Genomic DNA, 56,962 nt, shown 5'->3' with positions numbered 1-56,962 from the left:
GGCGCGCTCCCCCCGGCCACGGTGGGGCTGCCGGCACGGGGAGAGGCCACCGGCAGGTTCACGACGTCGACGTAGTAGACCGGGGCTTCCGGGAGGGAAGGGGAGGGGAAGCGGGCGAAAAGGACGACGGAAAAGAGGACGGCGTGGAGAATAAGGGACGCGGTGATTCCCCACCCGAGTCCCCGTTCTGGTGATACGGGCGTGCGGTTCATTTCCTCTGGGCGGGCTCCGTTACCATGCCGAGGCGTTCGATGCCGGCACCCTTGATCTCGGCCATGGTCCGCACCACGTCGCCGTAGGGGACGTCACGGTCGGCCTTGAGGAAGACCTCCTTCTTGGCCCGATTGGCCACCATGGCGGCGAGCTTCGTCTTCAGGTCGCCGGCGGCGACCTCGGTGCTGTTGATGAAGACCTTGCCGCTCCGGTCGACGGAGACGACCACCGCCTCTTCCTGGGCGCTCATCGCCTTGGTCTCGGCCTTGGGAAGGTTCACCTGCATCCCCTGCTGCATCATCGGCGCGGTGACCATGAAGATGACGAGGAGCACCAGCATGACGTCGACGAGGGGGGTGACGTTGATCTGCGACATGGTGCCGCGGTCGCCATTGTTTCTGCTGCCGACTTCCATCCTGTCCTCCTATTTCCGTGCGAAGGTCCGCTGCACGATGTTCAGGAACTCCGTCGAGAAGTTGTCCATGGAGGCGATGAGGACCTTGATCTTGTGCTGGAAGTGGTTGTACCCCATGACGGCGGGGATGGCGGCCACGAGGCCGATGGCGGTGGCGATCAGCGCCTCGGCGATGCCAGGGGCGACGACGGCCAGGGACGCGGAGCCACTCTCGCCGATCCCCTTGAAGGCGGTCATGATCCCCCAGACGGTGCCGAAGAGGCCGATGAAGGGGGCGGTGGAGCCGGTGGTGGCGAGGAAGGTGACGTACTTCTCCAGCCGGGTGATCTCCGACGTGGTGGCGCGGCGCAGGGCCCGCGAGATGTTGTCGATCCCGCCGAGGTCAGTGCTGACCACATCGGGCTCTTCCTTCTGGTCGCCCTTCTCCACGAGCCGTTTCAGCTCGGCATACCCTTCGCTGAACAGCACCGTGAGAGGGGAGTTGGTGAAGCGGTCGAGCTGGGCGTTGATGGCGTCGAAGCGCTTGGCCTTCCAGAAGAACTCCAGGAAGCGCTCCGACTCGCTGTTGGCGCGGTTCACCTGGAGCAGCTTGAAGAAGATGATGGCCCAGGAGACCACCGAGAAGAAGATGAGGATGATCAACACCAGCTTGACGACGAGGCCGGTTCCGGCAAAAAGGGTCACGACAGTACCTCCAGTTGTGTATGGTCTGAGGAGCCGCAGTCGGCGGGGCTCCTCAGTAATACTCGGGTTTGCGGTCGGCGAAGCAGGGGATCGCCTGGCGCCATTTTTCCATCTGCTCGAAGTCGAGGTCGGCGCTGATCTCGCACTGCTCGTACCCCCCCTCGGCCAGCAGCTCCCCCTTGGGGTCGATGATGAGGCTCGACCCGAAGAAGTCGAGTTTCCCCTGGACGCCGCAGCAGTTGGCCGCCACCACGAAAAGCTGGTTTTCGATGGCCCGGGCCCGCAGCAGCGCCCGCCAGTGCTCTTCCCGGGGCTTGGGCCATTCGGCGGGGACTACGATGATCTCGGCCCCTTCCACGGCGAGCCGGCGGGCCAGTTCCGGGAAGCGGAGGTCGTAGCAGATGAAGACCCCCACCCGCCCTACGTGGGTGTCGACCACGAGCCAGTTCTCCCCGCCGTCGAAGGCCCGGTCCTCGCCGAGGAGCGAGAAGAGGTGGATCTTGCGGTAACTGCCGAGGAGCCGTCCCCGGTCGAGGACGTAAGCGGTGTTGCAGACCCGCTCTCCGTGGGGCTCTGGCAGACTGCCGACGATCACCATGCCGTGCTCCTCCGAGAGCCTCCCCAGCTCCGCCACCACCTCGGGGGTCCGTCTGGCGAGCTCGTTCAGCTCCCGGTAGGCATAGCCGGTGTCCCACATCTCCGGCAGGACGGCCAGGGAGCACCCCCGGGCGGCAAGCCTCCCCAGGGCCTCGCGGACATAGGCCATATTGGCATCCACGTCCCCGAGTCGCACGGTGAACTGGACGGCCCCAGCCTTGACGGTTCGTTTCATCCACGCCCCTCCCCGCCCGGTAGCCGGGCTCGGTCGATAACCTCGCCAGTGTAACGGTAACCCGCCATCATTTCAATACAAAGATGCTTGGACATCGACGGGAAGGGTGGCGTATCATGGCCCCATGGCCGAACCGCGTTCCCTCTACATCCACATTCCGTTCTGCGTGCGCAAGTGCCGCTACTGCTCCTTCGTGTCGGTGGCCGATGCACCGCTCTCCCCCAAAGAGTACACCGACCTCCTCCTGCGGGAGATGGCGCTGCGCGCCGGTTGTAGCCCGACCCCCCCGCGGGCGCCGACCCTCTATCTCGGCGGCGGGACGCCGTCGCTCCTCCCTCCGGAGGAAGTCGGGCGGATTGTCGAGGCCGCCGGGCGCCTGTGGGGGCTCGAGAGCGGTGCCGAGGTGACCCTGGAGGCGAATCCCGGCACCGTCACGCCGGCATCCCTCACCGGCTACCGGGCGGCCGGCGTGAACCGCCTCTCCCTGGGGGTCCAGTCGTTCGACGACCGGATGCTCGTCACCCTCGGCCGGCTCCACTCGGGCCGGGAGGCCCGGGAGGCGTTCGACGCGGCCCGCCGGGCCGGCTTCGACTCCGTCGGGATCGACCTGATCCACTCCCTTCCCGCACAGGATATCGGTCACTGGCGGGAGGAACTGCGCTGCGCCGCCACCCTTTCCCCTGAGCATCTTTCCGCCTACGGACTCACCGTGGAGGAGGGGACCCCCTTTGCCCGCCTGGAGGCGGAAGGGGGGCTGCTCCTCCCCGACGAGGAGGGGGCCGCCCGGATGTTCGAGGAGACGGCGGAGATCCTGGCGGCGCACGGTTACGAACATTACGAGATCTCCAACTACGCCCGGCCGGGACGTCGCTCCCGGCACAACCAGGTCTACTGGCGGCGGGAGGGGTATGTCGGGTTCGGGGCCGGGGCCCATTCGTTCCTCCCCGCCCCCCGTCCGGGAATCCGCTGGAAGAACCCGGACGACCTGGCCCGCTACGGCAGCCTGCTGGCCGCCGGGGGCCTCCCCGACGAGGAGATTGCCCGCCTCACCACGCGGGACGCCATGGGGGAGTGGCTCTTCCTCGGTTTACGGCTGCTTGACGGGGTCGAGATCGCCCGGTTTGGCGAGGAGTTCGGCACGGCGCTCGAAACGGTCTACGGGGGGGAGTTGGAGCGTCTGCGTGCCGCCGCCCTCCTCGAATTCACGGATACGAGGCTTCGGCTCACCCGCCGGGGCGTTCTCCTCTCGAACCAGGTATTCGCCCGGTTTCTCTGACCCCCCGGCCATCCCCCGCGGAGCCCCGTTCGGCACCGTGAAACCCCTTGACAAAGAGAGGGGTGGTTGTTACCTTTACTCCAGTTAGCACTCACCTTCCCTGAGTGCTAACGTGCGTTATGGGGTACGATATGGGCGCGGGGCTCTCGGAGCGAAACAAAAAGATCCTCGAAGCGATTATCGAGGATTACATCGTGACGGCCGAACCGGTCGGCAGCCGGGCGGTCGCCAGGCGGCACGGGCTGACTCTGTCGCCGGCCACGGTCCGCAACGTCATGGCGGATCTGGAGGAGATGGGGTTCCTCGTCTCCCCCCACACCTCGGCCGGCCGTGTCCCCACCGACAAGGCGTACCGTTTCTACGTCGATTCGCTCCTGGCGGTCGGCACCATCGACAAGGCCGAGCGGGAGCGGATCCGCAAGCGGTACAGCATGGCGGGGCGCGACATCGGCGCCGTCCTTCACGAGACGAGCAAGCTGCTGTCGTCCGTCTCCCACTACATGGGGATCGTCCTCGCCCCCCGCTTCTCGTCGACCATCTTCCGGCACTTCGAGTTCGTGAAGCTGAGCGGCCGGCGGATCCTTGCCATCCTCGTGGCCCAGAACGGCACCGTCCAGAACAAGCTGATCGAGTCGGCGGAGGAGCTCTCGACCGATGACCTCGTCCGGATGTCCAACTATCTGAACGAACTCCTGGAGGGACTTCACGTCTCCGAGGTGCGGGCGAAGATCCTGGCGGAAATGCAGAACGAGAAGGTCCTCTACGACACCCTCCTCTCCCGGGCGCTGAAGCTCTCGGAGCAGACCATCGAGGATGGTGGCGCCCAGGTCTTCATCGAGGGGCAGACCAACATCTTCGAGCAGCCCGAGTTCACCGACGCGCGGCGGATGAAGGAGGTGTTCCGGGCCTTCGAGGAGAAGAGCCAGCTCATCCACCTCCTCGACCGGAGCCTCTCCGCCGAGGGGGTGCAGATCTTCATCGGCGCCGAGACCCGGCTGAACCAGGTGGAGGGGCTCAGCGTCATCACCTCCCCCTATCTCTCGGGAAAGAATACCCTCGGGGTGCTGGGGGTCATCGGTCCGACCCGCATGGGGTACGGCAAGGTGATCCCCATCGTCGACTACACGGCGAAGCTGGTCAGCAGGCTTCTTGAGGACGAATAGACCGGGGCTCTCGCAAAACGTCATGAGGAGGCCGGGATGCACGGCGCAAGCGAGTGGCACCAAAGCAGACCGGCCCCGCAGTAGTTTTGCAGGAGCCTCGACAGAAACGAAGAAAGGAATGACCGTGGACAAGAAAAAACACCCCTCCCACCCGGAGGCCCCCCATGCCGAAGAGCAGGCCGCCGCTCCCCAGACGGAGAGCGCGTCGCCGAACGACGCCGAACGGATCCGGGAGCTGGAGGAGCGGCTCGTGGCCAAGGAGTCCGAGGCAGCCGCCAACTGGGACAAGTTCGTCCGGGAGCGGGCCGACCTGGAAAACTACCGGAAGCGGACCCAGAAGGAGAAGGAGGAGCTTCTCAAGTACGGCAACGAGAGCTTCGTCACGGAGATCCTCCCCATCGTCGACAGCATGGAGCGGGCCCTGTCCCATGCCAGCGAGGAGAGCCTGTCGGCGGTGATCGAGGGGGTGAAGATGACCCACGGCATGCTCGTGGCGGCCCTGAAGAAGTTCGGGGTCACCGCCGTGGAGACCGAAAAGGGGACCCCCTTCGACCCCGCGTTCCACCAGGCGATGTGTCAGGTGGAGAACACCGAGCTCCCCCCCAACACCGTGGCGGAGGTCTTTCAGAAGGGATACCTGCTGAACGAGCGGCTCATCCGCCCCGCCATGGTTTCCGTGACGGCGGCTTCCCGGTAATTTCGGAAAAAACGATACGCCCCCTTGCTTTTCGGCGGGGGGATGACTAGGTTCTGGTTGAGAGATACCCCAAAGGAGGATTACGTTCATGAGTAAAGTTATCGGTATCGACCTCGGTACCACCAACTCCTGTGTTGCCATCATGGAGGGGGGGGAGCCGGTTGTCATAGCCAACGCCGAAGGAAGCCGCACCACGCCGTCCATGATCGCCTTCGCCGAGAGCGGCGAGCGCCTCGTGGGACAGCAGGCCAAGCGCCAGGCGGTCACCAACCCGGAGAACACCCTGTTCGCCATCAAGCGCCTCATCGGTCGCAAGTACAATACCGACGCGGTCCAGAAGGACATCAAGATCTCCCCGTTCAAGATCGTCAAGGCCGACAACGGCGACGCCTGGGTGGAGGTGCGCGGCAAGCAGTACTCCCCCCCAGAGATCTCGGCCATGGTACTCCAGAAGATGAAGAAGACCGCCGAGGACTACCTGGGCGAGACCGTCACTGACGCCGTCATCACTGTCCCGGCCTACTTCGACGACTCCCAGCGTCAGGCGACCAAGGATGCCGGCAAGATCGCCGGCCTCAACGTCCTGCGGATCATCAACGAGCCGACCGCCGCCGCCCTTGCCTACGGCCTCGACAAGAAGAAGGACGAGAAGATCGCGGTTTTCGACCTCGGCGGCGGGACCTTCGACATCTCCATTCTGGAGCTCGGCGAAGGGGTCTTCGAGGTGAAGTCGACCAACGGCGACACCTTCCTTGGCGGCGAGGACTTTGACCAGAAGGTTATCGACTGGATCGCCGACGAATTCAAGAAGGAGCAGGGAATCGACCTGCGGGGCGACAAGATGGCGCTCCAGCGCCTCAAGGAGGCGGCGGAGAAGGCCAAGTGCGAGCTCTCCTCCTCCATGGAGACCGACATCAACCTGCCGTTCATCACCGCCGACGCCAGCGGTCCCAAGCACCTGATGCTGAAGCTCTCCCGCGCCAAGCTGGAGGCCCTCTGCGCCGACCTGATCGACAAGCTCGAAGGCCCCTGCCGCACCGCCCTGAAGGATGCGGGGCTCTCCCCCTCCGAGATCGACGAGGTGATCCTCGTCGGCGGCATGACCCGGATGCCGGTGGTGCAGAAGAGGGTACAGGAGATCTTCGGCAAGACCCCCAACCGGGGAGTGAACCCTGACGAGGTGGTCGCCATCGGCGCCGGCATCCAGGGGGGGGTCCTCAAGGGGGACGTGAAGGACGTGCTGCTGCTGGACGTGACGCCGCTCTCCCTCGGCATCGAGACCCTCGGCGGGGTGATGACCCGGCTCATCGAGAAGAACACCACCATCCCCTGCCGCAAGAGCCAGGTCTTCTCCACCGCCGCCGACAACCAGCCGGCGGTGACCATCCACGTCCTCCAGGGTGAGCGGGAGATGTCCTCCGACAACAAGACCCTCGGCAACTTCGAGCTGACCGGCATTCCGTCGGCGCCCCGCGGCGTCCCCCAGATCGAGGTCACCTTCGACATCGACGCCAACGGCATCGTCCATGTCTCGGCCAAGGACCTCGGCACCGGCAAGGAACAGTCGATCCGCATCACCGCCTCCTCCGGCCTCTCCAAGGAGGAGATCGACAAGATGGTGAAGGACGCCGAGTCCCACGCCGCCGATGACAAGAAGAAGCGCGAGCTGATCGAGGCCCGCAACCAGGCCGACACCCTCGTCTACTCCACCGAGAAGTCGCTGAACGAGTACGGCGACAAGATCGACGCCGCCGAGAAGCAGAAGATCGAGGATGCCGTGGCTGCCCTCAAGAAGGTGATGGAGGGGGACGATGCCGAGGCCCTCAAGAAGGCGAGCGACGAGTTGATGCAGGCCTCCCACAAGCTGGCCGAGGCGGTCTACGCCAAGGCCCAGGCCGAAGGGGCCCAGCCGGGCGCCGAGGCGGCCGGCGAAGCGGGTGCCGGCGCCAAGGGAGAGAAGGTCGTCGACGCCGACTTCGAAGAGGTCAAGGACGACAAGAAGTAACCATTACCGGGATGACGGATAAGGCTGAAGGGAGAGGGGAAACGGAAATGCGCCCCCTCCCTTCAGCCTTTCGTCGTGAGAAGAGGACCGATCTTGGCAGCAGAAAAACGCGACTATTATGAAATCCTCGAGGTCCACCGCAACGCGTCGGACACCGAGGTCAAGAAGGCCTTCCGCAAGCTGGCGATCCAGTTTCACCCCGACAAGAACCCGGGGGACACGGAGGCGGAGGAGAAGTTCAAGGAGATCACCGAGGCGTACGAGGTCCTCTCCGATTCCCAGAAGCGGGCCCAGTACGACCAGTTCGGCCACGCAGGGGTCGGTGCCGGCGGCTTCTCCTCCGGGGGGTTCGGCTTTGGCGCCGGCACTCCCTTCGGGGATATCTTCGGCGACATCTTCGGGGATATCTTCGGCGGGAGACAGCGGGGTCGGGGGCGTCGCGGCGACGACCTCCAGTACAACCTGGAGCTTGCCTTCGAGGAGGCCGCCTTCGGTGTCGAGAAGGAGGTCCAGATCCCCTACGGCAAGCGGTGCGGCGAGTGCGGCGGCAGCGGCGCCAAACCGGGGACCGAGCCCAAGGTCTGCCCCACCTGCCGCGGCGCCGGCCAGGTCCGGTTCCAGCAGGGGTTCTTCAGCGTCAGCAAGACCTGCGGCCACTGCAACGGCGAGGGGCGGGTGGTGGAAAACCCGTGCACCTCGTGTCGTGGCACCGGGATGGTGCGGGACACCAAGACCCTCTCCGTGAAGGTTCCCGCCGGCGTGGAGACCGGGACGCGGCTCAAGCTCTCCGGCGAAGGGGGGCAGGGGATCAAGGGGGGGGGCAACGGCGACCTCTACGTGGCGATTTCGGTCCGCGAGCACCCGATCTTCACCCGCGAAGATAACGACGTGGTCTGCGAGCTCCCCATCAGCTTCGTCCAGGCGGCCCTCGGCTGCGAGGTGGAGGTGCCGACCCTCGACGGGACGGTCTCCATGAAGATCCCCGAAGGAACCCAGTCGGGGCGGATCTTCCGCCTGCGCGGCAAAGGGGTGCCCCAGCTCCAGGGGTACGGCCGGGGCGACCAGTTGGTCGTCATCAAGGTGGAAACCCCCTCCAACCTCAACAAGCGCCAGAAGGAGCTCCTGGAGGAGTTCGCCCGCATCAGCGGCGAGGAAGTCCATCCGATGAAGAAGGGGTTCTTCGACAAGGTGATGGACATTATCAGCTGACCTACCACCGACCGCGGCCGTTATCCCTTCCGGGTGGCGGCCGCTTCCTCTTTTTCCCAACGACAGCCGACTTCGCTCACCCCGCAAGGGGGTAGCTCGCCTCGCGCCGGTGAATGGCCCCCTGGGGGGTCAGGATGCTGGAGTAGAGGTAAAATGCGTCGACCGTGAACGGTTCACCCTGAAAGGAGGCGTTTCGCGCCAGGAAGGGGGCGATTCCGGTCTCCCCGTGTTCCCTCAGGCGTGCCAGGGTGATGTGGGGGGAGAACGGGCGCTCCTCCGCGGGAACCCCCGCCCCGTTCACCGCCGCTTCTACCGCCTGCTGGAGCCGATGGAGAGGGTCGCTCCCGCCGAGCCCCACCCAGAGCACCCGCGGACGCCGGGGCGAGGGAAAGCAGCCCACTCCCCGGAGGGCGAGGGGGAAGGGGGGGGAGACGATGGCTGCCAGGCCGCGGCGGATCGCCCCGTCCACGGCCTCGTCGGCCTCGCCGATGAAGCGGAGGGTGAGGTGGAGCTGCTCCGGTGGCAGCCACCGCACCCCGGGGACCCCTCGGCAGAGATCCGCCACCGACTGTTTGACCCCGTCGGGAAGATCGATTGCCACGAACAGGCGCATGGCACGCTCCTTTCCGCCCCGTCAGCGGGCGACGATGCGCAGGTCGGAGCCGGGTGCCCTGGCGGTGAAGCGTCCCTCTGAATCCGAAATCACGGTGCCGAAGGTTCGGGAGAGCCAGTTCAGCCGTGCCACTACCTCCGCTCCCCTGGGCCCCGCAAGGATCTCGGGCCGGTAGCGGGTTTCCCGGTGAAGGACGTTCAGGGGGATAAGCTCCACCGTGCACCCGGCGTCGGAGAGGGTCAGCCGCGCCATGACGCTCCGGTCGGCGGCGGTGCTCCGGCTGCCGAAGGCAAAGTTGCCGAGACTGTACAGGATCGGCTTTCCCCGGTAGAACTCGATACCCTGCAACACATGGGGGTGATGGCCGATGACCGCGTCGGCGCCGGCGTCGATGGCCGCCCGGCCTGTCTCCATCTGATACTGCTTCGGAAATTCCGCCCGCTCCGCTCCCCAGTGGAACGACACCACCACGTAATCGGCCCTGGCCCGCGCCCGCCGGATGTCCTCCCGCACGTGGGGGGCGTAACCGGGGGCGGTGCCGGGCCGGTCCGCACCGGCGTAGAACTCGGCCGGATAGGTGAGGGAATAGGCAAGAAAGGCGACCCGCTGCCCTCGGACGGCGACCACCGTTTCCTGGCGGGCCTCGGTCAGTGACTCTCCGGCGCCGGTATGGGCAATGCCGCAGCGGGAGAGGGTCGCCAGGGTATCCCGGAGCCCCGCGTCGCCGTAATCCATCATGTGATTGTTGGCCAGGGTGAGGACCGAGAAGCCCGCCCGCTTCAATGCCGCTGCGGCGGCCGGGTCGACCCGGAAGCGGTAGGTCTTGTCCCGGAACTCGCTCCCCCGCGTGGTGAAGGGGGCCTCCAGGTTCCCCATGGCGATGTCTCCCCGCCGAAGCTCCGGTGCGGTCCTGGCGAAGGGGTAGTCGTACCCTGTCCGGGCGAGGGTCGACGTGGCGCTGCCGGCGAGCATGATGTCGCCGACGCAGGTGACGACGACCCCCTCGCTGCCGAAGGCGGGAAGGGCGAGGAGGATCACAAGGGAGGCGACAATCTGTCGGGGCAGTCGCATGGGGGCTCCGTCGGGGAAAAACGGTTGACTCTTCGGGATTCGAGTGCTATGAACTATAGCTTTAATGCTTGAAAAGTAAAGGACTTTCCATGCTTGACCCCAAACACCTGCGGGAGAATCTCGAATCCGTCGAACAGCGTCTCGCCACCCGTGGCGGCGCGGTGACCCTTGACCGGTTCCGAGATCTGGACTCCCGCCGTCGCGAGCTCCTCAGGGATGCCGAATCCCTCAAGGCGGTGCGCAACGCCGCGTCCGAGGAGATCAGCCGGATCAAGGACAAGAGCGAGGCCCAGCCCCGCATCGCCGAGATGCGTGAGGTCTCCGCCAGGATCAAGGTTCTTGACGAGGAACTCCGGGGGGTCGATGACGAGCTCCAGGCGGTCCTCCTGACGATCCCCAATATCCCCCACGAGTCGGTCCCTGTCGGCGCCTCCGAGGCCGACAACCGCGAGGTGCGGAAGTGGGGAGAGGTTCCCCGGTTCGGATTCACCCCCAAACCCCACTGGGAGGTGGGCGAAGGGCTCGGCATCCTCGATTTCGAGCGGGGGGCCAAGCTCACCGGGGCACGCTTCACCCTGTACCGCGGTGCCGGCGCCCGCCTCGAGCGCGCCCTCATCAACTTCATGCTCGACCTCCATACGGAGCGCCATGGCTACCTGGAGACCCTCCCCCCCTTCATGGTGAACCGCGAGAGCATGACCGGCACCGGTCAGCTCCCCAAGTTCGAGGAAGACCTCTTCCGTCTCTCCGATACCGACTACTACCTGATCCCCACCGCCGAGGTGCCGGTCACCAATATCCACCGCGGCGAGATTCTGAAGGGGGCGGAGCTTCCCCTTTCCTATACCGCCTACACCCCCTGCTTCCGCAAGGAGGCGGGCTCCTACGGCAAGGATGTGCGGGGGTTGATCCGTCAGCACCAGTTCAACAAGGTGGAACTGGTCAAGTTTGCCCATCCGTCCACCTCCTATGACGAGCTGGAGCGGCTTCTGGCCGATGCCGAGGAGGTGCTTCGCCTGCTCGGACTCCATTACCGGGTGATGGAGCTCTGCACCGGCGATATGGGGTTCTCGGCCGCCAAGACCTATGACATCGAGGTGTGGCTGCCGGCCCAGGACACCTACCGGGAGATCTCGTCGTGCAGTAACTTTGAGGATTTCCAGGCGCGCCGGGCTTCCATACGCTTCCGTGAGGACGACAAGGCGAAGCCTGAGTTTGTCCATACGCTGAACGGGTCGGGGCTGGCCGTTGGCCGCACCTTGGTTGCCATCCTTGAGAATTATCAGCAGGAGGATGGGGCCGTCATGGTGCCCGAGGCGCTGAGACCCTATATGGGGGGATGTGAGTTCATCCGGTAGGGGCGAATGCCGAAAAAATTCGTTGCGCGGCTTGGCAATGTATGGTAAATAGAACGTTCTGTGTGGCTGATTGGGTGGGAAAGTGCACGTAAGATCGTTGGCTCCCGGAGGAGTGGCCGAGTGGTTTAAGGCGGCGGTCTTGAAAACCGTTGAACGAAAGTTCCGTGGGTTCGAATCCTACCTCCTCCGCCATTAACGCGATACAAAATAGCTTGGAGAGATGGCCGAGTAGGTCGAAGGCGCTCGCCTGCTAAGCGAGTATACGGGGAAAACCTGTATCGAGGGTTCGAATCCCTCTCTCTCCGCCATATACGAATGCCGCATTCCTGAGCGGTTGTAGGAAGACGAGGAGGAACTGTGAGAGCGGTGGCAAAGCTTGTAGCCCTCGTGGCCATAGCGATGGTCGCGGTCGCAGGGTGCAAGAAGCAGGACGAGAAGAAGGCGGAACAGGCTGCTTCTCCCCAGGGACAGGGACCGACGAAGAAAGAATCAGTTGTTGCCGTCCCGGAAAGTGTCAAGGGGAAGTGGAAAGCGGTAAAGATTGCGGTCACTGACAAGACTGTCAACAAGGAGTCGGTTTACACCGTGACCATTGGTTCGGAGTTCACGATTCCAGACAGCAATCTGGCCATAAAGGTTGAAACGTTCCTGCCGCATTTCACGATGGACGGCACGACGCTCACCTCCCAGTCCAATGAGCCGAAGAATCCCGCAGCACAGATTCGGATCATGGAAGGGGGGAAGGAAGTCTTCAAGGGGTGGCTCTTCTCCCTGTATCCGACCACCCACGCGTTTAACCATCCCAAGTACGGATTTACGCTGGTCGACTTCGTTCCCGCCAGCTAGTCGCAACAGCATACGCGCTCGTAGCTCAGCTGGATAGAGCATCAGACTACGAATCTGAGGGCCGGGAGTTCGAATCTCTCCGAGCGCGCCATAAAATAAAGGGGTTAGGCAATCTGCCTGACCCTTTTTTCTTTGATTTTATAGATGTAAGTTGTGGTATGGCGGTTGATTTGGTAGTGATATTTGGCGGTTGGTAGGGTAGTAAGGGGGGGCGACGACGTCGGCTCCCCTTTCGTTTTTACCGATTTATCAGATCGCGACTGGGGTCCACGAATGTCCGTTTCGTGGGCCCTCTGTTTTTTTAGAGTCGAAATGGGCGTCTGCCGCTGGATACGTTGCGGTGAAAAGCGGAAGGTCGGTGCCAGAGCGGGTGCCGCGCCATTGCTAGGATTCGCTCGAATGCAACTTCTCGATCATCTTCAGGCGGTAATCGACGATGTCCTTGCGCAGGGAGGCGAGACGCTCCATCTTCTCATCCACTTTATTGATGTGGACGTCGAGGATTTCGATCAGGCGCGGAATCATGATTTCGGTCCGCTTGGCGTTTCCGTAGGCGACGTAGAGGTCCTGCATCTCCTTGATCGTCAGGCCGAGTTCCTTGAGCTTGAGGATGAACCTCATCCGCCGCACCGTGTAGGGGGTGTAAAAGCGGTTCCCGCCTTCGGAGCGGGGCGAGGCCTCGATAATGTTGACCTCCTCCCAGTAGCGGAGTGTCCGGGTCGTGAGGCCGAGCTTCTTTGCGATGTCACCGATGGAGATAAGCTCCTCGGTCTGTTCGGTGGTGGGCATAATCTTCACCTTTACGTAAAATATTTAATCAGAATGTACGGCAATTGACCGGGGTTGTCAATGGAGTTGGCCGGGGCAAAGAGAAAAAATCGCTTGTTACGCCGGCATTGTGAAGTTATAAGCAAAAATATAAATATGTTTTATATTGTGTTGACATGTACGTAAGGTGGATGTATTGTTTCGGCAAGTCGCGGCAGGGCATAGGGGATGCGGCGATTTCGAAGGGAAAATCGAGGCAGTGAGCGAAGTCTTTCTGAATCTGTCATGGTGGGAGCGCCGGCGAAGGTGCTGAAAGCGTCGGCCATATGCCTGAATTGCCGCGTTGTCCGGGGAAAACCGTCGGAAAATAGCGGCGCTGGAAACCGCGTTTGACGGGTGCAGCAGCTTCTCGTTCCCGTTTGTCGTGGTCCGCAGGTGGTCATTGCGGCGTCTCTTCGTGGTACCCAACGTGAGCGATGCCGGGTTGACGACCGGAGATGGTGGTTGAGCGTCGCGGCGGAATTCTAAGATCTTGAGGCGCGAAGAGGGTGGCGACCGGACTCAGGGGGAGTGGTTACATGAACGGAGGGAGGCACAACTGAAAAGGAGGAACGCATCATGGCGGCAAGCTACCGATGGAGTGAAATCGCGCAAAATCCGAAATATCTGGAACTGAAGCGGAAAAAGCGGGTCTTTCTGTTTGGCTGGTGGGGTGCGGCGTCGGCTTTCTATTTTCTGCTGCCGGTTCTGTCGGGGTACTTCCCCGAACTGTTCAAGATGAAGGTCATCGGCGTCATCAACTTCGGCTATCTCTTCATCCTGTCCCAGTTTGTCGCCGCGTTCTGCGTGGCGATCATCTACACCCGCGTGGCCAATAACGAATTCGACCGGTTGACTGAGCAGCTGGTAAAGGAAATCCAGTGAGGAGGGGGTCTATGCTTGGTAAGGCACTGTCGGCACTGATGCTTTCGCTGCTTTTGACAACGGGGGTCCTGGCCGCCGAACCGGCAAAGGAGGCTCCAACGGCTCCTGCGACGGGAGCTGCTCCGGCGGTCGCAACGCAACCGGCGCCGGGCGCCCGGAAGGAAGCCCCCCAATCCGCTGCGGCTCCCGCCGCACCCGTCAAGGTGAAACCCAACCGGGCCATCACCATCTCCATGTTCATGGCGATCATTGCCGTGACCCTCTGTGTCGTTGTCTGGGCCGCCAGACAGACCACCTCCGCGGCCGACTTCTACGCCGCCGGCGGCGGAATCACCGGCCTGCAGAACGGCTGGGCCATCGCCGGCGATTACATGTCGGCGGCATCGTTTCTCGGCATGTCAGGGCTCATCTCCCTCTACGGGATCGACGGCTTCATGTATGCGGTGGGGCCGATGTTCTCATTCATCGCCATCCTCCTGGTGGTGGCCGAACCGTGCCGCAACGCGGGGAAATTCACCCTGGGCGACATCCTCTCCTTCCGCGCCGCCCCCAAGACGGTCCGCGGCGTGGCGGCGATCTCCACGGTGACGGTGTCGCTCTTCTACCTTATCGCCCAGATGGTCGGGGCCGGCAAGCTGATGCAGGTCCTCCTCGACATCCCCTACCGGGTGTCGGTGGTCGGCGTCGGCGTGCTGATGGTGGGGTACGTGGTCTTCGGCGGTATGAAAGCGACCACCTGGGTGCAGATCATCAAGGCGGGGCTCCTGATGACCGGGACGGTGCTCCTTGCCATCCTCGTCATGGTGAAGGCCGGGATGAATCCCCTCGGCTTCTTCTCCGACATCGTCGGCAGCCCCCTGATCCAGGACCACGTCCGGATGAACGTCCTGAAGGACGCCGTGCCGAAGCCCGGCTTCGACTACGGCCAGCGCTTCCTGGAGCCCGGCCTCTTCCTCAAGAACCCCCTCGACCAGATCTCCCTCGGGATCGCCTGGGCCCTGGGGGCGGCGGGGCTTCCCCACATCCTGATGCGGTTCTTCACCGTCCCCAGCGCCAAGGAGGCCCGCAAGTCGATCGTCGTCGCCCTCTTCATCAACTCCACCTTCTTCTTCCTTATCAACCTCATCGGCTTCGGCGCCGCACTCTACCTCACGCCGCAGCTCATCAGCTCCGTCGACAAGGGGGGGAACATGGCGACCCTCCTCCTGGCCCAGAAACTGGGGGGCGGGGCCGGCTCCCTCGGGGGTGACCTCTTTCTCGCCTTCATCTGCGCCGTCGCCTTCGCCACCATCCTGGCGGTGGTCTCGGGGCTCGTGCTCGCCGCATCGGCCGCCATCGCCCACGACATCTACGTGAACATCATCCGGGACGGCAAGGCTGACCAGCGGGTCCAGGTCCGTACCGCCAAGATCACCTCCCTCTGCGTCGGCGTCGCCGCCATCTTCATGGGGCTCGCCGCCGAGAAGGAGAATGTCGTCGCCCTCGTCGCCCTCGCCTTCGCCGTGGCCGCCTCCGGCAACTTCCCGGCGGTCATGCTGTCGCTCTTCTGGAAACGGTTCAACACCGCCGGCATCGTCTGCGCCCTGGTGGTGGGGACGGTGAGCGCCATTGGCCTCGTCATGGTCTCCCCCAACATGACCTATCCGCAGAAGATCGCCGATGATGCGAAAAAGGCCATCGTGACCCTCGAAAAGAAGCAGGCCGAAGCGGGGATGCTGGCCGCGAAGGATCTCGCGGCCCTGGAGAAGGCCCGGGCCGACTTCCGGAAGAACGACGGCGGTACCTCCATGGTAGGCCTCAAGGCCCCGCTCTTCCCCCTGAAGAACCCCGGCATCGTCTCCCTCCCCCTGGGGCTTCTGGCCGCCATTGTCGGGGCGTTGCTCTTCCGTGACCGGAGGGCCGAGGAGATGTTCGACGAGATCGAGGTGCGGCAGATCACCGGCCTCGGCATCGCCAAGGCGTCGGATCACTAGTTGCTCTCACCCCCGCGCTCCGGCGCGGGGGACTTTGTGTCGCTGCATATACAGTGGACGTAAACGTAAGGCAAGGAGGAAATCATGGCTGAGACCGATGAAAGATACGCCGTTCCGTCGGCGGTGCCGGGGGACGAGGGGGTCAGGCTCCTCTCCGCTCTTTCCCGGGAAGAACTGGTGAAGATCATCGTCGATGACGCCAAGAACTGGCTCGCCCACGACGGCCTCTGGTTCCAGGCGGTGGAGCGTCGCTACGGCATCGACGTGGCCATCGACGCCGATATCGAGGCGTGGCGCTCGTTCACGGTCATCGAGGCCAAACGGATCATGGAGCGGCTGGGGATGCAGCCCGGCGGCGGGATACCCGCCCTGGTGGAGTGCCTCAGGCACCGGCTCTACGCCCGGCTCAATCTCCAGGACGTGATCGAGCAGAGCGACGACCGGGTCGTCTTCAGGATGCTCGACTGCCGGGTCCAGTCGGCCCGGAAGCGCAAGGGGCTTGCCGACTTCCCCTGTAAGGAGGTGGGGAAGGTCGAATACGCCGAGTTCGCCCGGACGGTCGATCCGCGTATTCAGACCCGGTGCATCGCCTGTCCGCCGGACGCCCACCCGGATGCCTTCTGGTGCGCCTGGGAGTTCACCCTGGGAGGGTGAGCCGTTCCCGCAATCGCGGCGCTGCCCGTCAGCTCCGTTGTCACGCGACAAGATCTCACCCCCGGCACCGGGTGTCACGAGGGGAAAGAGAGGGGATACCATGCATACCACTGCCGCTGAACCGTACCAGACCACCCACAAGGTCCGCTTTGTCACCGCCACGAGCCTCTTCGACGGCCACGACGCCTCCACCAACATCATCCGCCGCATCCTGCAGGCCTCCGGGGCTGAGGTGATCCACCTGGGGCACAACCGCTCGGTGGACGAGATCGTCACTGCAGCTATCCAGGAGGATGCCCAGGGGATCGCGGTCTCCTGCTACCAGGGGGGGCACCGGGAGTTCTTTAAGTACATCAAGGACCAGTTGCGGGAGCGGGGCGCGGAGCAGGTGCGGATCTTCGGCGGCGGTGGCGGAGTCATCATCCCGGACGAGATCCGGGAACTGGAGGCCTACGGCATCTCCAAAATCTTCTCCCCCGAGGATGGCCGGCGCATGGGATTGCAGGGGATGATCAACTTCATGCTCAAAGAGTGCGACTTCGCCCCCCAGCGGAATATCGACGAGGAGATTGCCAAGCTCCAGCAGCAGGATATCCGGGCGGTAAACACCCTCATCACCCTGGCGGAGCAGGATGTCTGCGACCATTCTGGCGGCTACGGCCCCCTGCGGGAGAGGATCAGAACCATGGCCCGCCCCGCGCCGGTGGTGGGGGTCACCGGTACGGGGGGCGCCGGCAAGAGCTCCCTCACCGACGAGCTGGTGCGCCGGTTCCTGCGGGATTTCCCCGACAAGAGCGTTGCCATCCTGGCGGTGGACCCGAGCCGCCAGCGGACCGGCGGGGCGCTCCTGGGGGACCGGATCCGGATGAACGCCATCAACACCAGCAAGGTCTACATGCGATCCCTGGCCACCCGGGATTCCCACTCGGAGCTCTCGGCCGCCATCGCGGACGCCATCGACGTGGTGAAGGCCGCCGGTTTCGACCTGATCATCGTGGAGACCAGCGGCATCGGCCAGGGGGATGCGCGGATTGTGAAGATCGCCGACGTCTCCCTCTACGTCATGACCTGTGAGTTCGGGGCGCCGACCCAGCTGGAGAAGATCGACATGCTCGACTTCGCCGATCTCATCGCCCTCAACAAGTTCGAGCGAAAAGGGGCCGAGGATGCCCTGCGCAACGTGCGCAAGCAGTACCGGCGCAACCGTAGCCTCTTCGAGGCGCCCGACGAGGAACTGCCGGTCTTCGGCACCATCGCCGCCCAGTTCAACGATCCCGGCACCAACGTTCTCTACCGGGCACTCATCGACACCCTGAACGCGAAGATGGAGGTCGGGCTTCGGTCGAGCCTGGCCATCACCGAGCGGGAAAGCCTGAAAAAGTACGTCATCCCGCCGGACCGGATTCACTACCTGGGGGAGATCGTTCAGGCCGTGCGGGGGTACCGCAGGAAGGTGAAAGAGCAGGCAGAGATCGCCCGGCGGCTCTTCCAGCTGAAGGGAGCCCGGGAGGTGGTGGGCGATTCGCCGGCCACGGACGAACTGGACCGCCAGATCACCCTCCATGACGCGAAGCTCCACGAAGAGCCGAAAAAGATCCTCGCCGACTGGCCCTGCCTGAAGGAGACCTACCGCCGGGATCAGCTGGTGACCAGGGTGCGCGACAAGGAGATCCGGAGCGACCTTTACACCACCACCCTCTCCGGCACCCGCATCCCCAAGGTCTGCCTCCCCGACTTCGCCGACTGGGGGGAGATCGTCCGCTGGTCCATGCTGGAAAACGCGCCGGGGCTCTTCCCCTTCACCGCCGGGGTCTTCCCCTTCAAGCGGGCCGAGGAGGACCCCAAGCGCCAGTTCGCCGGCGAAGGGTCGCCGGAGCGGACCAACCGCCGCTTCCACTACCTCTGCAAGGATGACGACGCCAAGCGGCTCTCCACCGCCTTCGACAGCGTCACCCTCTACGGCGAGGACCCGGACTACCCCCCCGACATCTACGGCAAGGTGGGGGAGAGCGGGGTCTCCATCTGCACCGTGGAGGACATGCAGAAGCTCTACGCCGGCTTTGACCTCTGCGCCCCCAACACCAGCGTCTCCATAACCATCAATGGCCCGGCCCCCATGATGCTCGCCTTCTTCTTCAACGCCGCCATCGAGCAGCAGGTGGCCGCCTTCCGGGAGAAGAACGGCCGTGGGCCCAACGACGCCGAGTACGCCGAGATCAGAAGCTGCACCCTCCAGACCGTGCGCGGCACGGTGCAGGCCGACATCCTCAAGGAGGACCAGGGGCAGAACACCTGCATCTTCTCCACCGAGTTCGCCCTCCGGATGATGGGGGACATCCAGCAGTACTTCATCGAGCAGAAGGTGCGGAACTACTACTCCGTCTCCATCAGCGGCTACCACATTGCCGAGGCGGGGGCTAACCCCATCTCCCAGTTGGCCTTCACCCTCTCCAACGGCTTCACCTACGTGGAGTACTACCTCTCCCGGGGGATGCAGATCGACGATTTCGCCCCGAACCTCTCCTACTTCTTCAGTAACGGCCTCGACCCGGAGTACACGGTCATCGGCCGGGTGGCGCGGCGCATCTGGGCGGTGGTCATGCGGGAGAAGTACGGCGCCAACGACCGGAGCCAGAAGCTCAAATACCACATCCAGACCAGCGGCCGCTCCCTCCACGCCCAGGAGATGGATTTCAACGACATCCGCACGACGCTTCAGGCGCTCATGGCCATTTACGACAACTGCAATTCGCTGCACACCAACGCCTATGACGAGGCGGTCACCACCCCCACCGAGGAGTCGGTGCGCCGGGCCATGGCAATCCAGATGATCATCACCCGGGAGTTCGGCCTGGCGCGGAACGAGAATTCCTGCCAGGGATCGTTCATCATCGAGGAGCTGACCGACCTGGTGGAAGAGGCGGTGCTGGCGGAGTTCGAGCGGATCGACCAGCGGGGGGGGGTCCTGGGCGCCATGGAGACCCAGTACCAGCGGAGCAAGATCCAGGACGAGTCCATGCTCTACGAGCACAAGAAGCACAGCGGCGAGCTCCCCATCATCGGGGTCAACTGTTTCCTCAACCCCCGGGCCGGCGAGGAGGGGTACCAGGTGCCGGGGGAGCTGGCCCGGGCCACCACGGAGGAAAAGGAACAGCAGATCGCCAACCTGCGCGCCTTCCACGACCGGAACCGCGACCGGGCGCCGGTGGCCTTGAGGCGGCTCCAGGAGGTGGCGGTGGGGGGCGGCAACATCTTTGCCGAGCTCATGGAGACCACGAAAGTGGCGTCCCTGGGGCAGATCAGTCATGCCCTTTACGAGGTGGGGGGAAAGTACCGGCGGAACATGTGAGAAAGGGCGCGGTCTTTCGGCCATCTTGCCGTCCGTCCTCGGTCCGCTCTTCGCTGCTACGCCTCCGCGACGGCCCTGCGGGTGACGGCAATCTGGCCGAAATCTCACGCCCTGACATCTGCGAGGTGGTGTTGGCATTCCGGCCATCGTGCGGTGCACTTTACGATCGGGTCAAACGGGGTAAACTGGATGGGGCAGCAATTTCATTAAACACTGGAGGCATCCCATGACGACCCCGACAGAAACCTCGGCCTACCGGACCCTGCCGCTGGGGAGCGATCCGAAACTGCGGCGACGCTACATGGTGGCCGATGAGGAGATACCGGGCAACTTCCGCTTCGGCCTCCTGCTGGAAGAGCTGGACATCCTAGCGGAGCAGACCGCCCTCGGCTACGTGCGGCGCTTTCACCCGGAGGGGAAGGTGGTGACCGCCGCCATCGACAACATCATGGTGCGCCACGTGGTGGATGTCACCCGGGACATTGTCCTCTACGCCCGGATCAACCACGTGGGGCGCTCCTCCCTGGAGATCGGCATCCGGGTGGAGCAGCCGGCGGCGGCCACGCGGGACCCGCATTCGGCGGACTCGCTCCACATCGCCTCCTGTTACTTCACCATGGTCGCCCGGGGGGGACCGGCAGCCGGGGAGAGCATCCCGCTGCCGCCGCTGGAATACCCGGGGGAACTGGAGCAGCGGCGGGCGGCCAAGGCGGTGGCCGGGCGGGAGGAGTACCGGCAGCAGCAGGCGTCGCTCCTCTCCCCCCCCAGCCTGGAAGAGTACGAGATGCTCGACCGGCTCCACCGGACCCAGGAAGATCCGGCCTTTGCCGGCATCAGGGCCGGCCGGCTGGTGACCGACGCCTGGGAGCGGATGTATCCGGAACAGGAGTACGTCCCCCAGCGGATCTTCGGCGGCTACCTGATCCGGCGCGCCTACGAGCTTTCGGCGATCTGCTCCGAGCAGGTGGCCGCCAACCGCTCCATCATCGCCGCCGTGAACCGGATCAACTTCTTCCATCCGGTCCGGATCGGCGACAAGCTCCATTTCACCAGCCGGGTGGTCTTCACCAGCGAGAGCTTCGTCTGCGTCGAGGCAAGCATCGAGCGGATCAGCCGCGACCGGACGGTCAACGCCCTCTCCAACTCCTGCCTCTTCACCTTTGTCAATGTGGACCGGGAGCTGAAGCATCAGCCGGTCCCCCCCGTCTACCCGGCAACCTACCGGGAGGACGCCCGCTACCTGGAGGCGTACCGGAGCTACCAGTCCCTTGCCGGCCACTACCGGATGATCTGAACGGACGGGCGCCGGGGCGCCCGGTCGACTACGTTACCGAAGGAGAGAAGACCAGATGCTGACCAAATGGGAATCGGAACAGCGGATCATCCGCCTGCAGACGGAACTGCGCGCCCGGCAGATCGACGGGGCGCTCATCATCTACCCCATCGACGTCTACTACTTCACCGGCACCCGCCAGAATGCCACCCTCTGGGTGCCGGCCGAGGGGAATCCCCTCCTCCTTGTGCGCAAGAGCCTCAGCCGCGCCGTGAAGGAGAGCCTCATCGAGGAGACCCGCCCCTTCCCCTCCAGCAAGGAGTTCCCCGCCCTCATTCCTGCAGAGGCGAAGACCATCGGCCTCACCTTCGACGTCATCCCGGTGCAGCAGTATCAGTACTATGGCAAGATGCTGCCGGGGCGGGAGTTCGTCGACATCTCCGCCGTCAACCGGGAGATCCGGGCGGTGAAGTCGGCGTGGGAGCTGGAGCGGATGCGCGAGAGCGGCGCCCGGCTCTGCGAGGTGTTCCGGCAGCTCCCCGAATTTCTCCGGCCGGGGATGCGGGAGCTGGACCTCGCCGCCGAGTTCGAGTGCCGGCTGCGCAAGGCGGGGAGCGAGGGGTACGTCCGGATGCGGGCCTTCAACCAGGAGCTCTTCCAGGGGCTCGCCGTCTCCGCCGCCACTGCCGGCCACCCCGGCTTCTTCGACGGCGCCGTCACCGGCCGGGGGCTCTCCGCCGCCTCCCCCCACGGCGCCTCCGCCGAGGCGATCGCCCCCGGCACCCCGGTCCTCGTGGACTACACCGGGATCTTCCAGGGGTACATCGTCGACATGACCCGGATCTTCGTCATCGGCGACCTCGACCCCGAGCTCCGGCGCGCCTTCGACACGGCGCTGGCCATCCAGGAGCAGCTCGTGGCGAACCTGAAACCGGGGGCCGTCTGCGAGGAGCTCTTTCTCGCCTCGGCCGCCATGGCTGAGGGGGCCGGCCTGGCCCGGAACTACATGGGGGCCCCCGGCGAGAACGCCCGGTTCGTGGGGCACGGGGTCGGCCTGGAGCTGGACGAGCTGCCGGTCCTCGCCCAGGGGTTCAAGGCCCCCCTGCAGGCGGGGCAGACCATCGCCATCGAGCCGAAGTTCGTCCTCCCCGGCCTCGGCGTGGTGGGGATCGAGAACACCTTTGCGGTGACGGAAGGGGGCGGAGAGAAGCTCACCGACCTGCCGGACGGCATCGTCTCTCTGTGACGGGGGAGGGGGGAATGGATCGAGCGGAGATGATGGAGAGAGCGGGGAGCGGGGGGGAGCCGGCGACGACGGTTGGGGGGTCGGGGGTTATCCGTCTCGACGCCGAACTGGGGATCGTCTCCCTGGGGGAGGCCGCCGGGAGGCTCATCGGAATCTCCCCCGAGGCCCTGCTGGGGCGGAGGATCGACGAGATCGTCGATCTGGCGAACCTGGGGAGGCTGATGCACAGCGGTATCAGCTTCAGCAACCAGGTCATCGTGGCAGGCACCCGGCGCCTCGCCTGTGATTACGTCCCCATCGTCGAGGATGACCGGATCGTGGGGGGGGTGCTGACACTGCTCGGCGCGCTCCCCGAAGAGACGTCGGCCCCGCCGGACGACCTCACGGAGCTCCTCCGCTCTGCCGGCGCCTTCATGGACCTCGACTACCACGGGATCATCATCCTCGACCGCAGCGGCACCGTCGTCATGGTCAACCAGTCCTTCGCCGAGGTGCTCGACACCACCCCCCAGACGATGATCGGCAAGCATGTCCACCAGGCGTACCACAACTCGCAGCCCTCCCGGATGCCCCACGTGATGGAGAGCGGCAAGCCGGAGATCAGCACCCACTACATGAACGGCAAGGAGGTCTACGCCAGCCGTTTCCCCCTGGTCAGGGGGGGGAAGGTCATCGGCTGCGTGGGGAAGATCCTTTTCAAGGATGTGCGCGAGATCACCCTCCTCGCCAACCGGCTCCAGAGCGGACCGGAGGGGAAAACCCCCGCGCGGGCGGTGGCGGGGAAAGGTTCGCTCTTCACGTACGACATCAACAGCATCGTGGGGCAGAGCACCCGGATCGCCGAGCTGAAGGAGACCATCCTGCGGGTGGCCCCCAAGAACTCCAACATCCTGCTGCGGGGGGAGAGCGGCACCGGCAAGGAGCTCTTCGCCCATGCCCTCCACGCCGCCAGCACCCGCCGCTATGCCCCCTTCGTAAAGGTGAACTGCGCTGCCATCCCGGAGCATCTGCTGGAGTCGGAGCTCTTCGGCTACGCGGAGGGTGCCTTCACCGGGGCGCGGAAGGGGGGGCAGGTCGGCAAGTTCGAGCTGGCCCACACCGGCACCATCTTCCTCGACGAGATCGGCGACATGCCCCTCGCCATGCAGGCAAAGCTCCTCCGGATCCTCCAGGAGCGGGAACTGGTTCCCCTGGGGAGCACTACCCCCAAGGTGATCGACGTGCGGGTGGTGGCGGCGACCAACAGCAACCTCGAACAGCTGGTCCGGGAGGGGAGGTTCCGGGAGGACCTCTACTACCGCCTGAACGTGGTCGCCCTGACCATTCCCTCCCTCCGGGAGCGGATGGAGGATGTCTTTGCCATTGCGAAGAGTTTCGTGGCCCAGTTCAATGTCGACTTCGGCCTCCAGATCCAGGGGCTCGACGGCGCTGCCTGGGAGATCATCCGGCATTACCACTGGCCGGGGAACATCCGCGAGCTCCGCAACGTGATCGAGAGCGCCTTCAACGTGACCAGCGGCCCCCTGATCCGGAGGGAAGACCTCCCCCTCCAGCTCACCCGCCTCTCTCCCCCCTCCCAGTCCCCGCCGGAATGTCCGTCGGGCCAGGATCTCGACGGCTATCTCCGTTCCTGCCTCGGCAGGAAGAACATCGGCGAGATCATGGACGATCTGGAACGGCTCCTCATCGAAAAGGCCCTGGAGCTCTGCGGCGGAAACAAGCTCCAGGCCGCCCAGCTCCTCGGCATCTCCCGTCCCGGCCTCTACAAGAAGCTCCAGAAGCAAGCCCCCGCCGACGGAATTCCCTCCTGACACGGCTCCTCCCCCGGTTCGTTTCCTGAAAAATATAAACCCTCGTTCTGTTTGTTTCTGCCCAGGCCGTTTCCCGGTGCGTCCACCTGTTCCGCCGGGCACCTCCCGGTGTAAACGGATGTATCACGTGTATAAAAATGGAATCACGCGGTAACATCTGAAAATTATTCAGCTGTGCGGTTCAGGTTGCTCCGCGGCCGGCATGGCGTGTTAACCGCCGGAGACACAAAGCTGCGGAGCGGCGAACGGAGAGCGGGTTCCCGGAGTGATGAATTGTGGCGTGATTTCAGTATGATGGACAAATGCGTCGCCGTATTTAAAAAATTAAACAGCGTTTGGTATTGGAGTTGCTTTGGTGTGCCTCAGGGAAAGGGGTTGGCAGACGGCGCGGAAGGAGGGGCGGCGAGCGGTGACGGCAAGACGAGCGCTTATTGAAATCATGATGAAAAGGAGCGGAGACCATGGCGGAACCTAAGCATGACTGGGCAGAGATTGCCCGGAATCCACGGTTTGTGGAACTGCACCGGAAGAAGATCGTATTTCTCTATGGCTGGTGGGCGTTTTCAGCCGGGTGCTATTTCCTGCTCCTCCTCGGGGCGGGATACACCCCCGGCCTCTTCGGCATCGAGGTGCTCGGCAACATCAATGTCGGGTATCTCTTCGCCCTCGCCCAGTTCGTCATCACGTTCGGCATTGCCCTCCACTATGGCAGGGTCGCCGACCGGGACTTCGACCGGCTCACCAAAGAGCTGATCAAACAGATCGGATAGGGGGAGGCAATGAAACGACTGGTGTTATGTGCGCTTGCCGCACTTCTGTTGGGCGGGGTGGCCGTGGGGGCCGAACCGGCAAAACCGGTCTCCGCCGTGACCTCTCCCGCGGGTGCCGCCGCCCCGGCGTCTTCCGCGGCCGCAGCCGCCGTCCCCGCCGCCCGCGGGGGGGAGAAAGCGGGCGAGCCGGCAAAGGTCAGGACCAACAAGGCGATCACCCTCAGCATGTTCGGCCTCATCATCCTCGCCACCCTGGGAATCGTGGTCTGGGCGGCGAAGAAGACCCAGACCGTCGCCGACTACTACACCGCGGGGGGAGGGATCAGCGGGGTGCAGAACGGCTGGGCCATCACCGGCGACGTGGTCTCGGCCGCCTCGTTCCTCGGGATGTCGGGGCTCATCTCCCTCTACGGGATCGACGGCTTCATGTACTCCACCGGGCCGATCCTCGGCTTCGTGACGATCCTCCTCCTCATGGCGGAGCCGCTGCGCAACGCCGGGAAGTACACCATGGGGGACATCCTCTGCTTCCGGGCCTCCCCGAAGCCGGTCCGGGCCGCGGCCGCCATCTCCACCGTGGCGGTCTCCACCTTCTACCTCCTGGCTCAGATGGTGGGGGCCGGCAAACTGATGCAGCTCCTCCTCGACATCCCCTACAAGGTGTCGGTCATCGGCGTCGGGACCCTCCTCATCATCTACGTGGTCTTCGGCGGCATGAAGGCGACCACCTGGGTGCAGATCATCAAGGCAGCGCTGCTGCTGACGGCGGCCGTCATCCTGTCGCTGCTGGTGGCCCTCAAGGCGGGGATGAACCCGCTGCGCTTCTTCTCTGACGTGGTGAGCAACGCCGCCATCCAGGACCATGTCCGGATGGGGGTCCTGAAGCATCCGCTCCCGGAGCCGGGATTCGACTACGGCAAGCGCTTCCTGCAGCCGGGGCTCTTCCTGAAGAACCCCCTCGACCAGCTCTCCCTCGGGCTGGCGTGGGTTCTCGGCGCCGCCGGCCTTCCCCATATCATGATGCGCTTCTTCACGGTCCCCAACGCCAAAGAGGCCCGCAAGTCGATCCGGATCGCGGTCTTCCTCATGGGGGCTTTCTTCATCCTGACCACCTTCCTCGGCTTCGGCGCCGCCATCCACATCACCCCCCAGAAGATCGCGGCCATGGACAAGGGGGGGAACATGGCGACCCTCCTCCTGGCCCAGTACCTGGGAGGGGGCGAGGGATCCATCGGGGGCGACCTCTTCCTCGCCTTCGTCTGTGCGGTGGCCTTCGCCACCATCCTGGCGGTGGTCTCGGGGCTGGTGCTGGCCGCCTCGGCCGCCATCGCCCACGACATCTACGTCAACATCGTCAAGGATGGCAAGGCCGACCAGAAGGAGCAGGTCGTCACCGCCCGGATCACCTCGCTGGTGGTGGGGGCCCTCGCCATCTGGATGGGGATCGCCGCCGAGAAGGAGAACATCGTCGCCCTGGTGGCCCTCGCCTTCGCCGTGGCGGCATCGGGGAACTTCCCGGTCATCATGCTCTCCCTCTTCTGGCGCAAGTTCAACACGGCGGGGATCGTTTCGGGGATCGTGGTCGGCACCGTCGCCGCCATCGGCCTGGTGCTGGTCTCCCCCAACATGACCTACCCGAAGAAGATCGCGGCCGACGCGAAAAAGGTCGTGGAGGCGCTGGAGAAGAAACAGGCGGCGGGGGGGACGCTGGCGGAGAAGGACCGGAAGGCCCTGGAAAAGGCCCGCAGCGACTATGCGAACAACAAGGACGGCACCTCGATCATGGGGCTCGACGCACCGCTCTTCCCGCTGAAGAACCCCGGCATCGTCTCGGTCCCCCTCGGGTTCCTGGCGGCGGTCATCGGCTGCCTCGCCTTCCGGGACCGGCGGGCGGAGGATATGTTCGACGAAATGTATGTCAGGCAGAATACCGGCATCGGCATTGCCAAAGCAGTTGATCATTAAACTGGAGATAGTGTCTGTAACGCATGTTGATAATGGCAACTGCGATGCGTAGCGCAACGTGAACTGACACACATAATATATGTAATGACAAAGCGCATGTGGCGTATGGCCATGTGCGCTTTTTTTGTTATTGAAAAATAAAATTCAAGAGACATAAACCGGTAAGAGTCGGTGTTAACTTTTGGATAATGTGTAAACGCTGGTAACAGCGCGTTTAAACTGCTGGATATAAGACCGGTTTTATCAACACAGTATTTTATAAATCCGGTTGTGTATCCAAAGGTATACAGGGCCATTCATCGGTTCAGTCATGGTTTAATCACAGGACAAATCAAAATTGTTTCAACAAATACAGGTTGTTACAGTCAGGCTTGCATGCTTGTTTGTATTTGTAACAGCGTTTGGCATTGCGGTTGCTTTGTCTTTGCGTACAGAGCAGATCGCGGAAGCCGGGACCATCCCGGCACCGCCCCCCGCCGGGGGGCGATTCCAAACCAGACCACGCAAGGGGGAGATGACGATGAAAGCATATCCGACACTCAATTTCGATCTTGGCGAGACCACCAACATCCTGCGGGAGACGGTCCGGGATTTTGCCCTGGCGGAGATCGCGCCGCGGGCCACCGACATCGACCGGGACAACCACTTCCCCATGGACCTCTGGCCCAAGATGGGGGCCCTGGGGCTGCTGGGGATCACCGTCTCCGAGGAGTACGGCGGAGCCGGCATGGGGTACCTGGAGCACGCCATCACCATGGAAGAGCTCTCCCGGGCCTCCGCCTCGGTGGCCCTCGCCTACGGCGCCCACTCCAACCTCTGCGTGAACCAGATCTTTCGCAACGGCACCGAGGCCCAGAGACGCACGTACCTCCCGAAGCTCATCAGTGGCGAGCACGTGGGGGCCCTGGCCATGAGCGAGCCGGGGGCCGGCTCCGACGTGGTCAGCATGCGTCTGCGGGCCGACAAGAAGGGGGATCGCTTCATCCTCAACGGCAACAAGATGTGGATCACCAACGGCCCCCATGCCGACACCCTGGTGGTCTACGCCAAGACCGACGTCGACGCCGGTCCCCGGGGGATCACCGCCTTCCTCATCGAGAAGGGGTTCGCGGGATTCTCCACGGCCCAGAAGCTCGACAAGCTCGGGATGCGGGGCTCCGACACCTGCGAGCTGGTCTTCGAGAACTGCGAGGTCCCCGAGGAGAACATCCTCGGCGGCGTGGGGCGAGGGGTCAACGTCCTCATGAGCGGCCTCGACTACGAGCGCTCCGTGCTGGCGGCGGGCCCCCTCGGGATCATGCAGGCCTGCATGGACGTGGTGGTCCCCTACCTCCACGAGCGGAAGCAGTTCGGCCAGCCCATCGGCCAGTTCCAGCTGATGCAGGGGAAGGTGGCCGACATGTACACCACCCTCAACGCCTCCCGGGCCTACGTCTACGCCGTGGCCAACGCCTGCAGCCGCGGCGAGACGAGCCGCAAGGACTGCGCCGGCGCCATCCTCTACGCCGCGGAGAAGGCCACCTGGATGTCGCTGGAGGCGATCCAGTGCCTTGGCGGCAACGGCTACATCAACGAGTACCCCACCGGCCGCTTCCTGCGGGACGCCAAGCTCTACGAGATCGGCGCCGGCACCAGCGAGATCCGCCGGATGCTCATCGGGCGCGAGCTCTTCAACGAGACGGCGCATGCCTGAGAAATCAATGGAGGGGCAGTTCGTAGGGGCAATTCATGAATTGCCCCTCCAGTAGATACCGAGGAGACCAACCCGCCATGAGCGTACTGAAGAGTTCCATCAACACCGCAACCGACGAATTCCGCACCAACGCCGACGTGATGCGCGGGCTGGTGGCCGACCTCCGGGACAAGGTGGCCCGGATCAAGCTCGGGGGGGGCGACAAGGCCCGGACCAAGCATGTGGAGCGGGGGAAACTCCTCCCCCGGGAGCGGATCCGCCAGCTCCTCGACGTCGGCTCCCCCTTCCTGGAGCTGTCGCAACTGGCCGCCTGGGAGATGTACGGCGGCGACGTCCCGGCCGCCGGGATCATCACCGGCATCGGCCGGGTCTCCGGGCGGGAGTGCATGATCGTCACCAACGACGCCACGGTGAAGGGGGGGACCTACTTCCCGGCCACCGTGAAGAAGCACCTGCGGGCCCAGGAGATCGCCGAGGCGAACCACCTCCCCTGCATCTACCTGGTGGACTCCGGCGGGGCCAACCTGCCGCAGCAGGACGAGGTCTTCCCCGACCGGGAGCACTTCGGCCGGATCTTCTACAACCAGGCGAACATGTCGGGGAAGGGAATTCCCCAGATCGCCGTGGTGATGGGCTCCTGCACCGCCGGCGGGGCCTACGTCCCGGCCATGTCCGACGAGAGCGTCATCGTCCGGCGCCAGGGGACCATCTTCCTCGGCGGACCTCCCCTGGTGAAGGCGGCCACCGGCGAGGTGGTGAGCGCCGAGGAGCTGGGGGGGGCCGACGTCCACTGCCGCACCTCCGGGGTCACCGACCACTACGCCGCCAACGACGGCCACGCCCTGGAGCTGGCCCGGCGGATCGTGGCGGACCTGAACCGGGTCAAGCGCCCGGAGCTCGCCCTGCGGGAGCCGGCGGAACCCCTCTACGACCCCTCCGAGCTCTACGGCGTCATCCCCACCGACACCCGCAAGCCCTACGACGTGCGGGAGGTGATCGCCCGGATCGTGGACGGCTCGGAGTTCGACGAGTTCAAGCAGCTCTACGGCACGACGCTGGTCTGCGGCTTCGCCCACATCTTCGGCTACCCGGTGGGGATCGTGGCCAACAACGGGATCCTCTTTTCCGAGTCGGCCCTCAAGGGGGCCCACTTCATCGAGCTCTGCGGCCAGCGGGGAATCCCCCTCATCTTCCTCCAGAACATCACCGGCTTCATGGTGGGGAGCAAGTACGAGTCGGGGGGGATCGCCAAGGACGGGGCCAAGATGGTCACCGCCGTCGCCTGCGCCAAGGTCCCCAAGTTCACGGTCCTCATCGGCGGGAGCTTCGGGGCCGGCAACTACGGCATGTGCGGCCGGGCCTACTCGCCGCGCTTCCTCTGGATGTGGCCCAACGCCCGGATCTCGGTGATGGGGGGGGAGCAGGCGGCCAGCGTCCTGGCCCAGGTGAAGCGGGACGGGATGGAGGCCCGGGGGGAGCAGTGGAGCGCCGCGGAGGAGGACGCCTTCAAGCGGCCGGTCCGGGAGCAGTACGAGCACCAGGGGCACCCCTACTACGCCAGCGCCCGGCTCTGGGACGACGGCATCATCGACCCCGCCGATACCCGGATGGCGCTGGGGCTGGGGATCTCGGCGGCCCTCAACGCGCCGGCGGAGAAGACCGACTTCGGCGTCTTCCGGATGTAAGAGAACGGCACGAATAAGGATATCTGACATGACTGACAAAACCATCCTGACCGACATAGACGAGCGGGGCATCGCCACCCTCACCATGAACCGGCCGGAGCTCCACAACGCCTTCGACGACGCCCTCATCGCCACCCTGACCGGGGAGCTGCGGCGGCTGGAGTCAGACGACGCCGTCCGGGTGGTGGTCCTCGCCGCCGCGGGGCGCAGCTTCTCCGCCGGGGCCGATCTCTCCTGGATGCGTCGCATGGCCGACTACACCCGGGAGGAGAACCTGGCCGACGCCCTGGGGCTGGCCGAGCTGATGGGGACCCTGGCCACCCTGAAGAAGCCGACCATCGCCGCCGTCCAGGGGGCCGCCTACGGGGGTGGGGTGGGGCTCGTCGCCTGCTGCGACATCGCCATCGCCAGCCGGCGCGCCACCTTCTGCCTCTCGGAGGTGAAGCTGGGGCTCATCCCGGCGGTCATCTCCCCCTACGTGGTGGAGGCCATCGGTCCCCGGGCGGCGCGGCGCTACTTCCAGAGCGCCGAGAGCTTCGGGGGGGATGAGGCCCATCGCCTCGGCCTCGTCCACGAGGTGACGGCGGAAGAGGAGCTTTCCGGCGCCGTCGAGCGCCTCGCCGCCGGGCTCCTCGCCAACGGACCCCGGGCCATGGCCGCCGCCAAGGAGCTGGTGGCCCGGGTCGCCGCCGGCCCCGTCGACGGGGCGATGATCCGCGACACCGCCGAGCGGATCGCCGCTACCCGCGCCTCCGACGAGGGGAAAGAGGGGCTCTCCGCCTTTCTGGAAAAGAGAAAACCTGCCTGGGTGAAAGGATAGAGACCATGTTCGACACCATTCTCATTGCCAACCGGGGCGAGATCGCCTGCCGCGTCATCCGCACCGCCCGGCGCCTCGGCATCCGCACCGTGGCCGTCTTCTCCGACGCCGATGCCGACGCCCTCCACGTGACCATGGCCGACGAGGCGTACCGCATCGGCCCCGCCCCGGCCCGGGAGAGCTACCTGAGGGGAGAGGCGATCCTGGAGGTCGCCGCCCGAAGCGGCGCCCAGGCCATCCACCCCGGCTACGGCTTCCTCTCCGAGAACGCCGAGTTCGCCGAGGCGTGCGCCGCGGCCGGGGTCGCCTTCATCGGCCCCCCCACCGGGGCGATCCGCGCCATGGGGTCCAAGAGCGCCGCCAAGGCAATCATGGAGAAGGCCGCCGTCCCCCTGGTCCCCGGCTACCACGGGGAGAACCAAGAGCCTGAGTTCCTGCGGCGGGAGGCGGAGCGGATCGGCTTCCCGGTCCTCATCAAGGCGAGCGCCGGGGGGGGCGGCAAAGGGATGCGGGCGGTGCGGGAGGGGGCGGAGTTCCCCGATGCCCTCGCCTCGGCCCGGCGGGAGGCCCGGGCCTCCTTCGGCGACGACCGGGTGCTGCTGGAAAAGTACCTCACCAAGCCCCGCCACGTGGAGATCCAGGTCTTCGCCGACACCCACGGCAATGCGGTCCACCTCTTCGAGCGGGACTGCTCCATCCAGCGGCGCCATCAAAAGGTGCTGGAGGAGGCCCCGGCCCCCGGGATGAAGCCGGCCCTGCGGGAAAAGATGGGAGTGGCGGCGGTGGCGGCGGCCCGGGCCATCGGCTACGTGGGGGCGGGAACGGTGGAGTTCCTCCTGGACGAGGACGGCTCCTTCTACTTCATGGAGATGAACACCCGCCTCCAGGTGGAGCACCCGGTGACCGAGATGATTACCGGTCAGGACCTGGTGGAGTGGCAGCTCCTGGTGGCGGCCGGCTCCCCCCTCCCCCTGGGCCAGAAGGAGCTCGCCATCGGCGGCCACGCCATCGAGGCCCGCATCTACGCCGAGGACCCCGCCAGGGATTTCCTCCCCTCCATCGGCCGGCTGGCCCACCTCCGCACCCCCGTTGAGGGGGCCAACGTCCGGATCGACACCGGCGTGGGGGAGGGGGGGGAGGTGAGCATCTACTACGACCCGATGATCGCCAAGCTGATCGTCTGGGACACCGACCGGGCCGGTGCCCTGCGCCGCCTCCGGCAGGCCCTGGCCGACTACCAGGTGGTGGGGGTCACCACCAACATCGGCTTCCTCGGGAGCGTGGCGGCCCACCCCGCCTTTGCCGCCGGCGACCTGGACACCGGCTTCATCGAGCGGCACCGGGCCGACCTCTTCCCCGATCCGCGCCCCGCCTCCGACCGGACCCTGGCGCTTGCCTCCCTCGACGTGCTCCTGCGGCGCGCCGACGAGGCGCGGCGGGCGGCAGCCACCTCCCTCGATCCCTCCTCCCCCTGGCACCAGACCAGCGGCTGGCGGCTCAACTGCGACAATCACCACTTTCTCCACTTCCTGGACGGGGAAACGGCGGTGAAGGTGACGGTCCACTACCGCGCCGAAGGGTATCTCCTGGAACTGCCGGGAGGACCGCTGCTGGTGCGGGGCGAGCGGGACGCCGCCGGTGACCTCCTGGCCGATCTGGGGGGGGCGCGCGTCAAGGCCACCGTGGTCCGCCACGGCGCCATCCTCACCATCATGAAGCGGGGGCGGAGCCACACCCTCGCCATCCACGACCCCTACGCCCTCACCGGCGACGAGGAAGGAACCGGCGGCAGGCTCACCGCCCCCATGCCGGGAAAGGTGGTGGCGGTCATGGTGGAGCCGGGGGAGCGGGTGGAAAAGGGGCGCCCCCTCATGATCCTGGAGGCGATGAAGATGGAGCACACCATCACCGCCCCGCGGCCGGGGCTTGTGGAGCGGCTCAACTTCACCGTCGGCTGCCTGGTGAGCGAAGGGGTCGAGCTTCTGGCCCTTACCGACGAGCAGGGGGGGTGAGATGCGGCTGCCAAAGCGGGTGAAGATGGTGGAAGTGGGCCCCCGGGACGGGCTCCAGAACGAGAAGACGCTCATCCCGGCGCCGGTGAAGATCGCCCTCATCGACCGGCTCGCGGAGGCAGGGCTCCCGGTCATCGAGGCGACGAGCTTCGTCTCCCCCGCGTGGGTCCCCCAGATGGCCGACAACGCCCAGGTCATGGCGGGGATCACCCGCCGGGAAGGGGTCGGCTACCCGGTCCTCGTCCCGAATCTGAAGGGGCTGGAGGCGGCCATCGCCGCCGGCGCCGGAGAGGTCGCCGTCTTCGCCGCCGCCTCCGAGACCTTCTCCCGGAAGAACATCAACTGCTCCATCGCCGAGAGCCTGGAGCGCTTCGCCGCAGTCATAACGACCGCCGGCGCGCGGGGGTTGACGGTGCGGGGGTACGTCTCCTGCGTCCTCGGCTGCCCCTACGAGGGGGAGGTGGATTTCCGGGCGGTGGCCGGGGTGGCCGGGCGGCTCCTGGAGCTGGGCTGCTCCGAGATCTCCCTCGGCGACACCATCGGCGTCGGGACCCCCGGCCGGGCCGAGGCGATGGTGGATGCGGTGGCGAAGCAGGTGCCGCGGCACCGGCTGGCGGTCCACTTCCACGACACCTACGGCCAGGCCCTGGCCAACATCCTGGCGGTGCTGGAGCGGGGGGTCGCCACCGTCGACAGCTCCGTGGCCGGCCTCGGCGGCTGCCCCTACGCCGCCGGCGCCTCGGGGAACGTGGCGAGCGAGGACCTCCTCTACATGCTGAATGGCCTCGGCATCGAGACCGGGGTCGACCTGGAGAAGCTTGTGGCCGCCGGAAACTACATCTCCGGCCAGCTGGGGCGCCCGTCGGGCTCCCGGGTGGCGAAGGCGCTGGGGTGCCGGGAACCCACATCAGAGCGGGCTGCCACGGTGGTAACAGCCTGAGTGATTAATACGCGGAAGCGCCTGTAACAGTTCCCTCCCCCTTGGCGGGGGAAAGGCTAGAGCAAACGCCCGTAACCAACAAGGAGGATGACCCATGAATAACGCAGCAGTGGCCCTCTCCCGGCATGAGCAGGAATACCAGCAGAAACTCGCCACCCCCCAGGAGGTGGCGGCCACCGTCCAGTCGGGGGATCACCTCTGCTTCCCCATCTGCGCCGGGGAGCCGACCCTCTTCGTCAAGGCCCTGGCGGCCCGCCGGCACGAGCTCGAAGGGGTGGTGGTCAACCAGCAGCACCACCTCTGCCCCGACTACCTCACCGAGGACGCCGTTCCCCATATCCGGGTGAATTCCTGGTTCACGAGCCACGTCTCCCGCAAGGCGGTCCAGAACGGCTGGGCCGACTTCGTCCCCAACTACTTCCATGAGGTGCCGAAGCTGCTGCGGGAGTACTGGCCCATCGACCTGGCCGGGACCGTGGTCTCCCCCATGGACGAGCACGGCTTCTTCACCTGCAGCCTCTCGGTGGCCTACACCATGGAGGCGGTCAAGAAGGCGAAGCGGGTGGTGGTGCAGGTGAACCCCCACGCCCCCCGCACCCACGGCAACTGCCACATCCATATCTCCGAGGTGGACTTCATCATCGAGTGCGCCGACCCCATCGTGGAGCTGGCCATCCCTCCCATCACCGCGGTGGAGGAGGCGATCGGCGGTCATATCGCCGAGCTCATCGAGGACGGCTCCACCCTCCAGCTCGGCATCGGCGGCATCCCCAACGCGGTCTGCAAGGCGCTTCTGAAAAAGCGGGATCTCGGCATCCACACCGAGATGATCACCGACGGCATGGTGGACCTGATGCTCTCGGGGGCGGTGAACAACTCGAAAAAGAACCTCCTCCCCGGCAAGACCCTCGGCACCTTCGCCCTGGGGACCAGGCGCCTCTACGAGTTCATGAACGAGAACCCGATGATCGAGATGCACCCGGTGGACTTCACCAACAACCCGTACAACATCGGGGCGAACGACCGGGTGGTGGCCATCAACGCCACCATCGAGGTGGACCTCCTCGGCCAGTGCTGCTCCGAATCCCTGGGCCACGTCCAGTGGAGCGGCACCGGCGGCCAGGCCGACTTCGTCCGGGGGGCCAACATCTCCCGGGGGGGGAAGAGCTTCATCACCACCGCCGCCACCGCCAAGAACGGGACGGTCTCCAGCATCGTGCCGACCCTCAAGCCGGGGGCGGTGGTCACCACCAACAAGAACGACGTCGACTCCGTCGTGACCGAGTTCGGGGTGGCGAAGCTCCGGGGGCAGACCGCCCGGCAGCGGGCCCTGAACCTGATCGCCATCGCCCATCCCGACTTCCGGGAGGAGCTGACGGCGGAGGCCCGGCGGATGAACCGGATCTAAAGAAACGGCCCGGGATCCTGAGACCTGGGACCTGCACCGTGCGCCGGGGTGGGCGCCTCCTTCTCCCGGCGCACGGTGCCACCTCCGGGCGCGATCCTTCGCAAAGTTATTTACGGAATAAGTTCTTAACCAAAGGAGATCGACATGTCCGATACCTGTTGTACCGCCGGCCTGATGCCCCCCCAGGGGGTCCACCTCGACGAGGGGGTCCGCCTCCTCTACGGATTGAGCAAGGACCAGCTGGTCGACATCATCGTCGACAGCGCCAAGAACTGGCTCGCCCACGACGGCCTCTGGTTCCAGGCCATCGAGACCACCCACGGCATGGAGGCGGCCATGGACGCCGACCGCGAGGCGTGGCGCCGGTTCACCGTCATCGAGGCCCAGCGGATCATGGCGCGCCTCGGCATCGAGCCCGGTGGGGGGATCCCCGCCCTGGTGGAGTGCCTCAAGCACCGCCTCTACGCCCGCCTGAACCTCCAGCAGTCGGTGGAGGTCTCCGCCACCCGGGCGCTCTTCCAGATGGTGGAGTGCCGGGTCCAGGTGGCCCGCAAGCGCAAGGGGCTCCCCGACTTCCCCTGCAAGTCGGTGGGGATCGTGGAGTACGCGGAATTCGCCCGCACCGTCGATCCCCGGATCGAGACCCGCTGCGTCGCCTGCCCCCCCGATCCGCACCCGGACTATTTCTGGTGCGCCTGGGAATTCACCCTGCGGGACGCGTGAGAGACGGAGACGCGGGAAAGGGAGAACGTGCCATGAAAGTGCAATCATCGATCGACAGTGCCCTGGAGGGGATCCATGACGGGGCGACCCTCATGGTCGGCGGCTTCGGCCTGGTGGGAATCCCCGAAAAGCTGATCCTCGGCCTGCGGGAGAAGGGGGTGAAGGGGCTCACCGTCATCTCCAACAACTGCGGGGTGGACGACTGCGGCCTCGGGATCCTCCTGCAGAACCGGCAGATCAGGAAGATGGTCTCCTCCTACGTGGGGGAGAACCGGGAGTTCGAGCGCCAGTTCCTCTCCGGCGAGCTGGAGGTGGAGCTCCTTCCCCAGGGGACCCTGGCGGAGCGGATCAGGGCCGGCGGGGCGGGGATTCCGGCTTTCTATACCCCGGCCGGCGTCGGGACCCCCCTGGCCGAGGGGCGGGAGGTGCGGTGCTTCAACGGTCGGGAGTACCTCCTGGAGACGGGACTGGTGGCCGACTTCGCCCTGGTGAAGGCGTGGAAGGGGGACGGGATGGGGAACCTCGTCTACAACAAGACCTCCCGCAACTTCAACCCGATGATGGCCACGGCGGCGAAGGTGACCATCGCCGAGGTGGAGGAACTGCTGGAGCCGGGGGGGCTGGACCCGGCCTTCATCCACACCCCCGGCGTCTATGTGCAGCGGGTCGTGCGGTGCGACGACTACGAGAAGCGGATCGAGCGGCGCACGGTCCGGGCCTGACGGGAAAGGAGAGCGGCAATGGCATTGACACGGGAACAGCTGGCCCAGCGGGCGGCGCAGGAGGTGGAGGACGGTTTTTACGTGAACCTGGGGATCGGCATCCCGACCATGGTGGCGAACTACATCCCGGCGGACCGCCACGTGGTCCTCCAGTCGGAGAACGGACTCCTCGGCATCGGCCCCTATCCGGCCGATGAGGAGGTGGACCCGGAGCTGATCAACGCCGGGAAGGAGACCATCACCATGATCCCCGGGGCCTGCATCTTCAGCAGCGCCGACTCCTTCGCCATGATCCGGGGGGGGCACATCGACCTCGCCATCCTCGGGGGGATGGAGGTGTCGGCCGGCGGCGACCTGGCCAACTGGATGATCCCCGGCAAGATGGTGAAGGGGATGGGGGGGGCCATGGACCTCGTCCACGGGGCGAAGAAGATCGTGGTGGTCATGGAGCACTGCAGCAGGAACGGCCAGTCAAAGATCCTCGGGCAATGCACCCTCCCCCTCACCGGGCGGGGGGTGGTGAACCGGATCATCACCGACCTGGCGGTGATGGATGTCACCGGCGACGGGCTGGTGCTCCGGGAGCTGGCGCCGGGGGTGGACGCCGATACGGTGCGCCGGGCGACGGACGCCCCCCTTGCCGTCCCCCGCGGAGTGGGAACGATGGCGCTCTAACCGGGGAACGCCCCCACGAGAGGAGTGACGCCCATGGACGGTTTCCAGAGAAACATCACGTTCAGCATCGGGAGAGCGGCGGATCACGCCATCGTGATGACCGCCACCATGGTCGACCGGTTCCACGACCTGGCGGTGGAAACCACCGTGGAGCCCGACACCCTCGCCATCCGGGCCATCCGCGCCGACTTCGCGCGCTCCCCCACCGGCAACTGCCGGAAGATCCAGGCCCGGCTCGATCTCCTGGTGGGAACCCCGGTGGGGAAGGGGCTGACCCGAAAGATCTTCGAGACGCTGGGAGGGGGGGAGGGGTGCGGCAACCTCCGGATGCTCCTCCTCGGCTCTCTCCCGCTGGCGATCAACGCCCGGGTGAGCGAGGGGGCCGAAAACGTCTGGGAGATGCTCGACACCATCCACCACGAGCTTCACGGCACCTGCGTCGGCTACTCGGCCCCCCCGGCGGCATATGACGACCGGAATGGCCAGACATGGAAAGGAGCAACCACATGAAACGTTACCCCCTGCTCGCGTGCATCGTCCTCTTCGCCCTTGCGGGGTGCGCGGGGAACCGGCCGGTTCCCCCCCCCTCCGAGGAGTATGTGGAGGTCGATAATCCGGCCGCCACCATGTCCCCGTCCGCCCCGGCCACCGTCTGGGTCCCGCGGCGCTACGTGGAGAGCGGCATCCCCCGCGGGGGGGAGCTGGTGAAGAAAGGGTATGAAGCGGCGACCCGGGGTGCCGGCGAGGCCCCCGCGCCGCCGCCGAGAGGGGGGGAGCCCCGTCCCTATCCCCGCTATTACCGGGTGGTCTCGGTGGACAAGGAGCGGGTCTGCTTCAGCTCCGAGCGGGGGGCCGGGGTCAGGCCCGGGGTGAAGCTGCCGGTGCATCGCGGCGGCAGTGTGGTTGAAGGGATCGGCTTTGTCCCGGGACCCCTGGTGGGGACGGTGACGACCATCGATCCGGGCCCGTCCGGCCCCATCTGCGGGAGGCTCGGGGAGGGGGGCGAGGCACGGGTGAACGACCTGGTGAGGGTGGAGTGACGGCCGGTTTTCGGCTTTGACCAGATCCGCCGGCTGACGGGAGAGGCGGGGAAGAGGGGGTGTGGTGCGGGGTGCAGGTGAGCGCGGCAGGGGAGTTGGTGTCGACATATTTCAATGACAGTGAAGGAGGAATGAATGATCAAGAGAGTATCCATATCGGTTGCGGCAGCACTGCTGGCGGCGACGCCCGTCCTGGCCCAGGAGGTCCCCCAGGCCACGGCGCCGGCCTACAACTGCGATTTCGAGCCTTCGTGCGAGGTGGCCCCGGGGATCTACGGCAAGATGGCGTCGCCGGTCACCAGCAAGTTCAACCTCTCCATCGGCGGTTTCGTCAAGCTCGATTACGCCTACAACTCGGTGAACCTGGGGGCCAACGGCGCCCTGGGGACGCTCCAGAACGGCATCCCCAAGAGCAGTTCCGTCGCCGGCCAGCAGGACCAGTCCATCTTCACCGCCCGCCAGTCCCGCTTCTGGCTGAAGGTTGCCGGCCCGACCTTCCTCGGCGCCAAGACCAACGCCATCATCGAGGCTGATTTTTATGGCGCCAGCGGCGCTTCCAACGAGAGCCCCAACCTGCGGATGCGGCTCGCCAACGCCACCCTCGACTGGACGAAGACCCAGCTGCTGGTGGGGCAGGCCTACGACATCTTCGGCCCGGCCATCTCCTCCACCGTCGACTTCGGCTCCGGCAACAAGACCGGCGCCCCCAACAACCCCCGGGTCCCCCAGGTACGGGTGACGCAGCGGGTGGATCTGACCCAGGACAACGCCCTGCGGCTCGTCCTCGGCGTGCAGAACCCGGTGCAGGATAGCAACGCCCAGAGCGGGGCGGGGAGCGATTCGTGGGGGGGGAACGTGAACGTGGCGGGGCAGGCGATGCTCGTCAGCAAGAGCCTCGGGGTTGCTCCCGGCTACTTCGGCCTCTCCATGAACTCGCTCACCGCCGGCCTCTTCGGCCTCTACGGCAAGCAGGACGTGGGGGGGAACAGCAAGAGCGTGGACACCTGGGGGTACGGTCTCTACACCTTCGTGCCGCTCCTCCCCTCCAAGGATGGCAAGAGCCGGGCGATGACCGCCTCCTTCGAGGGACAGCTCCTCATGGCTGCCAACCAGAGCGTGAACGGTGCCACCGCGGGGACCATCGTCGGCCCCGCCGGCAGCAAGAGCGCCGCCAAGGGGTACGGCTTCTACGGCCAGCTCATCTTCTACCCCACCCAGGACCTGGGGATAACCGCCGGCTACGGGCGGAGGAACGCCTATAACTACGCCAGCTACAGCGGCATCAGCAACTTCGAGAAATCCAACTCCAACCTCTACGCCAACATCGCCTACGACCTGAATGCCGCGGTGCGGCTGGCGGTGGAGTACCAGAACCTCAACACCCAGTACGGCAACGTCACCAACGGCAGCGGCACCCTGGCGGGGCTGGCGGAGAGCGGTACCGCCAACGTCGCCCGCTTTGCCGCATTCTACTTCTTCTGATCCGTCCCCGCCCCCGTCCCGGGGGCGGAACGTTCCGGGTCAGGGGGGGGCGGAGACGTGCTCCGCCCCAGGAGGTCACGCATGAAGATTCTGGTCTGCATCAAACAGGTCCCCGACATGGAGTCGCGGTTCCGGGTGAGCGGCGCCGGCGACTGGTTCGAGGAAGGGGACCTCGCCTTCCGGATGAACGAGTACGACGAGTACGCCGTGGAGCAGGCGGTCCGGCTCAAGGAGCAGCTCGGCGATCTCCCCGAGATCACGGTCCTCTCCATCGGTCCCGACCGGGTCGGCGAGGCGATCCGGAAGGCGCTGGCCATGGGGTGCGACCGTGGCGTCCATCTCCAGGATCCCGAGGCGTCCCGCAAGGATCCGTGGCAGATCGCCTCCCTCATCGCCGCCTTTGCCCGGGACCAGGGGTTCGACCTCGTCTTCACCGGGATGCAGTCCCAGGACCGGGGCTCCGCCCAGGTGGGGATCATGGTGGCCGAACTCCTCGGCTATCCCTGCGTCTCGACCATCGTCGGCTTCGCCTATGACAACGGCGTCATCACCGTGCGGCGGGAGCTGGAGGGGGGGACGAGAGGGGTGGTGAAGCTGGGGATGCCGGCGGTGGTCACCTGCCAGCTCGGCCTCAATGTCCCGCGGTACCCGACCCTCCCCAACATCATGAAGGCGAAGAAGAAGGAGATCCTTCCCCTGGCGACGGCCGGGCTCTCCGGCGAGGAACGGCGGGCCGTCACCCTCCGGCTCCATCGGCCGGAGAAACGGGGCGGAGGGGTGGTCATGGAGGGGGAGGTGAACGACATGGCCGAGCGGCTCGTCGGGATCCTGAAGCAGAAGGCCGTGGTGCCGCGCTAGGAGGTAATCGCCATGAACGTATTACTTGTCTGTGAATGCCGGGAAGGAAACCTGCGGGACGAAAGCTACGAACTCATCGCCTTTGCCGAACGACTCGGCGCATCCCGGGCCTTCGTCCTCGTCGGGGGAGAGGATGCCGTCCCCCGGGCCGAGGGGACCCTCTACCTCGCCGACGGGGCCCGCGGCGGCGAATACAATCCGGAGCTCCACAAGCGGATCGTGCTGGCGGCGGCGGAGCGGGAGGATCCCGACTGCATCGTCTTCATCCACTCCTCCTACGGCTGGGACCTGGCTCCCCGGGTGGCGGCGGCCCTCGGGGCCGCCCAGGTGTCGGAGGTGGTCGCCGTGGCCGGAGACGGCACCTTCGAGGTCGGCTGCTGCAACGCCAAGCTGCGGCGCACCGTGGCGCCCATGACCTCCCGCACCGTCGTCACCATCCAGGCCGGCGCCTTCGCCCCGTCGGGGCTCCCCCACGGGGTGCCGACCGTGGTGCGGCTCGACCTGGCGGACGATTCCCCCCGCATCGAGTTCGTCGGCTACGAGGCGGCGGAGAAGAAAGGGGTCGACCTCGGCAAGGCCGAGATCATCGTCAGCGCCGGCCGCGGGGTCGGCAAGAAGGAGAACGTGGCGGTCATCGCCGACCTCGCCCGGGCCCTGGGTGGAGAGCTGGGGGCGAGTCGGCCGGTGGTGGATGCCGGCTGGGTCGACCACGGCCACCAGGTCGGCACCACCGGCCAGGTGGTGAGCCCCCGTCTCTATGTGGCCTGCGGCATCTCCGGCGCCATCCAGCACGTGGCCGGGATGAAGAAGGCCGATTTCGTCGTGGCGATCAACACGGACCGGGACGCCCCCATCGGCGAGGTGGCCGACATCCTGGTGGTGGCCGACGTGATGCAGTTCGTGCCGGCCCTGACCGCCCGGATGATGCAGTGAGGCAGACCCGAAACCGGATGTGGGCGCCGGCGCGGGAAAGTTCCCGGCCGGCGCGCGCGTTTCCCCCCGTTTCCCCTCTCCGTTTCAGTCTTGGCCCACCGGCACGGATCAACGGTTTCAATTCTTCGTATATTACCTTAACGTAAGATATTAAATGATGTGATTTCTTGGCTATAAAAATTTGTGCATGCGGTTACATGCGAAATGTCCTGAAATATCAGGATAAAAAAATTGCATCGGTCGCATTCTTGAAAATATTTATAAAAGTGTTTTATATATACTTGACATGAACGTAAACTGTTTTTATATTGTCTACAAACGTGACATACCAATCGGGAGGCTTCGATGAACGAGATATTCGTGGTGGATGCGCTGAGAACGCCCTTTGGCTCTTTCTGTGGGATGCTCGCCGACGTGGAGGCCCCGAAGCTGGGGGCCACCGTCATGGCCGGGCTCCTGGCGAAGGCCGGCCTCGATCCGGCGACGGTGGACGAGGTGATCGTCGGCCAGGTCCTCTCCGGCGGCTGCGGCCAGGCCCCGGCCCGGCAGGCGATGCGCGGCGCGGGAATCCCCGACGCGGCCCACGCCATGACCATCAACAAGGTCTGCGGCAGCGGCCTCAAGGCGATCATGCTCGGGGCCGACGCGCTGCGCCTCGGCGACGCCCGGCTCGTCATCGCCGGCGGGATGGAGAACATGTCCCTCGCCCCCTACCTCCTCAAGAAGGGGCGCACCGGCTACCGCATGGGGCACGGGGAGGTGATCGACCTCATGATCTACGACGGCCTCCAGGACCCCTACACCGGCCGCCACATGGGGGAGATCGGCGAGGAGAGCGCCGCCCGCAACAATCTTTCCCGCGAGGAGCAGGACGCCTTCGCCCTCCGCTCCTACCAGCGGGCCCAGGCGGCGGTGAAGGAAGGGGTCTTCCGGGACGAGATCGTGCCGGTGGTGAAAAACGGCAAGGGGGGCGAGGTGACCCTGGCGGACGATGAGGAGCCGTTCAAGGTCGATGTCGCGAAGCTGACCCAGCTGCGGCCGGTCTTCAGGAAGGACGGCACCATCACCGCCGGCAATGCCTCCACCATCAACGACGGCGCCGCCATGGCCCTTCTCACCGACGAGGCGGGGCTCACACGCTTCAACCTGACGCCGAAGGCGCGGATCGTGGCATCGGCCACCGAGAGTCGCCACCCGGACCACTTCCCCGAGGCTCCCGTGGGCGCCATCCGGAAGGTCTGCGAGAAGGCGGGGGTGGCGGTTTCCGACATCGACCTCTTCGAGATCAACGAGGCCTTCGCCTCCGTGGCCCTCATCGCCATCAAGGGGCTCTCCCTCGATCCCGAGAAGGTGAACGTCAACGGCGGCGCCTGCGCCCTCGGCCACCCCATCGGCGCCAGCGGCGGCCGCCTCGCCGCCACGGTCATCCGGGAGCTGCACCGGCGCCAGAAGCGCTACGGCCTGGCCACCCTCTGCATTGGTGGCGGGGAGGCGGTGGCGGTGATCTTCGAGCGGATGTGACATTGAAACCTCGCCACGGAGACACAGAGACACGGAGAAAGCCAAAAACATGAGTCGAAGTCGCCGGCCGGATAGAGATTCAGGAATTGATGGACGTTCTTAAGATTTTCTTTGTGCCTCCGTGTCTCCGTGGCGAAGAATTTTTTTCAGGAGGTTGGCAATGATCAAGCAAGTCGGTGTTCTCGGCGCGGGGCAGATGGGGAACGGCATCGCCCACGTCTTCGCCCAGTTTGGCTACCAGGTGGTGCTCTACGACATCGCGGCGCCCCAGCTGGAAAAGGCGGTGACGACCATCCGGCAGAACCTGGAGCGCCAGGCGAAGAAGGGGGCGATCCCCGAGGCGCTGGTGGGGGAAACCGTGGGGCGGATCCGGACGACCCAGGCCCTGGCTGACCTTGCCGCCGTCGACTTCGCCGTGGAGGCGGTGACCGAAAACGAGCCGCTGAAGCTGGAGATCTTCCGCCGGCTCGACGAGACGGCAAAGGCCGGCGCCATCCTCGCCTCCAACACCTCCTCCATCCCCATCACCAAGATCGCCGCCGTCACCCGGCGCCCCGAGAAGGTGATCGGCATGCACTTCATGAACCCGGTGCCGGTGATGAAGCTCGTGGAGGTGATCCGCGGCCACGCCACCAGCGACGAGACCTTTGCGGTCACGGCGGAGCTGGTGGCGAAGCTCGACAAGGAGATGGCAGTCTCCCAGGACTACCCCGGCTTCATCGTCAACCGCATTCTGATGCCGATGATCAACGAGGCGGTCTTCGCCCTCTACGAGGGGATCGCCACCGCCGAGGACATCGACAAGGGGATGAAGCTCGGCACCAACCAGCCCATGGGGCCGCTCACCCTGGCAGACTTCATCGGCCTCGACACCTGCCTGGCGATCATGAACGTCCTCTACGACGGCTTCAAGGACCCCAAGTACCGCCCCTGTCCGCTCCTGGTGAAGATGGTGAACGCGGGGTATCTGGGGCGCAAGTCGGGACGGGGATTTTATTCTTACTAGAATCTGCCACAGAGGCACGGAGACACAGAGAAAGGCGACAGACGATTCAGCAGGGATAGTCAGGATACCAGGATTGAAGGCTTTTGAAGTAACCCAGAAAAAGTGTTTTTAAACGGTTTTTTTCTTTTTCTCAGTGTCTCTGTGTCTCTGTGGCAAAAATGGAGGCTTTTATGGATTTTAATAATTTGTTGATCGAAACCGCCGCCGGCGTCGCCACCCTCACCGTGAACCGCCCCCAGGCCCTCAATGCCCTGAACGGCGAGGTGCTGACCGAGCTCGCCGCGGCGTTCTATCAACTGGAGTACGATCCGGCGGTGAAGGCGGTGGTCCTCACCGGCGCCGGGGAGAAGGCCTTTGTGGCCGGGGCCGACATCAAGGAGATGGCGGCCATGAACTCCTACGAGGGGCACCAGTTCGCCCTGAAGGGGCAGCACTGCATGATGGCGATGGAGAAGATGCGGACCCCGGTGATCGCCGCGGTGAACGGTTTCGCCCTGGGAGGCGGGCTGGAGCTGGCCCTGGGGTGCGACTTCATCTACGCCTCGGAGAAGGCGAAGCTCGGCTTCCCCGAGGTGACCCTCGGAATCATGCCCGGCTTCGGCGGCACCCAGAACCTGGCGCGGCTCATCGGGAAGAACCGGGCCAACGAGCTGATCTTCACCGGAAAAATGGTCACGGCCGACAAGGCCCTGGCCTGGGGGATCGTGAACGAGCTCTTTCCGCCGGAGGAGCTCCTCCCCAAGGCGCAGGAGGCCGCGGCCGCCATTGCCGGCGTCGGGACCCTCGGCGTTGCCTACGCCAAGAACGCCATCGCCAACGGGCTCAATATGACGAAGGAAGACGGCTTCCGCTACGAGGCCTCCCTCTTCGGCGTGCTCTTCGCCACCGCCGACCAGAAGGAGGGGATGGCGGCCTTCGTGGAGAAGCGGAAAGCGGTATTCACGGGGAAATAACCTCGTAGGGGCAATTCATGAATTGCCCCTACAACACGGAGGATACACCATGAACTTCGAGTTGAGCCAGGACCACAAGGTATTGCAGGATGCCGTGCGCGACTTCGTCGAGAAGGAGATCAAGCCGATCGCCGCGAAGATCGACGAGGAGCACGCGATTCCCGACGAGCTGGTGCGGAAGATGGGGGAGATGGGGTTCATGGGGAGCTACCTCCCCGAGGAGTACGGCGGGGCCGGCCTCGACATGCTCTCCTATGCCATCGTGGTGGAGGAGGTCTCCAAGGCGTGCGGCTCCAGCGGCGTCCTCATCTCGGCCCACACCTCCCTCTGCTGCGGCCCCATCTACACCTTCGGCACCGAGGAGCAGAAGAAGAAGTGGCTCCCGGCCCTCAACAGCGGCGAGATCATCGGCTGCTTCCTCCTGACCGAGCCCGACGCCGGGAGCGACGCCGGAAGCATCGCCACCACCTACCGGCGCGAGGGGGACGAATTCGTCCTCAACGGCTCCAAGATCTTCATCACCAACGGCGGCTACCGGGGGACCGGCGTCGTCTTCGCCACCTCCGACAAGAGCCTGAAGCACAAGGGGGTGTCGGCCTTCATCGTCGATCTCCACTCCCCGGGGGTGGAGATCATCAAGAACGAGAAGAAGCTCGGCATCCGCGGCAGCTACACCACCGCCTTCGCCCTGGACGGTGTCCGGGTCCCGGCGGAGAACCTCCTGGGCCAGGAGGGGCAGGGGTTCAAGATCGCCATGGATACCCTGAACGGCGGCCGCATCGGCATCGCCTCCCAGGCCCTGGGGATCGCCGAGGGGGCCTTCGACCGGGCCCTGGCCTACTCCAAGGAGCGCAAGCAGTTCGGCGCCCCCATCTGCGACCTCCAGGCGATCCAGTTCAAGCTGGCCGACATGTGGGCAAAGATCGAGACCAGCAAGCTCATGACCTACAAGGCCGCCTGCCTCAAGGACGGCAAGAAGAACTACACCATGGAATCGGCCATGTGCAAGATGCTCGCCTCCGAGGCCGCCACCTACGTCACCAAGGAGGCGATCCAGATCCACGGCGGCTACGGCTTCATCTGTGACTACGAGGTGGAGCGGATGTTCCGCGACGCCAAGATCACCGAGATCTACGAGGGGACCAACGAGGTACAGCGGGTGGTTATCTCTAAACTTCTGCTCAGCTGACTTTCCCGGGCTTTGCCCGGACCCACCTTCTTTCTTTTGCTCGCCCAAAAGAAAGAAGGCAAAGAAAACGGCGCCCCTGCGCCCCAGGCCCTTCGGGCTCCCCTCCCTGCGCTGGCCGATGCGGGGTCGCCCCGAAACTCGCTTCGCTCAGACAGTCGGGACGCCCTTTTCCGCTCCGTCCGTGCTCGCTCGGCTGCGGTGAAGGGGGAATGGCCAAAGCTTAAAGGCCGGAAAGGAAGAAGGAGGCATAATGGAATCCACCCGCGAAATCTACTGGAACATCGGCCACGGCGTCGTGATCCCCATGTACCTCCTCACCCTGGTGGCGTTCGGCATCATGGCCTGGGGGTTCTGGCAGCGGTCGGCGGTCTGGCGGCAGGGGAGGGGGCTCGACCGGTTCGACCGCTTTGACGAGCGGGTGAAACGCCTCGTCTCCCGGGTGCTGAGTCAGGAGAAGGTGGCCCGGGTGAAGGGGGGGGGGATTCCCCACGCCCTCTTCTTCTGGGGGTTCCTCACCCTCTTTGCCGGAACGATGGTGGTGATGCTCCAGGCCGATTTCTTCGCCCCCCTGATGCGCGTGAACATCCTCACGGGTGGGTTCTACGAGGCCTTCTCGCTGTCGCTGGATCTGGCGGGGCTCGTGGCGATCGTGATGCTGGCGGCCCTCTTCATCCGGCGCTTCATGGTGAAGCCCGCGGGGCTGGAGACGGTGAACGACGACTACATCGTCCACCAGCTCCTCTTCGCCATCCTTGTCACCGGCTTCTGCGTGGAGGGGGCGCGGATGGCCGCCACGGAGCTGCAGCAGAACCCGGCCCTGGCGCGCTTCTCTCCCGGGGGATACCTCTTCGCCCACCTCTTCACCAGCTACACTGACGATTCGATCCGCACCGTGCACAAGGTGCTCTGGTGGACCCATTTCGCCCTCGTCCTCGGCTTCATCGCCGCCCTCCCCTACACCAAGCTGCGGCATATCCTCACCACCGCCGCCAACTCCTTCTTCGCCCCCCTGGAGGAGAAGGGGACCATCGCCACCCTCAACCTGGAGGACGAGGGGCAGGAGCAGTTCGGTGCCACGAAGGTGACCGATCTCACCTGGAAGGATATCTTCGATGCCGACGCCTGCACCGGCTGCGCGCGCTGCCAGGAACGCTGCCCCGCCGCTGCCACCGAAAAACCCCTCTCCCCCATGAAGGTGGTGCAGCAGGTGGGGGAGGCGGCGTGGAGCGCCCCCGGCTCCTCACTGCTGGAGACCGTCACCGCCGATGCCCTCTGGAGCTGTACCACCTGCCGCGCCTGCCAGGACGTCTGCCCGGCCGAGATCGAGCACGTGAACAAGATCGTGGAGATGCGCCGCAGCCTCTCCCTCATGGAGGGGGAGTTCCCCGGCGACGAGGTCCGCACCGCCGTGAGCAACGTGGAGGTGAACGGCAACCCCTTCGGCCTCGCCTACGCCGGCCGGGGCGACTGGGCCGAGGGGCTCCCCGTGGCCCGGGTCGCGGAGGGGGAGGAGGCGGACATCCTCTACTTCGCCGGCTGCTACGCCTCCTTCGACAGGCGGAACCGCGAAGTGGCCCGCAGCTTCGTGAAGATCTGCGCCGCCGCCGGCATCCGGGTCGGCATCCTCGGCAAGGATGAGAAGTGCTGCGGCGAGCCGGTGAGAAAGCTCGGCAACGAGTACCTCTACCAGATGGTGGCCGCCGAGAACATCGAGGCGATGCAGGCGAGCGGGGCGAAAAAGGTCGTCACCACCTGCCCCCACTGCTTCAACACCCTCTCCCGCGACTACCGGGATCTCGGCTTCGGGCTGGAGACCGAGCACTACGCCACCTTCATCCACGGGCTTATCCGGAGCGGCCGCCTCGCCCTCTCCCCGGCGGCGGAGCGCTTCCCCGTCACCTACCACGACTCCTGCTACCTGGGGCGCTACAAGGATATCTTCGCCGAGCCCCGGGCGGTCCTCGCCGCCGCCGGCGGGGATCTGCGGGAGATGGAGAGAGCCGGCGGCGACAGCTTCTGCTGCGGCGCCGGCGGGGGGCGAATCCTGGCGGAGGAGAAGCTCGGCACCAAGATCAGCGAGGCCCGGGTCCGGATGGCCGAAGAGAGCGGCGCGCCGCTGCTGGTGGCCAACTGCCCCTTCTGCCTCACCATGTTCGAGGACGGGATCAAGACCGGCGGCTTCGAGGGGAGCATGCGGGTGAGGGACCTGGCGGAGATCGTGGCGGAGAGGCTTCAAATCTGAAAATTCGCCACGGAGGCACAGAGGGACGGAGAAAAACAATGAAGCAGGGTTGAACCCTGAAGCCCTCTTTCAGTTTTCTCTGTGTCTCCGTGTCTCTGTGGCGGATGATCCCAAGGGAGGTTCACATGAAAATACTCGTCTGCGTCAAACAGGTCCCGGACATGGAGTCCCGTTTCAGGCCCGACGGCGGCGGCACCTGGTTCGAGGAGAGCGATCTCGCCTTCCGGATGAACGAGTACGACGAATACGCCGTGGAGCAGGCGGTGCAGCTCAAGGAGCAGCTCGGCGGCGAGCCGGAGGTGACGGTCCTCTCCATCGGCCCGGACCGGGTGAACGAGGCGATCAAGAAGGCCCTCGCCATGGGGTGCGACCGCGGGGTCCACATCCAGGACCCGGCCCCCCAGGGGAAGGACCCGTGGCAGATCGCCTCGGTCATCGCCACCTTTGCCGGGGGTGAAGGGTTCGACCTCATCTTCACCGGGATGCAGTCCCAGGACCGGGGGTCGGCCCAGGTGGGGGTGCTGGTGGCGGAGCTCCTCGGCTTTGCCTGCGCCACGACCCTGGTGGGGTTCGCCTTCGCCGACGGGGTGGTGACCGCCACGCGCGAGCTGGAGGGGGGGATCAAGGGGGTCGCCAGGCTGCGGCTTCCGGCGGTGGTCACCTGTCAGCTCGGCCTCAACATCCCCCGCTACCCGACCCTTCCCAACATCATGAAGGCCAAGAAGAAGGAGATCCTCGGCGTGGCCGCCTCCGGGCTGCTACAGGAAGAGCCCGTGGCCGCCACGGCGCGGTTCTATCCGCCGGCCCGCAAGGGGGGGGGAGTCGTGCTGGAAGGGGAGGTGGGGAGCCTGGTGGAGCAGCTCTACGGGATCCTGAAGGAAAAAACGACCGTGCTCCGGTAGGAGGAGGAACGATATGAAAGCACTGCTTGTCTGCGAATACCGGGAAGGAACGCTTCTCGATTCAACCTACGAACTCCTCGCCTTTGCCGACCGGCTCGGCGCGGAGCGGGCGCTGGTCCTCATCGGGAGCGACGCCGCCCTTCCCGCCGGCACCGGGACGCTCTACCTGGCCGATGCGGCGAAGTACGGCGAGTACAACCCCGACGTCCACAAGCGGATCGTTCTGGAGGCGGTGGCGCGAAGCGGAGCCGACTGCGTCGTCTTCGTCCACTCCTCCTACGGCTGGGACCTGGCCCCCCGCGTGGCCGCAGTCCTCAGGGCCGGCCAGGTGTCGGAGATCGTCGGCATCGTCGACGGAGGGTACGAGGTGGGGTGCTGCAACGCCAAGATGCGCCGCACCGTTGCCCCCAAGACGGCAAAATCGGTCCTCACCATCCAGGCCGGCGCCTTCGGTGCCACGGGGATCCCCGCGGGAGCCCCGCAGGTGGAGCGGATCGACGTGGCGGACGGGGCGACAGGGGTGGAGTTCGTCGGTTATGAGCCGGCGGAGGCGAAGGGGGTGGACCTCACCCGGGCCGAGGTGATCGTCAGTGCCGGCCGGGGGGTGGGGAAGAAGGAAAACGTCCCGGTCATCGAGGGGCTGGCCAGGGCCCTGGGGGGAGAACTCGGCGCGAGCCGCCCGGTGGTGGATGCCGGCTGGGTGGAGCACAGCCACCAGGTGGGGACCACCGGCCAGACCGTGAGTCCCAAGCTCTACGTCGCCTGCGGCATTTCGGGGGCGATCCAGCACCTGGCCGGCATGAAGAAATCCGACTTCATCGTCGCCATCAACAAGGACAAGGACGCCCCCATCGGCGAGGTGGCCGACGTCCTGGTGGTGGCCGACGTGATGCAGTTCGTGCCGGCTTTTACGGCCAAGCTGCAGTAATGCCGGAGCGTCCGGCCCACTGAGCGGTCCCATCGCTGTTACTCCTGGTTGCCGCCATCGGCAGGGGCAGGTCGACGGGCCTGCCCCCGAATTTTTGCCAGGGATGCGGGCCGATCTGCATCGGACCCCGCGGGGAATGACCCGAAGGAGGAACCATGGAACCCCTCAAGGGAATGGTGGCGGTGAACCTGGCAGTGAATCTCCCCGGCCCCGCCGCGGCGCGGCGCCTCCGGCAACTGGGGGGCGCCGTGGTGAAGGTGGAGCCGCCGGACGGCGATCCGATGGAGCGCTACCATGCCGCCTGGTACCGCGACATGGCCGAGGGGCAGGAGGTGGTCCGGCTCGACCTGAAGGATGCCGCCGGGCGCGCCCGCCTCGACGACATCCTGGCAACGGCCGATCTCCTCATCACCGCCAGCCGCCCCGCCGCCCTGGCCCGGCTCGGCCTCGGCCGGGAGGAGCTTCGCCGGAAGCATCCCCGCCTCTGCCAGGTGGCCATCGTCGGGTATCCGGCCCCCCGGGAGAACGAGGCGGGGCACGACCTGACCTACCAGGCCTCCCTGGGGCTCCTCACCCCGCCCCACATGCCCCGCACCCTCCTCGCCGACATGGCCGGCGCCGAGCAGACCATCTCGGCCGCCGTGGCACTCCTCCTCGGCCGCGAGCGGGGGAACGGGGCGGGCTACGCCGAGGTGGCGCTCTCCGCTGCGGCTGCGGCCATGGCCGAGCCGCTCCGCTACGGCAGCACCGCCCCCGGCGCCCTCCTCGGCGGCGGCATCCCCGAATACAACCTCTATCAAGCCCGCGACGGCTGGGTGGCCCTGGCCGCCCTGGAGCCCCATTTCAAGAGCCGGCTGGAAGAGACGCTGGGGGTGAGCTCCGCGGAGGAGTACCGCGGCGCCTTTGCCGGCCGCAGCGCCCGGGAGTGGCAGGAGTGGGGGCAGGAGCAGGATATTCCGATCGTGGTGGCGGGCTGACTTTTTGTGAGCATCAAAGGGGAGGAAATATGTTTCTCGAACTGACCGAAGAACAGAAGCTGATCCAGGAGACCGCCCGCGACTTTGCCCGGGCCGAACTGGAGCCGGTTGCCGCCCAACTGGACCAGGGAACCGACCGTGGCTCCATGCTGGTAAGCCTGAAGAAGCTGGCGGAGGTGGGGTTCATGGGGCTCAACGTGCGGGAGGAATTCGGCGGCGCCGAGGCGGGGGCAATCGCCTTCAGCGTGGCCATGACCGAGATCGCCCGGGCCTGTGCCTCCACGGCGGTTACCGTCTCGGTCAACAACATGGCCGCCGAGGTGATCCAGGCGGTCGGCTCCGAGGAGCAGAAGCGGGCCTACATCCCGAAAATCTGCTCCGGAGAGTATGCCGCAGCCAGCTTCGCCCTCACCGAAACCTGCGCCGGCTCCGACCCGGCAGGGATGGTAACCCAGGCCGTGGACGACGGCGACTCCTGGGTGCTGAACGGCTCCAAGATCTTCATCACCAGCGCCCCCTACGCCGGAGTTTTCGTGGTCTGGGCGGTCACCGACAAAGCCGCCTCCAAGGGGAAGGGGATCAGCTGCTTCCTGGTGGAGGCGGGGACGCCGGGTCTCATCATCGGCAAGGAAGAGCACAAGATGGGGCAGCATGCCTCGGCCACCAACGAGGTGATCTTCTCCGACTGCCGCGTTCCCAAGAGCGCCATGATGGGAAAACTCAACGACGGTTTCAGGATCGCCGTTGGCGAGCTGGCCGGCGGCCGGATCGGGATCGGTTCCCTGGGGCTCGGCGTCGGGCTGGCAGCCATGGACTATGCCACCCGCTACACCACCGAGCGGACCCAGTTCGGCCAGAAGCTCAGTTCCTTCCAGGCGATCCAGTGGATGGTGGCCGATGCCTACACCGAGTTGGAGGCGGCGCGTCTCCTCCTGATGAATGCGGCCTTCCGCAAGGACCAGGGGAAATCATTCGCCAAGGAGGCATCCATGGCAAAGATGTACGCCACCGAGGCGGCCAACCGGGCCTGCTACACGGCGATCCAGATGCTCGGGGGGTACGGCTACACCCAGGATTTCCCGGTGGAGCGCTATGCCCGCGATGCCCGGATCACCTCCATCTACGAGGGGACCAGCGAGATCCAGCGGGTTGTTATCTCGCGGGAGATCCTGAAGAATTTCAGCGCGTAATACGATCCTGCAAGGAGGTGCACATGAGCAACAGCAAGAGAATCACCCTGCAGCAGGCCGCCGAAATCATCAAAAACGGATCAAGCCTCACCTTCTCCGGCTTCACCATCTGGCGCCGCCCCATGGCCATCATTTTCGAACTGATCCGCCAGGGGCGCACGGGGCTCCATCTCATCGAGGTGAACGGCGGCCCCCAGACGGAGTTCCTCGTCGGCGCCGGCTGCGTCGACATCTGGGAATCGTGCTGGGTCGGGCATGAGCTCTACGGCAAGTACGGCGCCAACCTCTCCCGCCGGGTGGGGAACGGGGAGATCCTGGTGGAGGATTACAGCCACGCCGAGATGATGTTTCGCTTCGCCGCCGGCGCCGCCGGTGCCCCCTTCTCCGCCACCCAGACGTCGCTCGGGACCGACATCCATAACCCCGCCTACGACATGCTCGGTCGGGCGGGGCTGCGGGACGGTAACAACCCCCGGATTCCCCGCCACAAGTACCGGTTCGTGGACGATCCGTTCTACGGCGCCGGCCAGCAGGTCCTGGTGCCGGCGGCCAAGGTGGACGTGGCGGTCATGTGCGTCCAGCAGGTGGGGGAGGAGGGGACGGTGCGGGTGGCGGGGCAGTACTACTCCGACCCGGAGGCGGCCCGTACCGCCGACATCACCATCGTCATGGCCGAGGAGATCGTCCCCGAGGAGTACCTGCGCCGGGAGGCGGACCGCAACACGACCCCCTCCTTCGAGGTGAACTACATCGTGGAGTGCCCCTTCGGTGCCCACCCCACCGGGATGTTCGGCCGCTACGACGTGGACGGCGCCTTCCTCAAGGATTTTTACGGCCGGACCCGCAGCCAGGAGGGGTTCGACGACTTTGCGAAGGAGTGGATCCACGGCCGCGACCACCTGGGCTATCTCGACAAGCTTGGCTGGCCGCGGATGCTCAAGCTCAAGGCGAACACGGCGCTCAACTACAGCGCCCGGGAAAAGAAGGGGGAGTGACATGGGAAAAGAGTACGCAGCACCCGGAGAATACGGACTCGCCGACCTGCTCTGCTGTGCCGCCTCCCGCGAGGTGGGGGACAACGAGGTGGTCTTCGCCGGCACCGGTCTCCCCATGGTGGCGATCATGCTGGCCCAGAAGACCCACGCCCCGAACCTGAAGCTGATCTTCGAGGCGGGAACCCTCGACGGCCGCCCCCCCGAGATCCCCACCTCCGTGGGGGATGCCCGCTGCGAGATGGGGGCCTCCCGCGCCTCGGGGCTCTACGACGCCTTCAGCATCGCCCAGCGGGGGTACGTGGACCTCGGCTTCCTCGGCGGCGCCGAGGTGGATGTCTTCGGCAACGTGAACACCACCTGCATCGGCGACTATCTGGCGCCGGAGCTCCGCCTTACGGGGAGCGGCGGCAACCCCGACATCAACTCCTTCGCCCGGCGGACCGTCTTCATCATGGTCCACGAGAAGCGGCGTTTCGTGGAGAACGTGAGCTACATCACGAGCCCCGGCTGGCGGGTGAAGAAGTGGCCCGAAGGGGAGCTGGTCCCCCGCCGGGAGCTCTACGGCGCCGCCTACCGGGGCGGCCCCTCGGCGGTCATCAGCACCGCCGGCGTCTTCCGCTTCGACGAGGAGAGCGGCCGGATGTACCTCGACACCTGCCACCCCGGCAAGACCCCTGCGGAGATCCGGGAGCTCTGCCAGTTCGACCTCGACATCTCCCGGGTGGCGGGCGAGACCGAGCCGCCGACCCGGGAGGAGCTCCGCCTCATCCATGACGTCCTCGACCCGGACCAGATCTTCATCCCCCGGGTACCGCAGGGGTGAACACAAGAGCCCATGGATGCATTCCATGGGCTCTTCTTCTGCGCCTGCCGTCCGCTCAAACGGCGAGCAGTCTGAGCGATCTTTCCTACCACTTCACCGCTTGGGGTTCCTTTTTCACGAAAAGGACCGAGCAGGGCATCTTCCGGACGATCTCCTCGTTGCTCCGCCCGAACAGGAAGTGCTCGATACGCCACTCTTCGTGGGAGAGCATGATCAGAAGATCGATCTTCAGCTCTTCCACCGCCTTCAGGATTTCCTTGGTCGGCTCCCCCTTCCTGATCAGTTCGGTCACCTGCAGGCCATCGCTTCGCTCCTTTGCCAGAATCCTGTCCAGCTCCTCCTTTGCCTGCCGCATGATCTCCTCGTACTCCTTTTCAAGGGAAACGACCGGGAGGTTCCATCCTTCAAGTCCGAACGGGTTGTGAATTGCGTGAATAAGAAAGAGTTCCGCCCCATACTTGCGGGCAAGGGACACGCCGCAGTGGACCGCCTCCTGGCAGTAGGTGGTCATTCTGCTCACCACGAGAATACGTCTGAAATCTTCCATGATTTCACCTCGATCGGTAAATTTGAACGCCGCATATATTACAAGTTTAACACGAATCCGGGGCTGCGGCACCGTGGATATCCACGACAAGGAGGGTGCAGTCATCCTCGGGAGGATCGGCGGCGCCGAACGTCTGGAGGCTTGCAAAGACGCGCTCAAGGAACTCCAGGTGATCCGACCCGCTATGGGCCAGCACCTCCTTCAGCCGTTCCGGGCCGAACCGGTCCCCGGAGGGATTGGCGGCCTCGATGATCCCGTCGGTATAGAGGAGCAGGCGGTCGCCCTGTTCCAGGCGGAACGAGGCGGACGGGATGTCGAGGGTTCCGAAATAGCCGAGGGGGGTGGTGGTCGGCGCCAGCTCGATGATGGCGCCGGCGCGGCGGATAAGGGGGGGGACGTGCCCGGCGTTGACGTACTCCAGCTCCAGGGTCTTCGGGTCGATGATCCCCAGGAAGAGCGTGGTGGAGAAATAGAGGTCGAAGGTCCGGGAGCGTTCGGCAAAATGGGCGAGAAAGGTATTGACCTGCGCGGCCAGTTTCTTCGGATCGATCTGATGGAATGCCGCGTGGTGGACGAATCCGTAGAGCATCGACATCACCACGGAAGCGTGGAGACCGTGGCCGGTGACATCGCCGATGATGACGGCCAAGCGGCTGTCCGGCAGGGGGACGGAGTCGAAATAGTCTCCCCCCAGCACTCCGGCCGTGCGGTTCTTCACGCCGATGCAGTTCCAGGTGCAGACCGGCGAACTCTTCGGGAACAGGAGCCGTTCCACCTCCCGGGCCAGTTCCAGCTCGGACGGGTCTATCCGTTGCCCGCTTCTGCCGCGGTTCCTCGCCGCCATCGCCCCCCCCCTGCTAGTTGTCCCCGCTCACGATGCCGATGAAATCAGCTCCCGTTCCGCCTTCAGAAAAAGGATGTTGTTTTCCAGGTGCACGTGCTTGTGGAGGTCGTCCTCGAACTCCTTCAGCTTCCGGTAGGTGACCGTGTAGGTGTTGCAGGCGTCGCCGGGAACCACGAAATCCCCGGCAAGGCGGCGGATGGTGTGAATCGCGTCCCCCACCTCTTCGTGCTCCCGGCGGAGTTTCACCAGATCCCCGCTGATCGCTTCGATGTCGTTCTGCTCCGGAGTCCTGCCGGCCTTTCTCGCCGCATCGGCCCGTTTCACGGCCGGGAAGAAGACTTCCTCCTCCTCGCGCAGATGGGCGGCCAGATCGGTGGCAACCCCGTCGAAGATTGCGGCGATCTCCTTCACTTCGGGATGGCGGCTGCCGTGGACCTCGGCGACCTTGCGGGCGTACAGGGTGATCTGGCCGGCATTATCCTTGATGTAGGCATGGTGGACGGCGACGATGTAATCGGCGAGGAACGGGAGTTCCCATGCCGCAAAATTCTGGCTCCGCTCCATCGGTTCCTGCTTTGCCGCTTCGATCTCGCCCAGGATGACGGCCGGGTCGATCCCTTTCTGCCGGCAGGCGACATCAAGGGGAACATTTCCGCCGCAGCAGAAATCGATCCCGTGCCGCTCGAAAACCTCTGCCGTCCGGTAATCCTCGGCCACGAATCCGCCAATGGTCCTGGTG

At 65.4% G+C, this 56,962-nt stretch carries 51 protein-coding genes and 3 tRNA genes (2 of these 54 cut by a window edge); 44 read left to right on the top strand and 10 right to left on the bottom strand.

Annotation, left to right across the window (positions count from 1 at the left end; all coding sequences use genetic code 11):
* The 4 genes in view from GPICK_RS16360 to GPICK_RS16345 are tightly spaced (at most 52 nt apart) and all read right to left on the bottom strand, a layout consistent with a single transcriptional unit that may run on beyond the window.
* A protein-coding gene (locus GPICK_RS16360; protein ID WP_039744996.1) for an energy transducer TonB crosses the window boundary here: on the bottom strand, window positions 1-212 show its beginning. The gene continues 547 nt to the left of window position 1, outside the view; only the first 212 of its 759 coding nucleotides appear in the window; the start codon lies at window positions 210-212; its stop codon lies beyond the left edge, outside the window.
* Complete coding sequence (gene tolR / locus GPICK_RS16355; RefSeq protein ID WP_039744994.1) at window positions 209-628, bottom strand: protein TolR; 420 nt, start codon at window positions 626-628, stop codon at window positions 209-211. The genes GPICK_RS16360 and tolR overlap by 4 nt, the downstream gene beginning before the upstream one ends.
* Before the next feature lie 9 nt (window positions 629-637).
* Window positions 638-1,312 carry a protein TolQ gene (tolQ, locus tag GPICK_RS16350; protein WP_039744992.1) on the bottom strand — a complete coding sequence of 225 codons (675 nt, stop codon included), beginning with the start codon at window positions 1,310-1,312 and terminating at the stop codon, window positions 638-640.
* A 52-nt stretch (window positions 1,313-1,364) separates the two neighbouring features.
* On the bottom strand, window positions 1,365-2,144 hold the full coding sequence (locus tag GPICK_RS16345) for a carbon-nitrogen family hydrolase (protein WP_039744989.1): 780 nt from the start codon (window positions 2,142-2,144) through the stop codon (window positions 1,365-1,367).
* Window positions 2,145-2,268: 124 nt separating this feature from the next.
* On the opposite strand from GPICK_RS16345, the gene hemW reads away from it, so the two are divergent.
* The 5 genes from hemW (at window position 2,269) to dnaJ (ending at window position 8,494) form a co-directional block, all read left to right on the top strand.
* Window positions 2,269-3,420 (top strand): radical SAM family heme chaperone HemW, encoded by a 1,152-nt coding sequence (gene hemW, locus GPICK_RS16340; protein ID WP_039744988.1) that lies wholly within the window; start codon window positions 2,269-2,271, stop codon window positions 3,418-3,420.
* A 131-nt stretch (window positions 3,421-3,551) separates the two neighbouring features.
* Window positions 3,552-4,583: a heat-inducible transcriptional repressor HrcA gene (gene hrcA / locus GPICK_RS16335; RefSeq protein WP_039744987.1), complete on the top strand. Its 1,032-nt coding sequence runs from the start codon at window positions 3,552-3,554 to the stop codon at window positions 4,581-4,583.
* Window positions 4,584-4,707: 124 nt separating this feature from the next.
* On the top strand, window positions 4,708-5,280 hold the full coding sequence (grpE, locus tag GPICK_RS16330; protein WP_039745878.1) for a nucleotide exchange factor GrpE: 573 nt from the start codon (window positions 4,708-4,710) through the stop codon (window positions 5,278-5,280).
* Window positions 5,281-5,368: 88 nt separating this feature from the next.
* A complete protein-coding gene (gene dnaK / locus GPICK_RS16325; RefSeq protein ID WP_039744985.1) occupies window positions 5,369-7,285 on the top strand; it encodes a molecular chaperone DnaK in 1,917 nt (638 codons plus the stop codon).
* A 93-nt stretch (window positions 7,286-7,378) separates the two neighbouring features.
* A complete protein-coding gene (dnaJ, locus tag GPICK_RS16320) occupies window positions 7,379-8,494 on the top strand; it encodes a molecular chaperone DnaJ (protein WP_039744983.1) in 1,116 nt (371 codons plus the stop codon).
* A 76-nt stretch (window positions 8,495-8,570) separates the two neighbouring features.
* On the opposite strand, the gene thpR is transcribed toward dnaJ, so the two are convergent.
* Entirely contained in the window at window positions 8,571-9,107 is a 537-nt protein-coding gene (thpR, locus tag GPICK_RS16315) for an RNA 2',3'-cyclic phosphodiesterase (protein WP_039744981.1), read from the bottom strand.
* Window positions 9,108-9,128: 21 nt separating this feature from the next.
* Window positions 9,129-10,178 carry a CapA family protein gene (locus GPICK_RS16310; protein ID WP_039744980.1) on the bottom strand — a complete coding sequence of 350 codons (1,050 nt, stop codon included), beginning with the start codon at window positions 10,176-10,178 and terminating at the stop codon, window positions 9,129-9,131.
* A gap of 89 nt (window positions 10,179-10,267) precedes the next feature.
* On the opposite strand from GPICK_RS16310, the gene serS reads away from it, so the two are divergent.
* From serS to GPICK_RS16285, 5 genes are all read left to right on the top strand, one after another.
* Window positions 10,268-11,536 carry a serine--tRNA ligase gene (gene serS, locus GPICK_RS16305; RefSeq protein WP_039744979.1) on the top strand — a complete coding sequence of 423 codons (1,269 nt, stop codon included), beginning with the start codon at window positions 10,268-10,270 and terminating at the stop codon, window positions 11,534-11,536.
* Between the two features lie 106 nt (window positions 11,537-11,642).
* Window positions 11,643-11,728, top strand: a tRNA-Ser gene (locus GPICK_RS16300).
* Window positions 11,729-11,750: 22 nt separating this feature from the next.
* A tRNA-Ser gene (locus GPICK_RS16295) sits at window positions 11,751-11,844 on the top strand.
* Window positions 11,845-11,935: 91 nt separating this feature from the next.
* Entirely contained in the window at window positions 11,936-12,382 is a 447-nt protein-coding gene (locus GPICK_RS16290) for a DUF2155 domain-containing protein (protein WP_407920204.1), read from the top strand.
* Between the two features lie 14 nt (window positions 12,383-12,396).
* Window positions 12,397-12,473 (top strand) — tRNA-Arg (locus tag GPICK_RS16285).
* Between the two features lie 293 nt (window positions 12,474-12,766).
* Here GPICK_RS16285 and GPICK_RS16280 read toward each other — a convergent pair.
* Window positions 12,767-13,171, bottom strand: coding sequence for a MerR family transcriptional regulator (locus GPICK_RS16280; RefSeq protein WP_039744977.1), 405 nt, complete (start codon window positions 13,169-13,171; stop codon window positions 12,767-12,769).
* Window positions 13,172-13,768: 597 nt separating this feature from the next.
* On the opposite strand from GPICK_RS16280, the gene GPICK_RS16275 reads away from it, so the two are divergent.
* The 34 genes from GPICK_RS16275 to GPICK_RS16110 all read left to right on the top strand — a co-directional run bounded on the left by GPICK_RS16275 (window position 13,769) and on the right by GPICK_RS16110 (window position 54,832).
* Complete coding sequence (locus GPICK_RS16275) at window positions 13,769-14,074, top strand: DUF485 domain-containing protein (RefSeq protein WP_039744975.1); 306 nt, start codon at window positions 13,769-13,771, stop codon at window positions 14,072-14,074.
* An 11-nt stretch (window positions 14,075-14,085) separates the two neighbouring features.
* On the top strand, window positions 14,086-16,047 hold the full coding sequence (locus tag GPICK_RS16270; RefSeq protein ID WP_039744973.1) for a solute symporter family protein: 1,962 nt from the start codon (window positions 14,086-14,088) through the stop codon (window positions 16,045-16,047).
* Between the two features lie 84 nt (window positions 16,048-16,131).
* The gene (locus GPICK_RS16265; protein ID WP_039744971.1) at window positions 16,132-16,701 is read left to right on the top strand and encodes a DUF6125 family protein; all 570 of its coding nucleotides are present in this window, start codon (window positions 16,132-16,134) and stop codon (window positions 16,699-16,701) included.
* Between the two features lie 100 nt (window positions 16,702-16,801).
* Window positions 16,802-20,050 (top strand): fused isobutyryl-CoA mutase/GTPase IcmF, encoded by a 3,249-nt coding sequence (gene icmF, locus GPICK_RS16260; protein WP_039744969.1) that lies wholly within the window; start codon window positions 16,802-16,804, stop codon window positions 20,048-20,050.
* Window positions 20,051-20,276: 226 nt separating this feature from the next.
* The gene (locus GPICK_RS16255) at window positions 20,277-21,344 is read left to right on the top strand and encodes an acyl-CoA thioesterase (RefSeq protein WP_039744967.1); all 1,068 of its coding nucleotides are present in this window, start codon (window positions 20,277-20,279) and stop codon (window positions 21,342-21,344) included.
* A gap of 55 nt (window positions 21,345-21,399) precedes the next feature.
* On the top strand, window positions 21,400-22,569 hold the full coding sequence (locus GPICK_RS16250; RefSeq protein ID WP_039744966.1) for a M24 family metallopeptidase: 1,170 nt from the start codon (window positions 21,400-21,402) through the stop codon (window positions 22,567-22,569).
* 14 nt (window positions 22,570-22,583) lie between these two features.
* Window positions 22,584-24,380 (top strand): sigma 54-interacting transcriptional regulator, encoded by a 1,797-nt coding sequence (locus GPICK_RS16245; protein ID WP_236685597.1) that lies wholly within the window; start codon window positions 22,584-22,586, stop codon window positions 24,378-24,380.
* Between the two features lie 461 nt (window positions 24,381-24,841).
* Complete coding sequence (locus GPICK_RS16240; protein ID WP_039744963.1) at window positions 24,842-25,150, top strand: DUF485 domain-containing protein; 309 nt, start codon at window positions 24,842-24,844, stop codon at window positions 25,148-25,150.
* Between the two features lie 9 nt (window positions 25,151-25,159).
* Window positions 25,160-27,115: a solute symporter family protein gene (locus GPICK_RS16235; RefSeq protein WP_039744961.1), complete on the top strand. Its 1,956-nt coding sequence runs from the start codon at window positions 25,160-25,162 to the stop codon at window positions 27,113-27,115.
* 520 nt (window positions 27,116-27,635) lie between these two features.
* Window positions 27,636-28,808, top strand: a complete 1,173-nt coding sequence (locus tag GPICK_RS16230) for an isovaleryl-CoA dehydrogenase (RefSeq protein ID WP_039744959.1) — start codon at window positions 27,636-27,638, stop codon at window positions 28,806-28,808.
* Between the two features lie 77 nt (window positions 28,809-28,885).
* Window positions 28,886-30,493, top strand: a complete 1,608-nt coding sequence (locus GPICK_RS16225; RefSeq protein WP_039744958.1) for a carboxyl transferase domain-containing protein — start codon at window positions 28,886-28,888, stop codon at window positions 30,491-30,493.
* Between the two features lie 28 nt (window positions 30,494-30,521).
* A complete protein-coding gene (locus tag GPICK_RS16220) occupies window positions 30,522-31,313 on the top strand; it encodes an enoyl-CoA hydratase/isomerase family protein (protein WP_039744956.1) in 792 nt (263 codons plus the stop codon).
* A 5-nt stretch (window positions 31,314-31,318) separates the two neighbouring features.
* Window positions 31,319-33,325, top strand: a complete 2,007-nt coding sequence (locus GPICK_RS16215) for an acetyl/propionyl/methylcrotonyl-CoA carboxylase subunit alpha (protein ID WP_039744954.1) — start codon at window positions 31,319-31,321, stop codon at window positions 33,323-33,325.
* A 1-nt stretch (window position 33,326) separates the two neighbouring features.
* A complete protein-coding gene (locus GPICK_RS16210) occupies window positions 33,327-34,265 on the top strand; it encodes a hydroxymethylglutaryl-CoA lyase (protein ID WP_039744953.1) in 939 nt (312 codons plus the stop codon).
* 94 nt (window positions 34,266-34,359) lie between these two features.
* The gene (locus GPICK_RS16205; protein WP_039744951.1) at window positions 34,360-35,673 is read left to right on the top strand and encodes an acetyl-CoA hydrolase/transferase family protein; all 1,314 of its coding nucleotides are present in this window, start codon (window positions 34,360-34,362) and stop codon (window positions 35,671-35,673) included.
* Between the two features lie 144 nt (window positions 35,674-35,817).
* Window positions 35,818-36,396 (top strand): DUF6125 family protein, encoded by a 579-nt coding sequence (locus tag GPICK_RS16200; protein ID WP_039744948.1) that lies wholly within the window; start codon window positions 35,818-35,820, stop codon window positions 36,394-36,396.
* 32 nt (window positions 36,397-36,428) lie between these two features.
* Window positions 36,429-37,118 (top strand): CoA transferase subunit A, encoded by a 690-nt coding sequence (locus GPICK_RS16195; protein ID WP_039744945.1) that lies wholly within the window; start codon window positions 36,429-36,431, stop codon window positions 37,116-37,118.
* Between the two features lie 18 nt (window positions 37,119-37,136).
* Window positions 37,137-37,793, top strand: coding sequence for a CoA transferase subunit B (locus GPICK_RS16190; protein ID WP_039744944.1), 657 nt, complete (start codon window positions 37,137-37,139; stop codon window positions 37,791-37,793).
* Window positions 37,794-37,826: 33 nt separating this feature from the next.
* Entirely contained in the window at window positions 37,827-38,303 is a 477-nt protein-coding gene (locus tag GPICK_RS16185) for a DUF2889 domain-containing protein (RefSeq protein WP_052263470.1), read from the top strand.
* Window positions 38,300-38,833, top strand: a complete 534-nt coding sequence (locus GPICK_RS16180) for a hypothetical protein (protein ID WP_039744942.1) — start codon at window positions 38,300-38,302, stop codon at window positions 38,831-38,833. The genes GPICK_RS16185 and GPICK_RS16180 overlap by 4 nt, the downstream gene beginning before the upstream one ends.
* A 135-nt stretch (window positions 38,834-38,968) precedes the next feature.
* The gene (locus GPICK_RS16175) at window positions 38,969-40,315 is read left to right on the top strand and encodes a hypothetical protein (protein WP_039744940.1); all 1,347 of its coding nucleotides are present in this window, start codon (window positions 38,969-38,971) and stop codon (window positions 40,313-40,315) included.
* Window positions 40,316-40,396: 81 nt separating this feature from the next.
* Complete coding sequence (locus GPICK_RS16170; protein WP_039744939.1) at window positions 40,397-41,173, top strand: electron transfer flavoprotein subunit beta/FixA family protein; 777 nt, start codon at window positions 40,397-40,399, stop codon at window positions 41,171-41,173.
* A 12-nt stretch (window positions 41,174-41,185) separates the two neighbouring features.
* Window positions 41,186-42,106, top strand: coding sequence for an electron transfer flavoprotein subunit alpha/FixB family protein (locus GPICK_RS16165; RefSeq protein ID WP_039744938.1), 921 nt, complete (start codon window positions 41,186-41,188; stop codon window positions 42,104-42,106).
* A gap of 345 nt (window positions 42,107-42,451) precedes the next feature.
* Entirely contained in the window at window positions 42,452-43,627 is a 1,176-nt protein-coding gene (locus GPICK_RS16160; RefSeq protein ID WP_039744936.1) for a thiolase family protein, read from the top strand.
* A 160-nt stretch (window positions 43,628-43,787) separates the two neighbouring features.
* Complete coding sequence (locus tag GPICK_RS16155; protein ID WP_039744935.1) at window positions 43,788-44,633, top strand: 3-hydroxybutyryl-CoA dehydrogenase; 846 nt, start codon at window positions 43,788-43,790, stop codon at window positions 44,631-44,633.
* Between the two features lie 170 nt (window positions 44,634-44,803).
* Window positions 44,804-45,586, top strand: a complete 783-nt coding sequence (locus tag GPICK_RS16150; protein WP_039744933.1) for an enoyl-CoA hydratase-related protein — start codon at window positions 44,804-44,806, stop codon at window positions 45,584-45,586.
* 49 nt (window positions 45,587-45,635) lie between these two features.
* Window positions 45,636-46,775: an acyl-CoA dehydrogenase gene (locus GPICK_RS16145; RefSeq protein WP_039744931.1), complete on the top strand. Its 1,140-nt coding sequence runs from the start codon at window positions 45,636-45,638 to the stop codon at window positions 46,773-46,775.
* Between the two features lie 250 nt (window positions 46,776-47,025).
* Window positions 47,026-49,017: a heterodisulfide reductase-related iron-sulfur binding cluster gene (locus GPICK_RS16140; RefSeq protein WP_039744929.1), complete on the top strand. Its 1,992-nt coding sequence runs from the start codon at window positions 47,026-47,028 to the stop codon at window positions 49,015-49,017.
* Between the two features lie 125 nt (window positions 49,018-49,142).
* A complete protein-coding gene (locus GPICK_RS16135; protein ID WP_039744927.1) occupies window positions 49,143-49,919 on the top strand; it encodes an electron transfer flavoprotein subunit beta/FixA family protein in 777 nt (258 codons plus the stop codon).
* A gap of 13 nt (window positions 49,920-49,932) precedes the next feature.
* Complete coding sequence (locus GPICK_RS16130) at window positions 49,933-50,847, top strand: electron transfer flavoprotein subunit alpha/FixB family protein (RefSeq protein WP_039744925.1); 915 nt, start codon at window positions 49,933-49,935, stop codon at window positions 50,845-50,847.
* Between the two features lie 155 nt (window positions 50,848-51,002).
* A complete protein-coding gene (locus tag GPICK_RS16125; RefSeq protein ID WP_039744923.1) occupies window positions 51,003-51,824 on the top strand; it encodes a CoA transferase in 822 nt (273 codons plus the stop codon).
* A 29-nt stretch (window positions 51,825-51,853) separates the two neighbouring features.
* Window positions 51,854-53,014 (top strand): acyl-CoA dehydrogenase family protein, encoded by a 1,161-nt coding sequence (locus GPICK_RS16120; protein ID WP_039744921.1) that lies wholly within the window; start codon window positions 51,854-51,856, stop codon window positions 53,012-53,014.
* Window positions 53,015-53,037: 23 nt separating this feature from the next.
* Window positions 53,038-54,009, top strand: coding sequence for a CoA transferase subunit A (locus GPICK_RS16115; RefSeq protein ID WP_039744919.1), 972 nt, complete (start codon window positions 53,038-53,040; stop codon window positions 54,007-54,009).
* Between the two features lies 1 nt (window position 54,010).
* Window positions 54,011-54,832, top strand: a complete 822-nt coding sequence (locus GPICK_RS16110; protein ID WP_039744917.1) for a CoA-transferase subunit beta — start codon at window positions 54,011-54,013, stop codon at window positions 54,830-54,832.
* An 85-nt stretch (window positions 54,833-54,917) separates the two neighbouring features.
* Here GPICK_RS16110 and GPICK_RS16105 read toward each other — a convergent pair whose 3' ends face one another.
* The 3 genes in view from GPICK_RS16105 to ric are tightly spaced (at most 46 nt apart) and all read right to left on the bottom strand, a layout consistent with a single transcriptional unit that may run on beyond the window.
* Window positions 54,918-55,379 carry a universal stress protein gene (locus tag GPICK_RS16105; RefSeq protein ID WP_039744914.1) on the bottom strand — a complete coding sequence of 154 codons (462 nt, stop codon included), beginning with the start codon at window positions 55,377-55,379 and terminating at the stop codon, window positions 54,918-54,920.
* A gap of 46 nt (window positions 55,380-55,425) precedes the next feature.
* Window positions 55,426-56,223 (bottom strand): PP2C family protein-serine/threonine phosphatase, encoded by a 798-nt coding sequence (locus GPICK_RS16100; RefSeq protein ID WP_039744913.1) that lies wholly within the window; start codon window positions 56,221-56,223, stop codon window positions 55,426-55,428.
* A gap of 27 nt (window positions 56,224-56,250) precedes the next feature.
* On the bottom strand, window positions 56,251-56,962 hold the 3' portion of the coding sequence (gene ric / locus GPICK_RS16095; RefSeq protein WP_039744911.1) for an iron-sulfur cluster repair di-iron protein. It continues 41 nt past the right edge of the window; 712 of the gene's 753 nt are visible here — the last part of the coding sequence; its start codon lies off the right edge, out of view — the gene reads right to left on this strand; the stop codon is at window positions 56,251-56,253.

The sequence above is a fragment of the Geobacter pickeringii genome (genome assembly GCF_000817955.1).
Taxonomy (GTDB): Bacteria; Desulfobacterota; Desulfuromonadia; order Geobacterales; family Geobacteraceae; genus Geobacter; species Geobacter pickeringii.
This window is presented reverse-complemented; position numbering and strand designations above follow the sequence as displayed.

Excerpts from the sequence above, each read along its gene's own strand:
- tolR (WP_039744994.1), bottom strand. The coding sequence starts at position 628 with ATGGAAGTCGGCAGCAGAAACAATGGCGACCGCGGCACCATGTCGCAG.
- GPICK_RS16345 (WP_039744989.1), bottom strand. The coding sequence starts at position 2,144 with ATGAAACGAACCGTCAAGGCTGGGGCCGTCCAGTTCACCGTGCGACTC.
- hemW (WP_039744988.1), top strand. The coding sequence starts at position 2,269 with ATGGCCGAACCGCGTTCCCTCTACATCCACATTCCGTTCTGCGTGCGC.
- hrcA (WP_039744987.1), top strand. The coding sequence starts at position 3,552 with ATGGGCGCGGGGCTCTCGGAGCGAAACAAAAAGATCCTCGAAGCGATT.
- dnaK (WP_039744985.1), top strand. The coding sequence starts at position 5,369 with ATGAGTAAAGTTATCGGTATCGACCTCGGTACCACCAACTCCTGTGTT.
- thpR (WP_039744981.1), bottom strand. The coding sequence starts at position 9,107 with ATGCGCCTGTTCGTGGCAATCGATCTTCCCGACGGGGTCAAACAGTCG.
- GPICK_RS16310 (WP_039744980.1), bottom strand. The coding sequence starts at position 10,178 with ATGCGACTGCCCCGACAGATTGTCGCCTCCCTTGTGATCCTCCTCGCC.
- serS (WP_039744979.1), top strand. The coding sequence starts at position 10,268 with ATGCTTGACCCCAAACACCTGCGGGAGAATCTCGAATCCGTCGAACAG.
- GPICK_RS16290 (WP_407920204.1), top strand. The coding sequence starts at position 11,936 with ATGGTCGCGGTCGCAGGGTGCAAGAAGCAGGACGAGAAGAAGGCGGAA.
- GPICK_RS16280 (WP_039744977.1), bottom strand. The coding sequence starts at position 13,171 with ATGCCCACCACCGAACAGACCGAGGAGCTTATCTCCATCGGTGACATC.
- GPICK_RS16275 (WP_039744975.1), top strand. The coding sequence starts at position 13,769 with ATGGCGGCAAGCTACCGATGGAGTGAAATCGCGCAAAATCCGAAATAT.
- GPICK_RS16270 (WP_039744973.1), top strand. The coding sequence starts at position 14,086 with ATGCTTGGTAAGGCACTGTCGGCACTGATGCTTTCGCTGCTTTTGACA.
- GPICK_RS16265 (WP_039744971.1), top strand. The coding sequence starts at position 16,132 with ATGGCTGAGACCGATGAAAGATACGCCGTTCCGTCGGCGGTGCCGGGG.
- icmF (WP_039744969.1), top strand. The coding sequence starts at position 16,802 with ATGCATACCACTGCCGCTGAACCGTACCAGACCACCCACAAGGTCCGC.
- GPICK_RS16255 (WP_039744967.1), top strand. The coding sequence starts at position 20,277 with ATGACGACCCCGACAGAAACCTCGGCCTACCGGACCCTGCCGCTGGGG.
- GPICK_RS16250 (WP_039744966.1), top strand. The coding sequence starts at position 21,400 with ATGCTGACCAAATGGGAATCGGAACAGCGGATCATCCGCCTGCAGACG.
- GPICK_RS16245 (WP_236685597.1), top strand. The coding sequence starts at position 22,584 with ATGGATCGAGCGGAGATGATGGAGAGAGCGGGGAGCGGGGGGGAGCCG.
- GPICK_RS16240 (WP_039744963.1), top strand. The coding sequence starts at position 24,842 with ATGGCGGAACCTAAGCATGACTGGGCAGAGATTGCCCGGAATCCACGG.
- GPICK_RS16235 (WP_039744961.1), top strand. The coding sequence starts at position 25,160 with ATGAAACGACTGGTGTTATGTGCGCTTGCCGCACTTCTGTTGGGCGGG.
- GPICK_RS16230 (WP_039744959.1), top strand. The coding sequence starts at position 27,636 with ATGAAAGCATATCCGACACTCAATTTCGATCTTGGCGAGACCACCAAC.
- GPICK_RS16225 (WP_039744958.1), top strand. The coding sequence starts at position 28,886 with ATGAGCGTACTGAAGAGTTCCATCAACACCGCAACCGACGAATTCCGC.
- GPICK_RS16220 (WP_039744956.1), top strand. The coding sequence starts at position 30,522 with ATGACTGACAAAACCATCCTGACCGACATAGACGAGCGGGGCATCGCC.
- GPICK_RS16215 (WP_039744954.1), top strand. The coding sequence starts at position 31,319 with ATGTTCGACACCATTCTCATTGCCAACCGGGGCGAGATCGCCTGCCGC.
- GPICK_RS16210 (WP_039744953.1), top strand. The coding sequence starts at position 33,327 with ATGCGGCTGCCAAAGCGGGTGAAGATGGTGGAAGTGGGCCCCCGGGAC.
- GPICK_RS16205 (WP_039744951.1), top strand. The coding sequence starts at position 34,360 with ATGAATAACGCAGCAGTGGCCCTCTCCCGGCATGAGCAGGAATACCAG.
- GPICK_RS16200 (WP_039744948.1), top strand. The coding sequence starts at position 35,818 with ATGTCCGATACCTGTTGTACCGCCGGCCTGATGCCCCCCCAGGGGGTC.
- GPICK_RS16195 (WP_039744945.1), top strand. The coding sequence starts at position 36,429 with ATGAAAGTGCAATCATCGATCGACAGTGCCCTGGAGGGGATCCATGAC.
- GPICK_RS16190 (WP_039744944.1), top strand. The coding sequence starts at position 37,137 with ATGGCATTGACACGGGAACAGCTGGCCCAGCGGGCGGCGCAGGAGGTG.
- GPICK_RS16185 (WP_052263470.1), top strand. The coding sequence starts at position 37,827 with ATGGACGGTTTCCAGAGAAACATCACGTTCAGCATCGGGAGAGCGGCG.
- GPICK_RS16180 (WP_039744942.1), top strand. The coding sequence starts at position 38,300 with ATGAAACGTTACCCCCTGCTCGCGTGCATCGTCCTCTTCGCCCTTGCG.
- GPICK_RS16175 (WP_039744940.1), top strand. The coding sequence starts at position 38,969 with ATGATCAAGAGAGTATCCATATCGGTTGCGGCAGCACTGCTGGCGGCG.
- GPICK_RS16170 (WP_039744939.1), top strand. The coding sequence starts at position 40,397 with ATGAAGATTCTGGTCTGCATCAAACAGGTCCCCGACATGGAGTCGCGG.
- GPICK_RS16165 (WP_039744938.1), top strand. The coding sequence starts at position 41,186 with ATGAACGTATTACTTGTCTGTGAATGCCGGGAAGGAAACCTGCGGGAC.
- GPICK_RS16160 (WP_039744936.1), top strand. The coding sequence starts at position 42,452 with ATGAACGAGATATTCGTGGTGGATGCGCTGAGAACGCCCTTTGGCTCT.
- GPICK_RS16155 (WP_039744935.1), top strand. The coding sequence starts at position 43,788 with ATGATCAAGCAAGTCGGTGTTCTCGGCGCGGGGCAGATGGGGAACGGC.
- GPICK_RS16150 (WP_039744933.1), top strand. The coding sequence starts at position 44,804 with ATGGATTTTAATAATTTGTTGATCGAAACCGCCGCCGGCGTCGCCACC.
- GPICK_RS16145 (WP_039744931.1), top strand. The coding sequence starts at position 45,636 with ATGAACTTCGAGTTGAGCCAGGACCACAAGGTATTGCAGGATGCCGTG.
- GPICK_RS16140 (WP_039744929.1), top strand. The coding sequence starts at position 47,026 with ATGGAATCCACCCGCGAAATCTACTGGAACATCGGCCACGGCGTCGTG.
- GPICK_RS16135 (WP_039744927.1), top strand. The coding sequence starts at position 49,143 with ATGAAAATACTCGTCTGCGTCAAACAGGTCCCGGACATGGAGTCCCGT.
- GPICK_RS16130 (WP_039744925.1), top strand. The coding sequence starts at position 49,933 with ATGAAAGCACTGCTTGTCTGCGAATACCGGGAAGGAACGCTTCTCGAT.
- GPICK_RS16125 (WP_039744923.1), top strand. The coding sequence starts at position 51,003 with ATGGAACCCCTCAAGGGAATGGTGGCGGTGAACCTGGCAGTGAATCTC.
- GPICK_RS16120 (WP_039744921.1), top strand. The coding sequence starts at position 51,854 with ATGTTTCTCGAACTGACCGAAGAACAGAAGCTGATCCAGGAGACCGCC.
- GPICK_RS16115 (WP_039744919.1), top strand. The coding sequence starts at position 53,038 with ATGAGCAACAGCAAGAGAATCACCCTGCAGCAGGCCGCCGAAATCATC.
- GPICK_RS16110 (WP_039744917.1), top strand. The coding sequence starts at position 54,011 with ATGGGAAAAGAGTACGCAGCACCCGGAGAATACGGACTCGCCGACCTG.
- GPICK_RS16105 (WP_039744914.1), bottom strand. The coding sequence starts at position 55,379 with ATGGAAGATTTCAGACGTATTCTCGTGGTGAGCAGAATGACCACCTAC.
- GPICK_RS16100 (WP_039744913.1), bottom strand. The coding sequence starts at position 56,223 with ATGGCGGCGAGGAACCGCGGCAGAAGCGGGCAACGGATAGACCCGTCC.